This window comes from Paracoccus luteus (assembly GCF_004522155.1).
Classification (GTDB): Bacteria; Pseudomonadota; Alphaproteobacteria; order Rhodobacterales; family Rhodobacteraceae; genus Paracoccus; species Paracoccus luteus.
In genome coordinates this window covers 56255-106900 of sequence record NZ_SDEA01000010.1, presented here as the reverse complement: position 1 = coordinate 106900, position 50646 = coordinate 56255, and the positions used below count along the sequence as shown (strand labels likewise).

Below are 50646 nucleotides of genomic sequence, written 5' to 3'. Positions count from 1 at the left end.
GCAGTCCCGGACCCGCGACCCGCCGCAGGGCTTGCACCGGCGCTTGCCCTGACCCGACCGGATCGGCCATCGTCACCCTTCGCTTCACCGCACCCGAAGCGCGTCCGCTTGCGCCCTTTCCGCGCTCGATCTGCCTTGCCGTTGTCCTTGCGGGCATTTCGCCCTTGATGCCGGTATGGGCGCGCGGGACGGGCGAGGGCAGCGGCAAGGCGGCGAAGGCACGGGAGACGGTGCGGGACCAAGCCCCTGCTTGCCGCACGCCACAGGCGCCACCCAATCGCAGGATTGCACCGGGATGCGATAGGCGTTCCGTCGCGGCGGAAAATACCGCAGGTGGCACCATGGCGCCCGCAATCCTGACCGCAGGGCTTGCGCTAAGCTTGCTCTGACGGGACCGAATCGGCGGCAGGTCGCCGCGAAAGCAGGCGGGAAGGCTGATCGTCCGCCGGCCGCGGTGCCAACTACAGGCAAAGGAACAACAACCCAAACAACAACAGGCAGCTAGGAAAAAATCACGAGGCGGTCCAATGGAGCGGGGCGCGAATATACCCACGCGGCAACCTTGCCGGAAGGACCCGTTGCGGGGGTGGGCGACGGGGCCGCTTGCCACCGACCCGACGGATTGAGGCGCGGCGAAGGCGCGGGCGGGATCAGCCGCACCGGATGTCAGCGCCAGCGCCGTGCCGGCGAAGGATCAGCCCCCGATAATCCCGGCGAGCAAGAGTTTGGAAACCAGATCGGCCGGAGCCGCGACCATTGAACGCATGGGAAGCCCCTTGGCGACAAGCCTCGGCGAAAGAGCGCGCGAACGCGGCCGCGGGCGCCATGGTGGGGCTCTGCCTTGCGGCGCGGGATCGTGGCAGGGCGAGGAAAGCCGCGAGCGGTCATCGGTCATCCGTCATCCTTGGAGGACAGGGCAAAAGGGCAAAAGGGCAACCGGTCTTCGCCCCTCATAAATGTTTCGATTTTCACGTATTTTTTTCTCTACGTGGTATATGAAAGTTGGTAATTATGCCCTTTTGCCCTAGGCCATTGAAACTAAACGATTTTTTGACACTCTCGGCCGCCGCATTTCGCCCTTTGGGGCGTTTTTCCTGCCCTTTTCTGCCCTTTTTGCCCTTTCGGCCGTCGCCGCCCTTCGCTTCGCCGCGCGCGAAGCGCGTTTGCTTTCGCCCTTTCTACGCTCGATTTGCCCTGCCATTGTCCCCGCGAGGGCATTTTGCCCTTGATGCCCCGTTGGGGCGCGGGGCGTGGGGGAAGGCAGCGGCGAAGGCAGGCGCGGGCGATCAAGCCTCCGCTTGTCAAACGTCACGGGCGGCAGCCATCGCAGGCTTGCACCGGACGCAACGGGCGGTCGGCTGGGGCGGATGAAGCCGGAGATCGCTCCATCATGGCCTCGCCGGTTGGCACCATGGCCCCGCAGTCCCTACCCGCCCCCTGATGGCGGGGCTTGCACCCGGTGCGGGTTCGGATGCGACCGGATCGGGGGCAAGTCGCCGTGAAGACGGGCGGCACAACTGATCGCCCGGCCGGGTGCTGGCCGGATTGCGCCCCGCCTCGGCGCTACGCCCTCGCAGGTGGCACCATGGTCCCGCAGCCGCGACCCCGCGCCCGGACCGCAGGGCTTGCGCCGGTGTTTGCCCTGACGCGCTGGAATCGGGAGCAGGGCGCCGCGAAGGGAGGCGGCAAGGCTGGTCGCCGGTGTCGGCGCTAGCGGGATCGGACTCCGTGACAACGCCACGGACCGGCAGGACGGACCTTCGGCACCGATCCGTCCTGCATGGCGAGACTATGACGGAATACCCCGCGCTACCCCCGGCAGTTTCGCAAGCAGAACGGGCAGAGCAAACCGCTCAACAGCCGTTAAAGCGCGATCAGCGCCAACGCTTTCGCCCGAACCTCGAGCGATCCGCCCCGGCCGTAGTCGGGGCGCTTGTATTTGTGGCCCATCAGTTCTGCCCTGATCCTGTCATCAATCCCGGCCTCGGTCATCCGGTCCTCGAAGGAATGGCGCAGACTATAGGCGGAATGATCGTCAGTTTCGCGCAAGCCGTTTTCCGCAAGATACTTGTTCACGGTCGCCGACCAGCTATCGGACTTGTCAAGGTAACGCTTGATCCCGCCGCGGGCCGCGATCCGCTTCGCCGCGGCAAGCGACACGCCAAGCAGCGGGATTTGCCGGGGCGCGGTTTGCGTCTTGAGGACGCGGGCGACCTGCCGGGCAATGTCCAGATGCGGAACGCCGGCGGCGACCGCGAAGGCGTCGGGCGCGCAGCCCAAGATTTCGGACGGCCGGGCGCCCGTGTTGACCATCACGAGCAGGACGTCGCGCGCCTCGTCATTCATGCCGGCCAGCGCGCCGGGCTTGAGCAGCGTGTCGCGGATGAACTCGGCCGTGAACGGCACGCCCTTTGTCCGCGTCGTCGCGCCCTTGAAGCGCAGTTTCGCAAACGGATTTGGCAATTCGAGCGCGTGATATTCGGCCCATGTCCGAAACAGGTCGGACAGATGCCCAATGTCCTTGTTTGCCGATCCGCGGTCCAAGCCCTCGCCCGTGATCCGTTCGGCCCAATGGTCGCGGAACCGTTGCGCGTCCGTCCGCGAAATCGCGGTCATTGCCAGATCGCCGCAGACCTTGACGAAGGAGGCGACCGCCCGCTCGCGCGGTTGCTTCCACCGCTTGACCTGCGACTCGGACTTGCCCGACAGGCGATCCACGGCCGCGAACTTGAACATTTCGTCAAGCGCGGCCGTGATCGTGACCGCCGGCGCCTCGATGGCGCCAAGGAGGGCGGCGGCCTCGACCAGCGGCGCGAACGTGCCGTCGGGGCGGATCAGCGCCTCGAGGCGCGACAGCAGGTCTTCGACCGGGCCGCCGGCCAGCTCGGCGGCGGACCGATAGGCGAAGCCACGCGCCTGCGCGAGCCGCTTGGCGGCGTCGAACGCGGCGGCGGCGTCATCGGCCCGGCCGGCGGCGAGCGCATCCCAATAGGCCAGAAACTCGGCCTCGACTGCGACGGCCTCGCGCTTCGCCTCACGCGGGCAACCCGTATGCAGCGCCTTGTTGACCTTGGGCCGTGGATCGACATGGGCGAACCGCTTGGGAACCCGCTTGACGAAGTAATAATAACCGCGGTCGAGCGTGATCCCCATGTCGCCCCCCGAATGCCAATGTTCCGGGATTTGTTCCGGGATTTTGGCCTACCGTCAAGCCGGAAATCCCGGTGATTGCGAGGTTCTCAGGGGAAAATGGCGATTTCGGGTGGTTCTTATGGTGGAGCCAAGGGGAGTCGAACCCCTGACCTCTTGAATGCCATTCAAGCGCTCTACCAACTGAGCTATGGCCCCACCGGAGGTCCGGGAGGCAAAGTCCGCCGCCCGCGTGGGGGGTCGTATAGGGGCAGGCGGCGGGGGGTGCAAGCGGAAAAAACGCGGGGCTCGCGACCTTTGTCCGGGGGCGGATGCGCCGCGCCCCGTGCGGGCGAAACGCTTGCAAACGGCCGCCGGTGCGCATGAAAAAAGGGGCCGCGGCGGGCCCCTTTCAGGTCGGATCGTCCCGGCGATCACTCGTCGTCGGGTTCGGCCACGTCGGCGATGTCGTCCAGCGACACGTCCGCGTCGTCGTCGTCGTTGTCGTCCAGCAGATCGTCGTCCAGATCGCCGGCCTCGTTGCCGTCGTCCAGATCCTCGTCGTCGATCACCTCGTCGGTTTCGGCCGCGCGGGCGGCCGCCTTGTCGGCGATCATCGACCGGCCGCGCGCGGTGGTCAGGCTTTCGGCGGTGTATTCGGTCCCGCAGGACGGGCAGGTCATCGGGTCGCGCTGCAGGTCGTAAAACCGCGCGGTGCAATGGGGGCAAAGGCGCTTGGTGCCCCATTCCTCTTTGGGCATGGTGTTCTCTTTCCGCACAAGGTCAGGTAAATCCGCTGTCCCCTGCCACAGCGTGTCAGGGCTGTAAAGCGGTTTGCGGCGGCAGGAAGGCAGGGATGGGCGGCATGGACGGGCAGGGGACGGACGTGGTGGTGGCCGCGGGGATCGCCGTGGCGGTCCGCCGGTCGGCGCGCGCGCGGCGGATCACGCTGCGGGTGTCGCGGGCCGACCATGCCGTGACGCTGACCCTGCCCGCGCGCCTGCCGCAGGCCGAGGGGCTGGCGTTCCTGCGCGCGCGCGAGGGGTGGTTGCGCCGGGCGCTGGACGCGCTGCCCCCGCCGGCGCTGGTCGTCGCCGGGGCCATCGTCCCGGTGGGCGGCGAGGGCCTTGCCGTCACGCCCGCGGCGGTGCGCGCGCCGCGCGTCGCCGCGGGGGCGCTGCTGGTGCCGTCGGGCCGCCCGCCGGGCGCGTCGGTCGAGGCATTCCTGAAACACAGCGCGCGCGCCGACCTGGCCCGCGCTTGCGACCGCCACGCGGCGGCGCTGGGGCGGCGGTTCACGGCGATCACGCTGCGCGACACGCGGTCGCGCTGGGGCAGTTGCACCCATGACGGGCGGCTGATGTTTTCGTGGCGGCTGGCGATGGCGCCTGCCGCAGTGCTGGACTATGTCGCCGCGCACGAGGTTGCGCATCTGGCGCACATGGACCATTCGCCCGCGTTCTGGGCGGCGGTCGGGCGGCTGATGCCCGACTATGCCGAACGCCGCGCGTGGCTGCGCCAGCACGGCGGCGGGCTGCAGTCGTGGCGGTTCCGCGCGCCGACGCCGGCGTCGGCCCCGGCACAGGGTTGACCCGCGCGCCGTTCGTGATCACAGATCGCGCATGTCCGTCCGCCCCGCCAGTCCGGCCGCCTCGCAACCCGCCGCGCATGAACGGCTGTATCGCGCGCTCCGCGGCCGGATCATGCTGGGCGAGTTGCCGCCGGGCAAGGCGCTGACCCTGCGCGGCCTTGCCGCCGAACACCGCGTCAGCATGACCCCCGCGCGCGAGGCGGTGCGCCGGCTGGTCGCCGAAGGGGCGCTGACGCTGTCGGCGTCGGGCCGCGTCGCCACCCCCGCGCTGTCGGTCGAGCGGATCGAGGAACTGGCCGCCCTGCGCGCGCTGATCGAGCCGGAGCTGGCCTCGCGCGCCCTGCCGCGCGCCCATTTCGCCCTGATCGACCGGCTGGCCGCGATCAACGCCGCCATCGGCGACGCGGCGCAGAACCGCGACTCGGTCGGCTATATCCGGTCTAACCTGGAGTTCCACCGCACGCTGTATCTGCGCGCGCAGGCCCCGGCGATGCTGGCGATGCTGGAGACGATCTGGCTGCAGCTGGGACCGACCATGCGCGCGGTCTATCAGCGCAGCCGCCGGAACGAGCCGCCGCGCCACCACCGCATGATCCTTGCGGCGCTGCGGGCGGGGGACGAGCCGGGCCTGCGGCTGGCAGTGCGGACCGACGTGACGCAGGGCCTGCGCCACCTTGCCGCGGACGGCGGGCTATAGCCGCCCGGGGCGGGGTCAGACCTCTTCGATGCGCAGTTCAACCGGCTCGCCGGTAATGACGCCGGTGCGGGGCAGGGCCTCGATGGCGTGGTCGATGGCGTCGGGCGTGGTCTTGTGGGTCACGATCAGCACCGGCGCCTCGCCCGCCGCATGGCCATACTGGCGCATCCGGTCGATCGAGATGCCGCTGTCGCCCAGCACCGCCGCGACCTTGGCCAGCGCGCCGGGTTTGTCGGCCAGCGTCAGGCGGATGTAATAGGCCGCGGGCACCGCGGTCCGCGCGGGCTGCGGGCGGGCCAGCGTCTTGGCGGGCTGGCCAAAGACCGGCAGCCGCACGCCGCGGGCGATTTCCACGATGTCGGACAGCACCGCGCTGGCGGTCGGCCCTTCGCCCGCGCCGGCGCCGCGCAGGACGATCTGGCCCACGGCGTCGCCTTCGATGACGACCATGTTGGTGCCGCCCTGCAGCTGGCCCAGCGGGCTGTCGCAGGGAACAAGGCAGGGCGACATCCGCTGTTCCAGCCCGCGCGCGGTCATCTGCGCCACGCCCAGCAGCTTGATGCGGTATCCCATGTCGGCGGCGCGCTCGATGTCGTCGATGCTGACCCGCTCGATCCCTTCGATTTCCACGGCGTCAAAGGCGGGCTGGCTGCCGAAGGCGATGGCGGCCAGGATCGCCAGCTTGTGGCTGGCGTCGATGCCGCCCACGTCCAGCGTCGGGTCGGCCTCAAGATAGCCAAGCTGCCGCGCCTCTTCGAACACGGTGTCATAGGGCAGGCCGGCCGACTGCATCCGCGTCAGGATATAGTTGCAGGTGCCGTTCATCACGCCCATCACCCGCTTGATGCGGTTCCCGGCCAGGCTTTCGGTCATCGTCTTGATGACCGGGATGCCGCCCGCGACCGCCGCCTCGAACCGGATGACGCGGCCGGCGGCCTCGGCGGTTTCGGCCAGCGCCTGCCCGTGCATCGCCAGCAGCGCCTTGTTGGCGGTCACGACGTCCTTGCCCGAGGCCAGCGCGATCTCGGTCGCCTCTCGGGCGATGCCTTCGTCCCCGCCGATCAGCTCGACAAACACGTCCACGTCGTCGCGACGGGCGAGATCGCGGGCGCAATCCTCCCATTCATACATCGACAGATCCGCGTCGCGGTTCCTGTGGCGGTCGCGCGCGCAGATCGCGGTGATCGTGATCGGACGGCCGGACCGCGCGGCGATCAGGTCGGCGTGGGCCTGGATGATCTTGACGACGCCGATCCCGACGGTCCCCAGACCGGCGATGCCGAGACGCAGCGGCGTGGGGGTGGGGGACATGGAAAGCCTCGTCTGATGAAGGGGCAGGACATCGCCCACGGTCGACCGGGTGTTAGCGCGGGGTCCGGGGCTTGGCAACGTGGCCGCGGGTTACAACCAGCGGCGGGTGCGCGCGGCCCAGGCGTCGAAGGCACCCGCGTCGCGGTTCCGCAGCCAGGTCTCCTCGCGCCGGACGAAGCGGCGGTCGATCAGCAGGACGAAGGCGGGCACAAGCACCAGCGCGGCGAGCGGCTGCCAGGCCAGGCAGAGCCCGGCGAGGATCAGCACGTCGCCGAGATAGATCGGGTTGCGCGACAGGCGGAAGATGCCATGCGTGACCAGCGCCGTCGGCTGGCGCGTCGGATCGACCGTCGCGCCCGCGCGCGTCATCGTCACCGCCGCGACGGCCATCAGCGCCAGACCCAGCGCCACCAGCGCCCAGCCCGCCGCGGGCGCGGTCGGCATGGGCAGTATGCGCCCCGCCACGAAGGCCAACGCGGCAAAGACCAGGATCCAGACCTGGGGATAGTCGAGCAGCTTGCGGATCATGCGTGTTCCAGGATGAGGGCTCATTCCCGCCACAACCGCGCGACCCAGTCGGCAGGGCGGATATAGTGGCGCAGGTGCCGGCCGAGGCTCTCGCGCCGGCGCCCGTCCAAGGCGGCGCGCAGATGGTCGAGGGGTGCGCGCGGGCTGTCCTCCTCGCTCCACCGGCCGGCGATGGCGTCGGGCGGGTTCAGGCTGCCGGCGAAGATCACGATGCGCGCGCCCGTGGGGATGCGCGGGGGCGACCAGTAGCGCGCGGGGAAGGGCGGCACGCAATCGGCGCGGAAATGGACGACCCAGCCCTTGGGCCAGAACTTCACCCCGCCCGGTGCCCGGCGCGTGACGAAGCGCTGCTCGAAGCGGTATTCGTCGGCGACGGCCTGCGGGTCGGCACGGAAGATCTGCTGCAGGGGCGCGAGCTTGCCCACGCGCATCCGATAGACCGAGGTCTGGCCCAGTTTCTCGAACGGCTTGATCCGCGCGGGGTTGGTGGCCAGCACGGTGTCGCCGGGGTCGCCGAAGCTGAAGAAATCGTCGAGGTTGCCGACGATCACCACGTCGAGGTCGAGAAACAGCACCGTGCCGGTGATGTCGCCCAGATCGCCCCACAGCCGCGACTTGGGCCATTTCCCAAGCGTGTTCTTCGGCGCCTCATAGTCGAACGCGGGCAGGGGCCGGACCGCCACGTCCGGGTGCAGCCCCGTGCCATCGTCGGTGAAGCAGACCAGCCGGAAGGGCGGCGTGATGTTGCGCGCGATCATCCCGTGCAGGCGATTGACATATTCGGGGCCGAACTTGGTGCCCCACTTGATGCAGATGATCTGTTTCAGCGCGCCGGTCATGGTCCGAGTGCTGCCACGCGGACGGTCCCGCTGCAAGCGGCGCCAGCGAAAGCGGGGGCGGCGCGCGCGTCAAGCCGCTTGTTTGCCAAAGGGATTCTCATGGCCTGCGATCCCGTCCGGCTGCCTTGCATATTGCGCGGCCGGACCCCCTGCGTCAGGGTCGCGGCTGGGTGCGGCATAAGACCGCGGTTCCGACAAGGAGATTGACGATGACGACAGGGATGAATTCGGCCTTGGTCTGGGCGGCCGTTCTGGCCGCAGGCATCATCGGCACGGCGGGGGCCGAGGTGAGCACCGCGCCGCAACCGGCGGGCGGGGCTACCCCCGCGCAGGACACGTCCGGCGCACCGGCCCCGCAGGCCGGCATGGCGGCCGCGCCCGCGGAATGTCCGGTTGCGGAATATGCGATGGCCCTGCGCTGGCAGCAGGCCTCGGGCGAGGCCGAGGCGTTGCAGCGTCAGGCCTATGCGCTGGCGCGGCTGCGGCTGGACGAGGCGCTGGCGAAGAAGGGCGACGACAAACTGGCCATCGTGACCGACCTTGACGAAACCGTGATCGACAATTCGGCGCTGATCGCGCGCGACGTGGCGGCCTGCCACGATTTCAGCGGCTGGGACACCTGGAAGGACTGGGAACGCACGGGCAAGCCGACGCTTATCCCCGGCGCCAAGGATTTTCTGGACTATGCCGACAGCCAGGGGGTTGCGATCTTCTATATCTCGGACCGCTATGACGAGAACAAGGACGCGACCATGGCGACCCTGACCGCGCTGGCGCTGCCGCAGGTGACGGGGGATCGGGTTCTGCTGCTGGGGCCGCCCAAGGGTGACCGGCGGGCGCTGGCCGGCAAGGACCACCGCATCGTGCTGATGCTGGGCGACACGCTGCACGATTTCGACACGCCCTTCGAGGGCAAGGACGCCGCCCCGCAAAAGGCGCGGGTCGCGGAAACGGCGGACCGCTTTGGCGTAGACTGGATCGTGCTGCCCAATCCGACCTATGGCGATTTCAGCAAGTCCGAACTGAGCGGCTGGGACGCGCCCATCCGCACCGAATAGCACGGCTGGCCCGCGCAGGCCACGGGACTGCGCCGGCCGTTTTTCGCCGCGCCCTCAGGCGGCGCGGGACCGCACGATCTGCATGATCTCGCGCGCGGCGTCGGGGATGTTGGTGCCGGGGCCAAAGATCGCCGCGACGCCCGCCTGCCGCAGGAAGGCGTAATCCTGCTGCGGGATCACGCCGCCGCAGATGACGATGATGTCCCCGGCCCCCTGGGCCTTCAGCGCCTCGATCAGCTTGGGGGCCAGCGTCTTGTGCCCGGCCGCCTGCGACGAGATGCCGACGATGTGCACGTCGTTGTCGATGGCGTCCTGGGCTGCTTCCTCGGGGGTCTGGAACAGGGGGCCCACGTCCACGTCGAAGCCGATGTCGGCGAAGGCGGTGGCGATCACCTTGGCGCCGCGGTCGTGGCCGTCCTGGCCCATCTTGACGACCAGCATGCGGGGGCGGCGGCCTTCCGATTCCGCGAACGCCTCGACGTCGCGCTGGATGCGGGCGAAGCCCTCGTCGCCCTCGTAGGCGGCGCCATAGACGCCGGCCAGCGTCTTCACCTCGGCACGGTGGCGGCCGAAGACCTTTTCCATCGCCATGCTGATCTCTCCCACGGTTGCACGCGCGCGGGCGGCCTCGACCGCCGCTTCCAGCAGGTTGCCGCCCTCGCGGGCGCGGCGTTCCACCTCGGCAAGCGCCGCCTCGCAGGCGGACTGGTCGCGGGTGGCGCGGATGCGGTCCAGCCGCGCGATCTGGCTGGCCCGCACGGCCATGTTGTCGATGTCGAGGATGTCGATCGGGTCTTCCTTGTCCTTGCGATACTTGTTGACCCCGACGATCACCTCCTCGCCCCGGTCGATCATGGCCTGCCGCCGCGCCGCCGTTTCCTCGATCCGCAGCTTGGGCTGGCCGGTGGCGACGGCCTTGGTCATGCCGCCCATCGCCTCGACCTCCTCGATGATGGCCCAGGCCTTCTCGGCCAGTTCGGCGGTCAGGCTTTCGACGTAATACGACCCCGCCAGCGGATCGACGACATGGGTGATGCCGGTTTCCTCCTGCAGGATCAGCTGGGTGTTGCGGGCGATCCGGGCGCTGAAGTCCGTCGGCAGCGCGATGGCCTCATCCAGCGCGTTGGTGTGCAGCGATTGCGTGCCGCCCAAAGCCGCGCTCATCGCCTCATAGGCTGTGCGGATCACGTTGTTGTAGGGATCCTGCTCCTGCAAGGACACGCCCGAGGTCTGGCAATGCGTCCGCAGCATCAGCGAGGATTCCTTCTTCGCGCCAAAGCCCGTCATGATGCGGTGCCACAGCAGGCGGGCGGCGCGCAGCTTGGCGGCCTCCATGAAGAAGTTCATGCCGATGGCGAAGAAAAAGCTCAGCCGCCCGGCAAACGCGTCCACGTCCATGCCCGCCGCGATGGCCGCGCGGACATATTCGCGCCCGTCGGCCAGCGTATAGGCCAGTTCCTGCACCAGGTTCGCCCCGGCTTCCTGCATGTGATAGCCGGAAATCGAGATCGAGTTGAACTTGGGCATCTCGGCCGAGGTATAGCCGATGATGTCCGCGATGATCCGCATCGAAGGCTCGGGCGGGTAGATGTAGGTGTTGCGGACCATGAACTCCTTGAGGATGTCGTTCTGGATGGTCCCCGACAGCACCGAGCGGTCGTGGCCCTGTTCCTCGCCCGCCACGATGAAGCTGGCGAGGATCGGGATCACCGCGCCGTTCATGGTCATCGACACCGAGACCTTGTCCAGCGGGATGCCGTCGAACAGCACCTTCATGTCCTCGACAGAATCGATGGCCACGCCCGCCTTGCCCACGTCGCCTTCGACGCGGGGATGGTCGCTGTCATAGCCGCGATGGGTCGCCAAGTCGAAGGCGACGGACACGCCCTGCTGCCCGGCGGCAAGGTTGCGGCGGTAAAAGGCGTTGGATTCCTCCGCCGTCGAAAAGCCCGCGTATTGCCGGATCGTCCAGGGGCGACCCGCATACATCGTGGCACGCGGACCGCGCGTGAAGGGCGCGATGCCGGGCAGCGACCCTGTATGGTCCAGCCCTGCGGTGTCCGCTTGGGTGTAAAGCGGCTTGACCGTGATGCCTTCAAGCGTGTCCCAGTTCAGCGTGTCGGGATCGGCGCCGCGCAGTTCCCGGGTGGCCAGCGCGCGCCATTGATCTAGGTTCGGGGTCTGGGTCATGGCTCGGTCCTTTCCGATGCAGCTTGCATGGCTATATTCAGGGATATGATGACGGGACGAACGAAACGGCGGGCCACCGCGCGCGCGGCACGGCTGGCCGCCGCCGCGGTGTGGATGGGGACGGGTGCGGCGATGGCGATGGGGTCGGCCACGCCGCCGCCGGCGCCGGTGGCGCTGCCGGATGGCGGGCGTGCGGCGCCCGCGCGCGGGATCGCGCCGGGGGCCACGGCTGCGTTGCCCGCGGGGGTGCAGGGCGCGCCCGCCGGGCTGGCCGTGGCGCAGGCGGCAGAGATTGCCCCCGACGCGCTGCGATACAACGCGCGCGCGGTCGTCGTCTTTGCCGACACGCCCGAGGATGCGGCGTTCGCGGCGCAGATGCGTCTGCTGGACCGCGATCCGGGGGCGCTGGCCGTCCGCGACGTCCGGGTGATCGTGGACACCGATCCCGATGGCGCCAGCGCCTGGCGCATGATGCTGCGGCCGCGCGGGTTCTCGATGGTGGTGCTGGACAAGCAGGGCAACGTGATCGAACGCAGGCCGACGCCGTGGGACACCCGCGAGATCGGCCGCGCCATCGACAAGACGCCCGAACGACGGGCCGAGATCGCGCGCGGGGGGCGATAGCCGCGGCTGTTGATCGCCGCAGGCATCGCACCTATATTCGTGGCAGGATGCGCATCGCGCGCACCGCAGATCCGGGGAACCGCGATGGCCAACGACATCACACCGCGCAAGACCAAGACCCCGCCGCCGCCGGTCCGGCCCGTCCGGCGCAGCGGTTCGACCGACGAGCTGGTCGAACGGTTGCTGAACGCGCGCAATTCGAACGAGATCGCGGCGGTGATCGGGCTGCCCCCCATCATCGGCCTCTCGGGTCCGAAGATCGCTTACTGAGACCGGCGCGCAACTGCGCCAATTCCCCCGGCAGGGTGGCGGCGATGCGCTCGCTCTCGCGCCGTTCGGCGGCGGCAAACAGCGCCTGAACCGCCTCGTATCCTCCATGCACGCTGGCGCCCAGCACGATCATCGCCCGCTGCCCGGTGGCCAGCGTCTCGTCGTTCAGCGTCAGGTAGTCGCGGAACATCTCGGTCGCCCGCTCGGACTGACCGGCGGTGTTGGCGCGGATGTCCTGCGCCAGCGCGGCGCGGACCGCCAGCAGCCGGTAATAGCGCACCACCGGGTCAATCGCCCATTCGGGCAGGATATGAACCTCTTCGACGATGGCGCGAAAGATGCGGTCGTTGGCGTCATGGGGCAGGATCGGCACATGCCGCCCCGCCGCCAGCCGCGCCACCATCGCCTCGCGCGCGTCCGGGTCGTCCAGCGTCTGCCCTTCCAGCGCGGCGACATGGGCGCGGATCTCGGCCAGCAGGGCGCGCTGGATGTCGGCCACGCGCTCGTCGCGCAGCTGACGGTCGCGGCGGCGCGACAGCGCGTGCGTCCAGAACCACCCGGCCGCCACCACCCCGCCGCCGACGATGGCGGCGACGAGGGCTGCGGCAACCCGGTCGTTCAGGAACAGCGCGCGCAGGTCCAAGGCGTCACACGAACTCCATGATGACATCGTCCACGCGCAGGCTTTGCCCCGCCTCGGCGTTGACCGACTTGACGGTGCCCCGACGCTCGGCGCGCAGGATGTTTTCCATCTTCATCGCCTCGACGGTGGCCAGCGCCTGGCCTTCCTGCACCTCGTCGCCCGCGGCGACGTTGATGCGGACGACCAGCCCCGGCATCGGGCACAGCAGGAACCGCGAGGTGTCGGGCGGCAGCTTTTCGGGCATCAGCCGCGCAAGTTCCGCCGTGCGCGGGCGGCGGACATGGGTTTTCAGGTCGGCGCCGCGGGTGCGGATGCGGATGCCGGCCGAAATCTTGTCCACCTTCAGGACCAGCGGCGCGCCGTCCACGGTCAGGCTGGCCAGCGACATGCCCGGCCGCCAGTCCGATTCCACCCGCAGGTCGCGCCCGTCGACATGGACGGTCGACCCCTCGCGGTCGGCCTTGACCCGGACGGGATATTCGCGCCCGTTCAGCGTCACGACCCAGTTCTCGCCGACCCGGCGTTCGTGGTTGCCCAGGCGGCCCGAAATCTGCGTGCGCCGGATTTCGGCGACCCGATGCATGGCGGCGGCGGCGGCGGCGATGCGGGTCAGTTCCGCGTCGGGCAGGGTCGCGCCCTGGAACCCCTCGGGGTACTCCTCGGCGATGAACGCGGTCGAGATGTCGCCGGACACGAACCGCGGATGGTCCATCACCGCCGACAGGAACGGCAGGTTGTGCCCGATGCCCTCGACCTCGAAGGCGTCCAGCGCCACGCGCATCGCCTCGATAGCCTGCGCCCGGTCGGGCGCCCAGGTGCACAGCTTGGCGATCATGGGGTCATAGAACATGCTGATCTCGCCCCCTTCGAACACGCCGGTGTCGTTGCGCACCCCGGCCTTCGCCGCGGGCGGCCGGTCGCCCGGCTGCGCGGGAACCCACCTGTCGGCGTCCAGCAGCGGCCCGGCGGCGGTTTCCACCGGCGGACGATAGCGCGTCAGCCGCCCGATCGAGGGCAGGAAGTTGCGATAGGGATCCTCGGCATAGAGGCGGCTTTCGATGGCCCAGCCGTTGATGGTCAGGTCGTCCTGCGCAAAGGGCAGCCTTTCGCCCGCCGCCACGCGGATCATCTGTTCCACCAGATCGACCCCGGTGATCAGCTCGGTCACAGGATGTTCGACCTGCAAACGCGTATTCATTTCAAGGAAGTAAAAGTTCTTGTTCGTGTCGACGATGAACTCGACCGTGCCCGCGCTGGTATAGCCGACGGCCTGCGCCAGCGCGACCGCCTGCTGGCCCATCGCGCGGCGCGTCTCGGGGTCGAGAAAGGGCGAGGGCGCCTCTTCGATGACCTTCTGGTTGCGGCGCTGGATCGAACATTCGCGCTCATGCAGATAGACGCAGTTGCCGTGGGTGTCGGCCAGCACCTGGATTTCGATGTGGCGCGGCTGGGTCACGAACTTCTCGATGAAGATACGGTCGTCGCCGAAGCTGTTGGCGGCCTCGTTCCGCGAGGATTCGAACCCCTCGCGCGCCTCCTGGTCGGTCCAGGCGATGCGCATCCCCTTGCCGCCGCCGCCGGCGCTGGCCTTGATCATCACCGGATAGCCGATCGCGTTGGAAATCCGCACCGCCTCGTCGGCATCGGCGATCAGGCCCATATAGCCGGGCACGGTCGAGACGCCGGCCTGCTGCGCGATCTTCTTCGAGGTGATCTTGTCCCCCATCGCCTCGATCGCGGGGCTGGGCGGACCGACGAACGCCACACCCTCTTTCTCAAGTGCGGCGGCAAAGTTCATGTTTTCGCTTAGAAAGCCATAACCGGGATGGACAGCCTGCGCGCCGGTCTGGCGGACCGCCTCGATGATCCTGTCGATCACGATATAGGACTGGTTGGCCGGCGACGGGCCGATGTGGACGGCCTCGTCCGCCATGCGGACATGCAGCGCGTTGCGGTCGGCGTCCGAATAGACGGCGACGGTGGCGATCCCCATCTTTTTCGCGGTCTTGATGACGCGGCAGGCGATTTCGCCGCGGTTGGCGATCAGGATCTTGTTGAACATGGCTGTCCCTGGTGGCGCTGGATGTGAAAAAGCCGCCCCCGCGGCATGGCGGGGACGGCGATGACGGTTCGATCGGACGGGCGCGCGCGCCCGGCGGTCAGGTCACTGGCACAGGCGGACGTCGTCGCACAGCGCGCCGCCCACGGCGCCGATGGCCGCGCCGCCGGCAACGCTTTTGCCCGACAGGTCGGCCACGACGGCGCCGGTGCCGGCACCGATGAGCGCGCGGTCAAGGTCGGTCGGCTGGATGTTCTGGGTGCAGCCGGCCAGCAGGGCAGCGCCCAGACCCGCGACGAGAAGGAGTTTCTTCGACATCTGCTATCTTTCTTGCTTGTGGAAGCACGCCCCGGCCAACGCGGCCCGGCGGCCCCAGGTTTCACGTCATGCCGCGCCCGTGAAAGGGACGCGGCAGCCGTGCGCGGATTACTGGCAGACGCCCACGTCGTCGCACAGCGCGCCGCCGGCGGCGCCGATAAGCGCGCCGGTTGCGACTTTCTCGTCCAGCGCCTTGGCGACGACCGCACCGGCGATGGCGCCGCCGGCCGCGCGCTGGGTGTCGGCGGACAGGCCGGTCTGATAGCCGGGCGCGCAGGCAGCGACGCCGGCGGCCAGAAGAGCGACGCCGGAAAGGCGGATGAAGAGAGAGGTCTGCATGGGTCTCTGCCTGTTTCTGTGGCCCGTTGGCGGGCAAGTTGCTTGTTGCACGCGCCTGTTATGACACGCAGGCCCGCAGCGTCAAACTGACAAGCCGGTGATGGCGCCGCAATCGGCGCGGGCTTGCTGATCCGGGCGCGGCGGGACGGGGTCACGCGTCGTCCCCGTCGTCGGGGTCGGCGTCGTCGTCCCAGCCGAAATCGGGCGGGCTGTCGGTGGCGAACAGTTCGGGGAACGACGCCTCGGCCCGCCGCAGGTCGACCTTGAACAGCTGGTCATAGCTGGTCGCGTCCAGCTTGCCGACCGCGACGACCTCGCGCCCCAGCAGCCACGACAGCCGCCCCGCGTCCAGGTTGCCGCGCACGAACGGCTGGTCGCCGAAATGGGTGATCAGGGCCGACAGAAAGCCTGCGTCCGCCCGGCGGTCTGCGGCCTGCCGGTCGCGGAAGCGTTCGCGCGCGACCAGCTTGGTCGCCCCCTTGGCATTCGCGCGGCGGATCGTGAACTGGAAATCGGTCGAGGGAAGACGGCCAGGAAAGCCGCGATGTTTCAGCATCGTGCCGCCCCTTTCTTGAAAAAATCGAGGGACGGGAAGGGTTGGCGCGGGCGCTGCGGCCCGCGCCGGCCGCGATCAGCTTGCGCCGAACTTGCCCTGGAACACCGGCTCGGGCTGAACGACGACCGCGGCCGGAGGGGCGGGCTGCTGGGCGCAGGCCGCGACCAGACCGACCAGAACCAGGGCGAATGCGACTTTCTTGGACATGACGAACGTCTCCTGTAAAGCGGGGTTTGCGTGCCCCGACTGCTCGATGACACGGCCGCGACCTGCGGCCGATGCCGGATGTTATCCGTCGGTCCAAAGGGGTGACAGCGGCCCCCGGCGCACGGCGCGTCCGGCTGTTGCCGCTCTGCATCAGCGGGCCAAGTGCCTGTGATCACGTTTTCGGGCAGCCTTGTCACATCGCCTCCCACACGCAGGCGTCGCGGTCGGCGGGCAGCGAGAAGCCCTCGAACAGCTGCACCACCGCGGGGTCGAAGCTGCCGAACTCGCTGGGGGCCGAGGCGACCGAGATCACGATCTGGGTCGGGCGCGGCGACTGGCGCACGGCATCGGGCAGGGCGTCGTGGTTGCACAGATGCACGATGTCCTTGTGGACCGGATCCTGCATCAGCGCCTCGGGCGCGGCGGGCAGGGCGATGTCGCCCTGGATCGCGGCCAGGTCGCCGGCGGATTCCACGTCGCCGTCCACCGGCGCGGCGCTGGGGTCGGCCGCGTCCGGCGGGGCCAGTTCGGACGGCAGCGGGCCGTCCATCGCGCCGCCATCGTCGCCCGACAGCGCGCCAAGGTCCAGCTCCGGCATCGCCGCCATCCCGCCGTCCGGCGCGACCGGGCCTTGGTCGGGGGCCGCGTCATCCGCCGGCACCCCCTCGATCATCAGCCCGCCGGCCGACAGCTCGGCCAGCGCCGCGTCCAGCTCGGCCTGTTCGGCCGGGGTCAGCGGCTGTTCGGGCTGGTCCGGCGGGATGTCGATCATGTCGGCGGGCAGGTTGTCCATCAGGTCTTCCTCGGGGATGGGCGGAACCAGATCGGCCAGCGCCGGCATGACATAGCGATAGCGCTGCACCAGTCCCATGCCGGGCACCCGGTCGGTCAGCACCTCTTGCCGCCAGACCTCGGCCCCGGACGGCACGGGAATGCGCGCAGGCGTGACCGCCGCAGCCGTTCCGGCCGCTAGAAAGGCGCAGATCAGGGCGGCGGCGGGGTGGGTCACAGCGGAATATTGTCGTGCTTTTTCCAAGGGTTGCTAAGCTTTTTCGACCGCAGCGAGGCAAAGGCCCGCGCCACCCGCTTGCGGGTCGAATGGGGCTGGATCACCTCGTCGATAAAGCCCTTTTCGGCGGCGACGAAGGGGTTGGCAAAGCGGTCCTCATAGTCGCGGGTCCGAGCCGCGATCTTGTCGGGGTCGCCCAGTTCGCTGCGATACAGGATCTCGACCGCGCCCTTGGCGCCCATCACGGCGATCTCGGCGGTCGGCCAGGCATAGTTGAAATCGCCCCGCAGGTGCTTGGACGCCATGACGTCATAGGCGCCGCCGTAAGCCTTGCGGGTGATGACCGTGACCTTTGGCACCGTCGCCTCGCCATAGGCGAACAAAAGCTTGGCCCCGTGCTTGATGACGCCGCCGTATTCCTGCGCTGTCCCGGGCAGAAAGCCGGGCACGTCCACCAGCGTCAGGATCGGGATCTCGAACGCGTCGCAGAACCGCACGAACCGTGCGGCCTTGCGGCTGGAATCGATGTCCAGGACGCCCGCCAGCACCATCGGCTGGTTGGCGACGACGCCGACGGTCTGCCCTTCGATGCGGATGAACCCGGTCAGGATGTTGCCGGCGAAGTCCTTTTGTATCTCATAGAAATCGCCCTCGTCGGCGACCTTTGCGATCAGCTCCTTCATGTCATAGGGCTGGTTCGGGTTCTGCGGGATCAGCGTGTCCAGGCTGGGTTCCACCCGCGCCACATCGTCGAAGAACGGGCGCACCGGGGCCTTTTCGCGGTTCGACAGCGGCAGGAAATCGAACAGGCGGCGGATCTCGGTCAGCGTCTCGACGTCATCCTCGAACGCGCCATCGGCGACCGAGGATTTTTTCGTATGCGTGGATGCGCCGCCCAGTTGTTCGGCCGTCACCACCTCGTTCGTGACGGTCTTGACCACGTCGGGGCCGGTCACGAACATATAGGACGTGTCCTTGACCATGAAGATGAAGTCGGTCATCGCCGGCGAATAGACCGCGCCCCCCGCGCAAGGCCCCATGATGACGCTGATCTGCGGGATCACGCCCGAGGCCATCACGTTGCGCTGGAACACGTCGGCATAGCCCGCAAGGCTGGCCACGCCTTCCTGGATGCGCGCCCCGCCGCTGTCGTTCAGCCCGATCACCGGCGCGCCGTTCTGCATCGCCATGTCCATGACCTTGCAGATCTTCTGCGCGTGGGTTTCCGACAGCGAGCCGCCGAAGACGGTGAAATCCTGGCTGAAGACATAGACCATGCGGCCGTTGATCGTGCCCCATCCGGTGACGACGCCGTCACCATAGGGGCGGTCGTCCTGCATCCCGAAGTCGGTGGAACGGTGGCGGACGAACATGTCGAACTCCTCGAACGAACCCTCGTCCAGCAGGATGTCCAGCCGCTCGCGGGCGGTCAGCTTGCCGCGGGCGTGCTGGGCGTCGATGCGCCGTTGCCCGCCGCCCAGCCGCGCCTGGGCGCGGCGCTGGTCCAGCTGATCCAGAATATCCTTCATGCCACCCTCCGTCATTTGGGGCGGACCTTAGTGCGGCTCGCCCGCCCCGCAAAGCGGAAAGGGGAAAGTTTGCAAGCGCACCCTTAGCCGATCGGATGTTTTGCAAACTTGCCCGGCCGGGGGTGGCCTCCGCTTTTTGTAGCCCGCCGCGGGCTGTGTCTTGACCTTGCGGGGCGCCGAGGCCATCCCGCGCGGATGGGACTTTGCATCGACATGGCCGCGATCGCGGCGAACTGGCGGGCGCTGGCGGATCTGGCGCCGGGGGCGCGTCCGGGCGCGGTGGTCAAGGCCGACGCCTATGGCCTGGGCGCGGCCAGGGTGGCACCCGCGCTTTACGCGGCGGGGGCGCGCGATTTCTTTGTCGCGTTGGCCGCCGAGGGGCGGGCGATCCGCCCGCTGCTGCCCGACGACGCGCGCATCTTCGTGCTGTCGGGCCACATGCCGCGCGCGCGGCTGGACGGGCTGATCCCCGTCCTGAACAGCGCCGAGCAGTTCTTTCGCGACCGTGCCCTGCGTCCGCGCGGCGCCTTCGCCATCCAGCTGGACACCGGCATGAACCGGCTGGGGATGGAGCCTGCGGAGTGGGCGGCCGTCGCCCCTGATGCGCTGGCCGCGCACACCGACGCGGGCACCGGCCCGGCGCTGGTCATGTCGCACCTGGCCTGCGCCGACGAGCCGGCGCACCCCGCAAACGCCGTGCAGCTGGCCGAGTTCAACCGCCTGACGCAGGGCATCGGCGCGCCGCGGTCGCTGGCCGCGACCGGCGGAATCCTGCTGGGACGCGACTATCACTTTGACCTGACGCGGCCGGGCATCGGTCTTTACGGCGGCGCGCCGTTCGCGGCGGCCCAGCCGGTGGTGACGCTGTCGCTGGAGGTCATCCAGACCCGCAGCGTCGGTCCCGGCGAATGCGTCGGCTATGGCTGCGCCTGGACGCCCGCGCGGCCCTCGCGCATCGCGACGGTCGCGGGCGGCTATGCCGACGGGCTGCTGCGGGCGCTGTCGGGGCGCGCGGCGGTGCTGTGGGCGGGCGACCGCCCGTGCCCCATCGTGGGGCGGGTGTCGATGGACCTGATCACCGTTGATGTGACCGACCTTGCCGTGGTCCCGCCCGAGCTTGAGATCCTGAACCCCCGTCAGGGGGTGGATGCGCTGGCCGCCGCCGCGGGCACCATCGGATACGAGATCCTGACCTCGCTGGGCGGGCGCTATCCGCGGCAATGGTCGTGAACCCCGTCCGGCTGGTCGGCCGCGCCACGCTGGCCGTGGTGCGCGGCGTGGGGCAGGTTGCGCTGTTCGCCGCCCGCGCGCTGGCCGCGCCCGGTTTCCGGCCGCGCCTGCTGGGAGAGCAACTGGTCCGCATCGGCTGGCTGTCGCTGCCGGTCGTGGGCATGACCGCGCTGTTCACCGGCGCGGCGCTGGCCCTGCAGATCAACGCGGGCGGCGAACGGTTCCAGGCGGGCGACGTGGTCCCCGCCATCGTGGCCATCGGCATGGTGCGCGAACTTGGCCCGGTGCTGGGCGGGCTGATGGTGGCGGCGCGGGTCGCGTCGTCGATCGCCGCCGAATTGGGTTCGATGCGCGTGACCGAGCAGATCGACGCGCTGGTGACGCTGTCTGTGGACCCGATGGGTTGGCTGGTCACGCCGCGCCTGTGGGCGGCGATCCTGTCGGTGCCGGTGCTGGTCGGCGTCGGCGACATCATCGGCATCATGGGCGGCTGGGTGGTCGGCACGACCTCGCTGGGGTTCACCTCGCAGGGGTATCTGGCCAATTCCTTCGCCTATCTGGAAAGCTGGGACGTGATGTCCGGCCTGATCAAGGGCGCGGTCTTCGGCGGCATCGTCGCGCTGGCCGGCTGCTGGTTCGGGATGCGCGCCGCCCGCGGCGCCGAGGGCGTGGGCCGGGCCACGACCAACGCCGTGGTGGCGGCCTCGGTCGGGATCCTTGCGGGCAACTTTCTGCTGACGGGGCTGTTCTTCACATGAACGCCCCTTCGGTGATCGAGACGGTGATCGAGACGCGGGGGCTGGCCAAGGCGTTCGGGACGAACCGCGTGCTGGACGGCATCGACCTGACCGTCGCGCGGGGCGAAAGCCTTGTGGTGATCGGCGGGTCGGGGTCCGGCAAGTCGGTCCTGCTGCGCACGATCCTGGGGCTTGAGCAGATCGACGCGGGCACGGTCCGGCTGAACGGCGAGCCGGCGACCGCCCCCGTCCGGGCGCGGTTCATGCATGACTTCGGGATGCTGTTCCAGACGGCGGCGCTGTTCGACAGCCTGCCGGTCTGGCGCAACGTCGCGTTCCGGCTGTTGCGGACGATGCCGCCCGCCGCGGCGCGGGCGCGCGCCATCGACAAGCTGGCCCGCGTGGGGCTGGCCGCCGATGTCGCGGACCGCATGCCCTCGGCGCTGTCGGGGGGGATGCGCAAGCGCGTGGGGCTGGCCCGCGCCCTCGCCGCCGACCCGGCGGTGCTGTTCTTCGACGAGCCGACGACCGGGCTGGACCCGCAGCGCGCCGCCGGGATCAACGCGCTGATCCGCGGCATCGTCACCGAGGCGGGGGCCACGACCGTCACCATCACCCACGACATGGGCAGCGTCCGCACCATCGCCGACCGGGTGGCGATGCTGGACGGCGGGCGGCTGCGCTGGCAAGGCCCCGTGGCCGCGATGGACACCGCCCCCGACCCGGTCCTGCGCGCCTTTGTCGAGGGGCGGCCCGCGGACTGACGCAGCCGCGCACCCCACGGCCCGGCCGGCCGGGCCCGCGCCGTCACTTGCCCTTGCCACGGCCCGCCCCGCTTGCGACCATGCGGATGCCGGATTCCCTCGGCCCCCTGATGATGAGGCACCTTTGGGTCTGACCCCGACTTCCCCCGCCGCCACGCCCAATACCGGCGAAACCCTGCTGGAGTTGCCCGACAATCGGCTGCTGATCGACCTGTGCGGCCCGCACGACCGCCATCTGGCGCGGATCGAGCAGGCGCTGGGGGTGCATATCCTGCGCCGCGGCAACCTGCTGGCGGTGGTCGGCCCCGCCGAGGCGCAGGCCGAGGCGGCGCAGGTGCTGCGCGCGCTTTACGCCCGGCTGGAACAGGGCAAGCCGGTCGGGTTGCCCGAGGTCGAGGCCGCCCTGCGGATGGGCGTGGAACCCGACGTCCCCGGCCCCACGCCCGCCGAACAGCTGGAAATGTTCGCCGCCGGCCCGATCGAGCTGCGGACGCGGAAAAAGACCGTCGAGCCGCGGACCGAGGCGCAGAAGGACTATGTCCGCAACCTGTTCGCGCACGAACTGGCCTTCGGCATCGGCCCGGCGGGGACGGGCAAGACCTATCTGGCGGTCGCCGTGGGCGTGACGCTGCTGATCGGCGGGCATGTGGACAAGATCATCCTGTCGCGCCCCGCGGTCGAGGCGGGCGAGCGGCTGGGTTTCCTGCCCGGCGACATGAAGGAGAAGGTCGATCCCTACATGCAGCCGCTGTATGACGCGCTGAACGACTTTCTGCCCGCCAAGCAGATGCAGAAGCTGATGGAGGAAAAGCGCATCGAGATCGCGCCCCTGGCCTTCATGCGCGGCCGCACGCTGTCGAACGCCTTTGTCGTGCTGGACGAGGCGCAGAACGCCACCACCATGCAGATGAAGATGTTCCTGACCCGGCTGGGCGAAGGATCGCGCATGGTCGTCACCGGCGACCGGACGCAGGTCGACCTGCCGCGCGGGGTGGCGTCGGGCCTGACCGACGCCGAGCGCATCCTTGACGGCGTGCCCGGCATCTCGTTCAGCTATTTCACCGCGTCGGACGTGGTGCGCCACAAGCTGGTGGCGCGCATCATCCAGGCATGGGACCGCGAGGACGAGGCCACGCAGGCCCGCGCCGCGGCGGCGGGCGACGGCGGCGGGCCGCCCATGCGCGACAACTGGCGGCGCGGGCGCGATGTGTAGGGCAGGGGCATGACCGACGACATGAACGGGACGGCATGGGGCGCCGACGGCGGCGAGGCGGGCGACGGCCACGCCCCCGCGCCCGTCGATCTGGTGATCGAGGACGACCGTTGGCTGGACGTCGACCTGGGCGCGCTGGCCAACCGCGCCGCAGTCGCCACCACGCAGCACCTGGGCATCGACCAGGTCGAGATCGTGGTGATGGGCTGCGACGACGACCGCATCGCCTCGCTGAACGACCATTTCCGCGGCAAGCCCGCGTCGACCAACGTGCTCAGCTGGCCATCCGTGGACCCGGCGCCGCGCCCGCCGGGGGCGGCCCCGGTGCCGCCGGGCGGGCCGGAACTGGGCGACATCGCGATCAGCTATGACACCTGCGCGCGCGAGGCGGCGGCGCAGGGCAAGCCCTTGGCCGACCACGTCACCCACCTGCTGATCCACGCGATCCTGCACCTGGCCGGTTACGACCACGAGATCGACGCCGACGCCGAAACCATGGAGGACGCCGAGCGTTCGATCCTGGCGCGGCTTGGCATCCCCGACCCTTATGAGGCCCCTCAGCCATGAGCGATCCGCGAAGTAGCGACACCCCGGACGGTTCCGAACCGGCCGGATGGGGCGACGAGGCCGAACCCGAGGGACGCGACCAGCCGCGAACGCGCGGCTTTCTGGGGCGCGTGCTGACCCGGCTGGGCGCCGCGCCCGACATTGCCGACGACGCCCCCCCCTCGCTGATGGAGGCGGCGACCTCGGCCCACGCGCCGAACCTTTTGAACCTGCGCCGCAAGTCGGTGGATGACGTGGCCGTGACCCGCGCCGACATCGTGTCGGTGCCCGTGACCGCCGGCCTGCCCGAACTGGTCGAGGTGTTCCGCGAACACGGCTATTCCCGCCTGCCGGTCCACCGCGGCGACCTGGACCATCCGCTGGGGCTGGTCCACCTCAAGGATCTGGCGCTGAAGCACGGGTTCGGCGCCCGCCCGCCCGCGCCGCGCTTTGCCCTTCGCCCGCTGCTGCGGCCGCTGCTGTATGTGCCCGGCAGCATGCCCATCGGCGCGCTGCTGCAGCAGATGCAGCAAAAGCGCATCCACATGGCGCTGGTCATCGACGAATACGGCGGCGTGGACGGGCTGATCACCATCGAGGATCTGATCGAACAGGTCATCGGCCAGATCGAAGACGAGCACGACGACGCCGACGAGCCGCTGTGGAGCCAGGAACGCCCCGGCCAGTGGCTGGTGCTGGCGCGCGCGCCCATCGACGCGGTGGAAACCGAGATCGGCGTCCGGCTGGTCAGCGGCGAATACGAGGAAGAGATCGACACGCTGGGCGGGCTGATCTTCATGCTGGCGGGGCGGGTGCCGGCGCGGGGCGAGACGGTTGTGCATGACAGCGGCGTCGCCTTTGAGGTGGTGGACGCCGACGCCCGCCGCATCACCCGCGTCCGCGTCCGCCGCCCCGACGCGGCATCCGGCGGGGCGGTGGCCTAGGGACGGGCGCGATGCATCCCGCGCCGCCGCACGGACGGTGCAGCGGGTGTGGCGGTGGCCGCGGGAACGGGCGTGCGCCACCGCGACGTCCGCCGCACCGCCGGTGTCCGCGTCCGTCCCGACGCGGCATCCGGCGGGGCGATGGCGTAGCGACCGGCGCATCGCCCGGGTCCGCCGCCCGACGGTGGGGCGGTGGCTCCGGGAACGGGCGTGCGCCACCGCGACGACCGCCGCATCGCCCGTGTCCGCGTCCGACCCCGACGCGGCATTCGGTGGGCGGTGGCGTAAAGACGGGCGCGCCGCGATATATCGCCCGTGCCCGCCGCCCAACGGCGCAGCGGGTTGGACGGCGGCCCGGGGACGCGCGCGTCCCGCCGAGAGGCCCGCCGCATCACCCACGTTCGCCGTCGCGGGCGTGGCATCCGGCCTGCACTGGCCCGGGGGCGCGCCCCCCCGCCCCGGCGAGTCGCTGGCCCAGGGGCGCGCGCGCCACCGTCCTGCCCCCGTCTGGACAGTCATCCACCCTGCGGCTAGCGTGGTCGGGCCGATTTCAGGTTCGCATGGTTTTCATGAACACCCAGCCCCGAAACCCGTATCGCGGGCTGCCGCGAAAGAACTTCTGGAAGAACGGCGTCGCCGGCGTCTCGCCGTTCGAGATCCCCGACATCTATTCCCGAAAGTTCGCCATCGCGCAGGGGGACGGGATCGCGGCGGCGGGCAGCTGTTTCGCCCAGCATGTGGCGCGGCGGCTGCGCGATTCGGGTTACAGATACCTGGACCTTGATCCCGCGCCCTTCAACATGGCGCCCGAGGATGCGGCGGCGCATGGATACGGGCTGTATTCCGCGCGCTATGGCAACATCTATACCGCGCGGCAGCTGCTGCAGCTTGTCCAGCGCGCCTATGGCGATTTCACCCCGGTCGAGCCGATGTGGGAACATCAGGGCCGCTTTTTCGACCCGTTCCGGCCCACGATCGAACCAGACGGCTTTGCCTCGGCGGCCGAGTTTCAGGCCGCGCTGACGCATCACCTGGCGACCGTCAGGCAGCTGATCGAACAGGCCGACGTCTTTGTCTTCACCCTCGGCCTTACCGAGGCGTGGGTCGACCGGCGCGACGGCAGCGCCTATCCGGTCGCGCCGGGAACGGCGGCGGGGCGGTTCGACCCCGGCATCCACGAGTTCCGCAACTTCACCACCTCCGAGGTGGTGGCCGACCTGCGCGCGTTCATGGCGATCGCCCGCCGCGTCCGGCCCCCGATGCGATTTTTGCTGACGGTGTCGCCCGTGCCGCTGGTGGCGACCGCGACCGACCAGCACGTCCTGGTGGCGACGACCTATTCCAAAAGCGTCCTGCGCGCCGCGGCGGGCGAGCTTTACCAGACCGATCCGGGCGTGGATTACTTCCCCTCCTACGAGATCATCACCGGCATTCCGGCGCGCAGCATGTTCTTTGAACCCGACCTGCGCAGCGTCCATCCCCGCGGGGTCGATGTCGCGATGTGCCATTTCTTCAGGGAACATCCGGCGCTGACGCAGGCTGCGCCGAACGCGGCGGGCGCCTTTGTGCAGGAACCGGACGTGGTCTGTGACGAGATGGTGCTGCAGGCGGAAAGCTGGCAATGACGCGGGAATACCGGCTGTTCGGCGATTCGCACTGCAATGCCATCATGGGCGGGAAACTGGCGCTGCAGGCCGCGGGCAAGCCCGTGCCCGTGCGGCTTGCAGGCGTCAACATGCTGGGCGCGGCGACCGTCTTTTACGGGGATTTCCACGTCCGCCGGGGAAACGACATCTTCCTGACCCATCATCTGTTCAAGGGGCGGATGGCGGGCCTGTGCGACGACCACGGGCGGATGCTGGCGCCGGCCGGCGACTTTCTTGTCAGCCTGGGGCTGCATACGCAGACGATGCTGGCGGGCCGGCTGTTTCTGAACCATGCGCCCGCGTTCGCGTCGCCCCGTCCCGCGCGGGCCTTCATGTCGGAAGGCGCGCTGTCGGCCGTGGTGCTGCGCTATCACAGCCGGACGCTGGATTTCCTGCGCGACCTGCAGGATCTTGGCGCGCGGATCACGATCGTCTCGGCCCCGCCGCCGACGCGCCGGTTCAAGATCCTGGGCACCGGCTATGCCGAGGAGGATGTCGCCGCGCTGGACCGTTTCCTGCGCGGTGTCATGGTCCAGCGTCTGGACGCGATGGGCATCCCCGTGATCCCGCCGCCGCCGCAGGTGTCGGACGAGGCCGGGTTCATGTTGCCGCCTTACCAGATCGCGGACGAAAACGACCCCCATCACGGCAACCGGGATTATGGCGCTCTGATGATCGGGCAGATCGCGGCGTTCCTGACGCAGCGCGAACCCCATCTGCAGCCCGCCGACGGCTGAGGCCCTCAGTCCGGGTCGCGCCCCACGCGCGCGATCAGTTCCTGCGCCGCGGCCGGGTTCTTTTCCTTGTGCCCCGAGATCACGAACAGGAACACGTCGCGGGGTCGGCCGTCGTCCAGCGGCTTGCCGACCGGCGGCAGGCCGTCGGGCTGGCGGCCCCGCGACAGGGCGCGGGCGCGTTCCGCCCACAGGTCCAGCGCGCGCGGCGCATAGCCCCCCTTGAGATCGGGGGTCGTCCCCATGATCCGCAGATAGCTGAAGTCGGCGGTCTGGTCGGCGATCATCGGATGTTCGCTGTCGCCCGCCAGGACGATCGCGACGTTGCGGGCGCGGCAGGCCGCGACCGCCTCGGCGCAGGCAAAGGACGGGTGGCGCAGTTCGACCGCATGGCGCAGCGGCGCGTCGCCCGCGCGTTCCGGCAGCAGGTCCAGGAAGGCGGCGAAATCGTCGGGATCGTGGCGCTTGGTCGGGGCCAGCTGCCACAGGACCGGACCCAGCGCGTCGCCTAGGCGGTCCAGCCCGCTTTCGGCAAAGCGCGCGATCGAGGAGCCCGCCTCGGCCAGCACCCGTTTCTGCACGGCATAGCGCGGTGCCTTGACGGCGAACACGAACCCCTCGGGCACGGCGTCGCGCCAGTTCTGAAAGGTCTCGGGTTTCTGCGTGCGATAGAACGTGCCGTTGATCTCGATCGCGGTCAGACGGCTGGCCGCATAGGACAGCTGGTCCTTCTTGCGCAGGTCCGCCGGATAAAAGCTGTCGTCCCACGGCGCATAGGTCCAGCCGCCGACGCCGATCCGTATCCTGCCCGCTTCGTCCATCCGTGCCCCCGCCTTTGCGCGGATGATCGCCGCGCGGGCGCGCGGGCGCAAGCCGCGCCGGTTCAGCCGGTCAGTCCAGCCCGCGGCGGTCGAAACCGCGCCGTTCCAGGTCGGCGGTCGCCGCATACCAGTCGGTCGCGCGGGTGCGGGTCTGGTGGGCGCGATAGGCGTCCGGGTCGGCAAAGCGTTCCGCCACCGCAAAGACCAGCGGCTCGTCCGTCTGCCACAGGTCGAATTGCAGGCAGCCCGGCTCGGCCCGGCTGGCGTCGATGTGGGACTGCGCGTGGTCCAGCACCGCCAGCATCTGCGCCACGTCGGCGCAGACCAGCTGCCCGGTCAGCGACACCTGCGCGCCGGTCCGCGCGGCGTGCGGGTCGGCGGCCGTGTGGTGGTGGCCGCAGCCGCAGCCCGCGCCGTGCGCGTGGTCCGTCATTCCCATTCGATCGTCCCCGGCGGTTTCGACGTGATGTCATAGGTCACGCGGTTGATGCCGCGCACCTCGTTGATGATGCGGGTGGCGGTCTCGCCCAGGAACTCGTGGGTGAAGGGATAGTAATCCGCCGTCATGCCATCGACCGAGGTCACGGCGCGCAGCGCGCAGGCGAAATCATAGGTGCGCCCGTCGCCCATGACGCCCACGGTGCGGACTGGCAGGATGGCCACGAACGCCTGCCAGATGTCGTCGTAAAGCCCGTGGCGGCGGATCTGGTCGATGAAGACGGCGTCAGCCTTGCGCAGGATGTCCAGCTTTTCGCGGGTGATCTCGCCGGGGCAGCGGATGGCAAGGCCGGGGCCGGGAAACGGGTGGCGGCCGATGAAGGATGCGGGCAGGCCCAGTTCGCGGCCCAGCGCGCGAACCTCGTCCTTGAACAGCTCGCGCAGCGGCTCGACCAGCTTCAGCCCCATCTTTTCGGGCAGGCCGCCGACATTGTGGTGCGACTTGATCGTGACCGACGGCCCGCCGGTAAAGCTGACCGATTCGATCACGTCGGGATAAAGCGTGCCCTGCGCCAGGAACTCGGCCCCGCCGACCTCGGCGGCGTGTTTCTGGAACACGTCGATGAACAGCCGGCCGATGATCTTGCGCTTGGTTTCCGGGTCGCTGACCCCGTCCAGCTCGCCCAGGAACAGGTCGGATTCGTCGGCGTGGATCAGCGGGATGTTATAGTTGTCGCGGAACATCGCCACGACCTCCTCGGCCTCGCCCTGCCGCAGCAGGCCGTGATCGACAAAGACGCAGGTCAGCTGGTCGCCGATGGCCTCGTGGATCAGGACCGCCGCGACCGAGGAATCGACGCCGCCCGACAGGCCGCAGATGACCTTGGCGTCGCCCACCTGCTCGCGGATGCGGCGGATCGCCTCGTCCCGGTATCCGGCCATCGTCCAGTCGCCGGTGAACCCCGCCATGCGGACGAAGTTTTCCAGCATGATGCGGCCGTTCGGGGTGTGATGCACCTCGGGGTGGAACTGCACGGCGTAAAGCCCGCGCGATTCGTCCGCGATCATCGCCAGCGGCGCGTTGGGCGAGGTGCCGATGACCTCGAACCCCGGCGCAAGCTGGGTGACGCGGTCGCCGTGGCTCATCCAGACCTCTTCGCGGCCCGCCGCGAAGAGCCCGGCAAAGATGCCGTCGCCATTGTGGCCCGGCGCGGGGTGGATGAAGGCGCGGCCGTATTCGGCGTGGTGGCCGCTTTCGACGCGCCCGCCCAGCTGCTGCATCATCACCTGCTGGCCATAGCAGATGCCGAACACCGGCACGCCCGTGTCGAACACCGCTTGCGGGGCGCGGGGGCTGCCCTCGCGGGTCACGCTGTCGGGGCCGCCCGACAGGATGATCGCGCGCGGGGCCATGTCGCGCACGGCCGCGTCGGTCAGGGTCTGATAGGCATGGATTTCACAGTAGACGTTCAGCTCGCGCAGGCGGCGCGCGATCAGCTGGGTCACTTGGCTGCCGAAATCGACGATGAGCAGAAGCTGGTGCTGGGTCATGGCCAGCGGCTTACGATGCAACCCCGCGCCGGGCAAGCGCCCGCGCGCGCGAAACGGCCCGCCGGGCGCGCCGTCAGGCCTGCCACAGCGCGGCCAGCGCCGCCGCGGGGTCGTCGGCGGACCAGATTTCGGGGCCGACGGCGATGAAATCGGCGACCGGCCACAGGCTGCGGATCAGGGCCGCGTCCAGCGCGCCCTCGGCCACGACGGGAACCTCGACCACCTCGGACCACCACTGGAACAGATCAAGGTCGACCGGGGCGCCCCGGCCCAGCCCGGTTGCGCCGCAGGGGCCGAAGGCGACGTAGTCGGCGCCCGCCTCGCCGGCGTTCATCCCCTCGTGGCGCGAGGCGCCGCAGAAGGCGCCGACGATGGCGTCCGCGCCCAGTTCCTTGCGGGCATAGCGGACGGTCCGCGCGCCGTCGGTCAGATGCACCCCGTCCAGCCCGTGGGCGCGGGCCAGCGGGATGTGATCCTCGATCACCACGGCGACGTCGCGGGCATGCGCGATGTCGCGGGCGATGTCGGCGATCCGCGCCAGCTCGCCCTCATCGCCCGCGCCGGGCAGGCGCAGGCAGGCGACGGGATGCGCGTCCAGCACCGCCGCCAGACGCGGCCCCAGTTCCGAGGCGGCGATCAGCGTCGGGGCGATCAGGTAAAGCTGGGGCGCGTCCATGCGCGGTCCTTTCCGGTCCGGGGTTTCAGGCAGATAGCGCAGCGGCGGGTTCCTTGAAAGGGGGCGCCGCCCCCTCGCGCGTGCCGCGCGACCCCCGGAGTATTTGGCCAAGGCGAAGCACTGGCGCTTGTCCCCGGACGCCGCCGCGGGGTAGATCGCGCGCCATGTCGCAAGCCGTGCCGCCCGTCGTCATCCTCGTGCGCCCCCAGATGGGCGAGAACATCGGCGCGGCCGCGCGCGCGATGCTGAACTTTGGCCTGACCGAGATGCGGCTGGTCGCGCCCCGCGACGGCTGGCCCAACCCGCGCGCCGTTGCGATGGCGTCCGGCGCGGCGGGGCAGGTGCTGGACCGGGCGCGGGTGTTTGCCACCCTGGCCGAGGCGATGGAGGACATCCACCACGCCTATGCCACCACCGCACGGGGCCGCGAGCTGACCAAGCCCGTCCACACGCCCGCCAGCGCGATGGCCGAGGCGCGGGGGATGGCTGCGGACGGCCGCCGCGTCGCGCTGATCTTCGGCCCCGAACGGGCGGGGCTGGACAACGACGACATCGCCCGCGCCAGCGCCATCGTGACCGTGCCGGTGAACCCGGATTTTCCGTCGCTGAACCTGGCGCAGGCGGTGCTGCTGATGGGATACGAATGGGGCCGCGACGCGCTGCCAGCGCAGCCCGCGCCCGCCGGACGCCGCCCGCCGGGCGAGGTGCCCGCCACCCGGATCGAAGTCGAGCGGCTGGCCGATCACTGGGAGGAGCGGCTGGCCGAGGCACGGTTTTTCTTCCCGCCCGAGAAGGCCTCGACGATGCGGCTGACGCTGCGCAACCTGTGGTCGCGCCTGCCGCTGACCCGCGCGGACGTGCAGATATTCCACGGGATGATCCGGCAACTGACCTGGAAGCCCCCGCGCGATTGACCTTTCGGGGCGTCGCGGCCAATGTCCGGGCCGCAATCGCAAGGAACTCAGCATGGCCAAGCGCCCGATCTTTCAGGAGGTGTCGGACACGGCGCCCCGCGCGCCCGTCACCGCAGGCAAGCTGATCGACGCGGCCCCCAAGGGCGCGCGCGGCGCGATCCGCGTGTGGCTGATCGTGCTGTTCGTGATGGTCGCGGCGATGATCGCGCTGGGGGGCGCCACGCGCCTGACCGGGTCGGGGCTGTCGATCACCGAATGGAAGCCGGTCACCGGCACGCTGCCTCCGCAGGGCGCGGCCGCGTGGCAGGCCGAGTTCGCCAAATACCAGCAGATCCCCCAGTTCGCCGAGGAAAACCCGACGATGGACCTTGCCGGGTTCCAGCGCATCTATTGGTGGGAATGGGCGCACCGGCTGCTGGGCCGGGCCGTCGGGCTGGTCTGGGCGCTGGGGTTCGTGTTCTTCTGGGCCAGCGGCCGGATGCCCGCGGGCTGGACGCCGCGGCTGCTGACGCTGGGCGCGCTGGGGGGGCTGCAGGGCGCCGTCGGCTGGTGGATGGTCAGTTCCGGTCTGGTCACGGGGATGACCTCGGTCGCGTCATACCGGCTGGCGGTGCATCTGGGGCTGGCCTTCGCGATCCTGGGGCTGATCGCGTGGTACGCGCTGCAGTTGTCGCGGCCCGACGCGGCGCTGCTGCGGGCGCGCCGGGCCGGTGAGCCGAAGCTGTTTTCCATGACGACCGGGCTGATGCATCTGACCTTTGTGCAGATCCTGATCGGCGCGCTGGTCGCGGGGATCGACGCGGGCCGGCAATACACCGGCTGGCCGCAGATGGGCGGCGAGTGGATTCCGGCGGCGATCTGGGACGCGACTCTCGGCTGGCGCAACCTGTTCGAGAACGCGGCCACGGTTCAGTTCACCCACCGCATGGTGGGCTATCTGCTGGCCGTATTTGCCATCGTGGTGTGGGCACGCTCGCGCCGGTCGCCCCATCCGGTGACGCGGGGCGCGTTCACGGTCATGATCGCGGCGGTGGCGTTCCAGATCGTGCTGGGCATCGCCACCGTCATGCGCGGCGCGCCGCTGCCCGAGGCGCTGGCCCACCAGCTGGGCGCGGTCGCGCTGTTCGTGCTGATCCTGCGGGCGCGCCATCACGCCCGCTATCCTTATGAAACCAGCGTCCGGGGGACGATCCGATGAACCAGCCCACCGCCATGAACGACCTGCTGGCCTTTCAGCGCCAGACCGAGGCGCTGTCGTCCATCGCCGAGCGGCTGGGCTGGGACCAGGAAACCGTCATGCCCCGCGGCGCGACCGAGCAGCGGTCCGAGGAGATGGCGGCCATCGCCGCCGTCCTGCACGACCGCCGCACCGACCCGCGCATCGGCGAGTGGCTGGACGCCGCCCGCCCCGAAACGGCGCGCGAATCCCGCATCGTCGAGCTGATCGCCCGCGATCACGCGCGCGCCTGCGCCATTCCCGCGGCGCTGGCCACGGAACTGGCGCGCCAGACCAGCCTGTCGCAGGGCATCTGGGCCGAGGCCCGCGCCAATGACGCGCCCGAGGCGTTCCTGCCGGCGCTGGATTCCATCCTTGTGCTGACCCAGGACGCGGCGAACGCGCTGGTCGATGCGGGCTTTGGTGGCGGCGATCCCTATGACGCGCTGCTGGACGACTATGAACCCGGCGCGACGCAGGCCGACCTTGCCGCGCTGTTCGACAGCATGCGCCCCCGGCTGGTCGCCCTGCGCGAGGATGTGCTGGGCGCAGGCAACCCGCCCGCCGAACTGCAGGGCCGGTTCCCGCAGGAAAGCCAGCTGCGGCTGGCGCGGGCCTGCGCGACCGCCTTCGGATACGACTGGACGCGCGGCCGGCTGGATCTGGCGGTGCATCCGTTCTCGTCCGGGCGCTGGCAGGACAGCCGGATCACGACGCGGGTGGTCGAGACCGAGCCGTTCAACTGCATCTATTCCACCATCCACGAGGTCGGCCATTCCAGCTATGAGCTGGGGATCGACAGCGACCACGCCTTCACGCCCCTGGGGCGGGGCGTGTCGATGGGCGTCCACGAAAGCCAGAGCCGCATCTATGAAAACCAGATCGGCCGGGGGCGGGCGTTCACCGGCTGGCTGCACGGGCGCATGTCCGACATGATGGGCGGGCTGTCGGTGGCCGATGCGGACCAGTTCTATCGCACTGTCAACCGTGTCGCCCCCGGCCATATCCGCACCGAGGCTGACGAGGTCCAATACAACCTGCACATCATGATGCGGTTCGACCTGGAACGCGACCTGATCGCGGGGCGGCTGTCCACCGACGATCTGGTCGAAGCATGGAACGCGCGCTTCCTGCGCGATTTCGGCATCGCGGTGGACCGCCCGGCAAACGGCGTGCTGCAGGACGTCCACTGGGCCGTGGGGCTGTTCGGGTATTTCCCGACCTATGCGCTGGGGAACGTCTATGCGGGCTGCCTGAACGCGGCGCTGCGGGGCGCGGTGCCCGATCTGGACGACAGCCTGGCGCAGGGCGACGCCGAGCCTGCGGTCGAATGGCTGCGCGAGAACCTGCAACGCCACGGCGGGCTTTACGAACCGCGCACACTGATCGAGCAGGCGACCGGCGCACCCGTCACGGCCGCGCCGCTGCTGGATTATCTGGAAGACAAGTTCGCCGGTATCTACGCGCTGTAGCAGCAGGGGAAGCCGTCCAGCCGGGGGACGCGAGACCCTCGGGATCGGCTCGGAAGCCGCGGCCGTCTCCCTTCGGCTGCGGCCGACGCCCTCCAGCCGCGGGACTCCGTGGCGGTTGGTCCGCGTCAGCCCAGCAGGTCGCGCAGGATGCGGTCGGCCTCGGTCGCGCAGGGGATCAGCGCGCCGCGATCCTCGCCGGGGTGGAACCGGGCGCGGGTCGCGGTCGCCATCGGGGCAGGGGTCGCCACCACCACGCGGGGACCAAGCCGCGCGTTTTCCGCCGCCCAGCTTTTCGCCATCGCGATCTGCGCCGTCTTGGTCGCGCCATAGGCGCCGAAGAAGGGCTGGCCGGACCGCGGATCGTCCAGAAACAGCGCGGTGCCGCCCCTCGCGCGCAGCAATGGATCGACCAGCGCGATCAGCCCATGCGTCGCGGCGACGTTGATCGCGATGGAACGGGCCATGTCCTTGGGATCGACATGCGGCATGGGCGACAGGGGTGCGGCGTGGATCGCGGCATGGACCCACAGGTCGACGCCGCCCCAGCGCCCCTGGATGCCCTGCACCAGCTGGATCATCGCGTCGGGCAGCGCCACGTCCATCGGCGCCAGCGTGGCCGAGCCGCCGGCCGCGCGGACGCGGTCGTCCAGCTCCTCCAGCGCGCCGACGGTCCGGGCGACGGCGACGATGTGCCAGCCCCGCGCGCCCAGATTTTCCGCCATTGCCGCGCCAAGGCCGCGCGACGCCCCTGTAATCAATGCGATCTTGTCGTTCATGGCGTGCCGAGTGCCACCGCCGCGCGCCACCCGCAAGCGGGAAATGCGGGGGATGTCGCGGCACGAAGTCGCGGTATGATGGCGGGGCAGGCCCCCTGCGACCGCAAGCGGAGGAAACCATGAAAGCCACCACCACCGTCGAGGGCAACGACCTGGTCATCACCCGGCGCATCGCGGCCGCCCCGCAGGCGATCTGGGACGCCTGGACCGACGCCGACAAACTTGCGCAATGGTGGGCGCCCCGGCCGTGGCGCGTCACCCGCGCGCTGATCGAACCGCGCGCGGGCGGCCGGTTTGTCACCGTCATGCAGGGACCGGACGGCGAGGCAGCCGACTGCCCCGGCGACGCGGACGCCGAAGGCTGCATCCTCGAGGCGGTCGCCCCGCGGCGGATCGTCTTTACCGACGCGATGTCAGGCGGCTATCGGCCCAATGCGACGCCCTTCATGACCGCCATCATCACGATGGACCCGGACGGCGACGGCACGATCTATGCCGCGCGCGTGCTGCACCGGACCGAAAGGGATCGCCAGCGCCATCAGGACATGGGCTTTGCCGAGGGCTGGGGCACCTGCATCGAGCAGTTGGCGGCGCTGGTCGAATGACAAGGGGGGCCGCGCCGCCCCCCCCCTGTTCCTTCGCGTGCGTTCCGTTCAGCGGTCGGCGACGGCCAGATAGTCGCGGCGGTCCGCGCCGATATACAGCTGGCGCGGCCGGCCGATCTTGCTGTCCGGGTCGCCCAGCATTTCCTTCCACTGCGAGATCCAGCCGACGGTGCGCGACAGCGCAAAGATCGGCGTGAACATCGAGGTCGGGAAACCCATCGCCGACAGGATGATGCCGGAATAGAAATCGACGTTGGGATACAGCTTCTTGCTGACGAAATAATCGTCCTCAAGCGCGATGCGTTCCAGTTCCTTGGCCACCTGCAGCGTCGGGTTGTTCTCGATGCCCAGGATGCCCAGCACCTCGTCGGCAGATTCCTTCATGATCTTCGCGCGCGGGTCGAAGTTCTTGTAGACCCGATGCCCGAAGCCCATCAGGCGGAAGGGGTCGTCCTTGTCCTTGGCGCGGCCGATGTATTCCGGGATGCGATCGACGCTGCCGATCTCCTCCAGCATTTCCAGCGCGGCCTGGTTGGCGCCGCCATGCGCGGGGCCCCACAGGCAGGCGATGCCCGCCGCGATGCAGGCAAAGGGGTTGGCCCCCGAAGAACCCGCCAGCCGCACGGTCGAGGTCGAGGCGTTCTGCTCGTGATCCGCGTGCAGCGTGAAGATGCGGTCCATCGCCCGGGCCAGCGCCGGATCGACCTTGTATTCCTCGGCCGGGACCGAAAAGCACATGTGCAGGAAGTTCGACGCGTAATCCAGGTCATTGCGCGGATACACGAAGGGCTGGCCGATGGAATATTTATAGGCCATCGCCGCCAGCGTCGGCAGCTTGGCGATCAGCCGGATCGACGCGATGTCGCGCTGCTTGGGGTCGTTGATGTCGGTCGAATCGTGATAGAACGCCGACATGGCGCCCACGACGCCGACCATCGTCGCCATCGGGTGGCTGTCGCGGCGGAACCCGCGATAGAAATAATGCATCTGCTCGTGCACCATCGTGTGGCGCGTGATCAGCGTCTCGAACTCGTCCATCTGGCGGGCGTTCGGCAGCTCGCCGTTCAGCAGCAGATAGCAGACTTCCAGATAGTGGCTTTTCTCGGCCAGCTGGTCGATGGGATAGCCGCGATACCACAGCTCTCCCTCGTCGCCGTCGATATAGGTGATCGCGCTTTCGCACGCGGCCGTCGAGGTAAAGCCGGGATCGAAGGTGAACAACCCGCTTTGCCCATACAGCTTGCGGATGTCGACGCATTCCGGGCCCACCGTGGGGGTCAGGACCGGCAGTTCGAGTTCCTGATCCTTGACGGTGATCTTGGCTGTGGTGGCCATCGCTTTCCTCTCGCCTGTTGCCCGTGGCGGGCCGTGGAATGCCGGGGGCCGTTCAGCCCGCCGCGCCGGCCAGCCGGGCGAGCGTCTCGTCCCGGCCAAGCGCCAGCATCATGTCGAATACGCTGGGGGTCGAGGTCCGGCCGGCCAGTGCCGCGCGCAACGGCGCCGCGATCTTGCCCAGACCGATCCCGTTCGCCTCGGCCAACCGCTGAGCCTCGGCCTCCAGTTCGTCTCGCGTCCAGTTAACATGCTGCAATGCAGCGGTCAATTCGGACAGTATGCGAAGGGATACCGGATCAAGCGCCGCCTGCGCCTTGTCGTCGCGTTCGACGGGGCGCCCGATCAGGGCAAAGCGCGCCTGCTCAAGCAGTTGCGGGAATGTCTTTGCCTTTTGCTTCAGCACCGGCAGCGCCGGCGACAGCCGCGCGATCTGGGTTTCGGTGAACGCGGGCTGGCCGATCTCGGCCCGGAAGCGCGACAGCTCGCGCAGCAGCGCATCGTCCGGCATCGCCCCGATATGGTGCCCCGAGACATGCTCCAGCTTCTTGAAGTCAAGCCGCGCCGGGGCCTTGCCGATCCCGGCCAAGTCGAACCATTCGCGGGCCTGCGTGTCGTCGAACAACTCGTCGTCGCCGTGGCTCCACCCCAGGCGCGCCAGATAGTTCCGCATTGCCGCCGCCGGATAGCCCATCGCGGCATAATCGTGCAGCCCGACCGCGCCGTGGCGCTTGGACAGTTTCTTGCCGTCGGTCCCGTGGATCAGCGGGATATGGGCAAAGACGGGGATGTCCCACCCCATCGCCTGATAGACCTGGACCTGCCGGGCGGCGTTGGTCAGGTGGTCGTCGCCGCGGATCACATGCGTCACGCCCATGTCGTGATCGTCCACGACGACCGCGTGCATATAGGTCGGCGTCCCGTCCGACCGCAGCAGCACCATGTCGTCAAGCTGGTCGTTGCGAAAGGTCACGTCGCCCTGCACAGCGTCGCGGATTACCGTCTCGCCCTCGCGCGGTGCGCGCAGGCGGATGGCAAAGGGCGCGTCGGGTGCGCCCGCGGGGTCGGCGTCGCGCCACGGGCTGACAAAGGTGCGGTTCGGGTTCTCGGCCCGCCACGCCTCGATCTCGGCCGGGGTGGAATGGCAGCGATAGGCGGTACCCGCGTCCAGCATCTGGCGCGCGACCTGGGCGTGGCGGTCGGCGCGGGCGAACTGGCTGATCGGCTCGCCGTCCCAGTCCAGGCCCAGCCAGGTCAGGCCCTTCAGGATCGCCTCGGTCGCCTCGGGGGTGGATCGGGCGCGGTCGGTATCCTCGATCCGCAGCAGGAACCTGCCGCCGCGGCCGCGCGCGTAAAGCCAGTTGAACAGCGCCGTCCGCGCGCCGCCGATGTGCAGATAACCGGTCGGAGAGGGGGCAAACCGGGTCACGGGGGCGGCGGTCATGGCGGTCCTGACGTCTCGGGCAGGACGGGGCACGGCCTGCGGAATGCGGGCGGCGGTTAACCTTTCGGAAAGGACCGGCGCGTAAAGTTGCCGCGACAGATACTGAACCGCCCCGGAAAGGACAAGGATTGGCCGCCATCGACGGCATCGGGATTGGGTCCGGCGAAGCGGCGGCCGGCGGGCCGCGCTGGCGCTGGCGTCTGCCGTGGACGGCTGCCGGTGGCCCCCCGGCCGCTGGGGCTGCCGCGCGGCAGGCCGCCTTGCCCCGGCCCGACGCGGTTGCGCGGGCGGGGTTGCTGGTGTGGGCGCCGGTCCTGCTGGCGTTCGGAATCGGCGGGTGGTTCGCCTTGCCGGTCGAACCCGGGACGGCCGCCTATGGCGCGGCGGCGGCGCTGGCGCTGGCGGCGCTGGCCGTGGCGCGCAGGGTCGCGCGGCTGGCGGCGCAGGGGCGCATGGACCCGGACCTTGCCGACCGTGTGCGGCTGGCGGGCATCGGCGCCGCATTGATCCTGGCGGGGGGGCTGGTCGCGGGCGGGCGCGCCCATTGGGTCGCCGCTCCGGTGCTGGATTTCCGTTATTACGGCCCGGTCGAGGGGCGGGTGGTCCAGATCGACCGCTCGGCCCGCGACCGGATGCGGGTGACGCTGGACCGGGTGGTGCTGCGCGACACCGCGCCCGACCGCACCCCCGCCCGCGTCCGCCTGTCGCTGACCGATCCGGCCGCCCTGACCGACCCCGGGGCGCTGCCCGACCCCGGCGCGCGGATCATGCTGACCGGGCATCTCGGCCCGCCGCCCGGCCCGGCCGAACCCGGCGGGTTCGATTTCCGCCGGGCCGCGTTCTTCGACCGGCTGGGCGCGGTCGGCTATACCCGCACGCCGCTGATGACGGTCGCGCCCGCGCCCGCCGATGCGCTGGACGCGCAGGTCCCGCGGCTGCAGCTGGCGCAGGCGATCCGCGACGGCATCGGCGGGGCAGAGGGCGCGGTGGCCGCCGCCCTGATGACCGGCGACCGCTCCGCCATCGCCGAGGCGACCAACCAGCTGATGCGCGATTCGAATCTCTACCACATCGTCTCGATCTCGGGGCTGCACATGTCGATGCTGGCGGGCTTCGTCTATGGCGCGCTGCGGCTGGCGCTGGCCGCGGCGCAGGCGGCGGGGCCGCTGGCGGGCGCGCTGGCGGGCCGGCCGGTCCACAAGATCGCGGCCGCGGTCGCGCTGGGGGCGGCGGCGGGCTATCTGTGGCTGTCCGGCGGCGGCGTGCCGACGGAACGGGCGTTCCTGATGGTCGCCGTCATGCTGGTCGCGGTGCTGGCGGACCGGCGCGCGATCTCGCTGCGGACGGTGGCGGTGGCGGCGCTGGTGATCCTGCTGACCGCCCCCGAGGCGCTGGTGACGCCCGGTTTCCAGATGAGCTTTGCGGCCACAGTGGCGCTGATCGCGGTGTTCCCCGCCTGGTCGCGGCGCGCGGGCGCGCTGCCTTGGTGGCTGCGGGGGGCGGTGATGCTGGTGCTGTCGTCGCTGATCGCCGGTCTTGCCACCGGCCCGATCGCGGCCGCGCATTTCAACCGATCCGCCCAGTATGGCCTTGTCGCCAACCTGCTGGCGGTGCCGGTCATGGGCGTCCTGGTCATGCCTGCGGGGGTGTTCGCGCTGCTGCTGGCGCCGCTGGGGCTGGCCGCGCCCGCGCTGTGGATCATGGGGCTGGGGACGCGCTGGATGCTGTGGGTCGCCGCGACCGTCGCCGGCTGGGGCGGCGCGGTCGTGGCGGTCCCCGCGCCGCATTGGACGGTGCTGCCGCTGATGGGGACCGGCGCGACGCTGATGCTGCTGGTGCTGCGCCGTGGCGCGTCGCGGCCGCGGCAATGCGTGGCGGCGCTGGCGCTGGCGATGGTCGCGGCGGGCGCGGTCGTCTGGGCGAACAGCGCGCGCCCGGCCCTGCTGATCGCCGAGGATGCGGGCGCGGTGGGCCTTGTCACCCCCCAGGGCCGCGCCTTGTCCGGGCCGGCGGGCGCATTCGTCGCCGACAGTTGGCTGCGCGCGGACGGCGACGTGGCCTCGGCCGAGGATGCGGCGGCGCGTGCGGGCTGGTCCGGCCCGCGCGGCGCGCGCAGCGCCACGCTGCCGTGGCCCGGCCGGGCACCGCTGCGCGTCACGCATCTGTCGGGCAAGGGCGCGGTCGACCGCGTCGCGGCGGCCTGCGCCGACGCCGATATCGTCGTGCTGGCCGCAGCGGCGCCGGCGGGCGCGCGGCCGAAACCGTGCCGCCTGATCGACCAGACCCGGCTGCGGCGCGACGGCGCGGCCGCGCTGTGGGCAGGCGCGAACGGCCCCGTGTGGCTCAGCGCGCGCAGCGCCTCGGGCGCAAGGCTGTGGAGCGACCGTGGCGTTCGCGCCGCCGCAGGCCTTGCCCCTCCGCGCCGGGCGTGGCGCGGGGGAGCCAAGGCAGGCGCGGCGAACCCCAGCCCGCAGGTCACCGGCGCGGAGTGAGCCCCGGTCGGTCGCAGCGGCCGCCTTTGCCGGGACCGCCGCGCAAACCCGTCAGTCGCGGGGCAGTTCGGCAAAGACCTTGGTCAGCGCCGCGTCCAGCTTGTCGAACATCTCGTCCATCTGGGCGTCGGTCAGGATGAAAGGCGGGCACAGCACGATCGACTGGCCCAGCGGCCGGCAGATCAGCCCCATGTCGGTGCAGGTGTTGGCGATGCGCTCGCTGACCGACAATGTGCCGGGGAACGGCTCTTTCGTCCCGGGGTTCTTCACCGCCTCAAGCGCCCACATGTAACCGACGCCGCGCAGCTCGCCGATGTTCTCGTGCTTCTGCATGATGCGGCGCAAGCCCGCCTCCATCCGGGGGGCGCCGCGCACGACGTTTTCGGCCAGCCCCTCGTTCATCACCACGTCGATGGCCTTCAGCGCGATGGCGCAGCCGACCGGGTGGCCCGACGCGGTAAAGCCGTGCGGGAACTCCTCGATCGGGGCGATGGCCGCGTCCAGCCGGTCCGAAAGCTCGGGCCCCAGGATCACGGCGCCCATCGGGAACAGCCCCGCCGTCAGGTTCTTGGAGCTGATGATCGCGTCGGGGACAAAGCCATAGGTCTGGCAGCCCCAGGTGTTGCCCGTGCGGCCAAAGCCGGTGATGACCTCGTCGGCGATCAGGGGGATGGCGTGCTTGCGCAGGATCGGCTGGATCGCCTGGAAATATCCCTGCGCCGGGGGGATCACGCCGCCCGCGCCCTGCACCGGTTCGGCAAAGAACCCGGCGATGGTGTCGGCGCCCTCGCGCGCGATGGTGTCCTCAAGCTCGCGGGCGAGACGGCTCACGAACTCGGCCTCGGATTCGCCGGCCTGCCCCTCGCGCCAGAAATGCGGGCAGGTCAGGTGGATGAAGCCGGGCAGCGGCAGGCCGAACACCTCGTTATAGGGCTTGCCGGTCATCGACGCGCTGATGGCCGTGACGCCGTGATAGGCGTTCCAGCGCGTCAGGATCTTGCGGCGTTCCGGCTTGCCCTCGGCCCGGTGCAGGAACCACAGCATCTTGACCATCGTGTCGTTCGCCTCGGACCCCGAGTTGGTGTAGAACACCTTGCCGCGCGCGAACGGCGACACCTCGACCAGCTTTTCCGACAGCATCACGGTCTGGTCGGACATGCGGCCGAAAAATGCGTGATAGCCGGGAAAGCGGTCGTATTGCGCCTTGGCGGCCTCGATCAGGCCCTTGTGGTCAAAGCCCGCGACCATGTTCCACAGGCCCGAGTTCGCATCCAGCCACTTGCGCCCCTCGGTGTCGAAGACATACGGCCCCTCGCCGTGGGTCAAGACGATGGTGCCCCGCTGTCCGACGCTGGGCAGGTCGGTGAACCCATACATCGAGAATTCCTCGGCCCGCGCCGACCAGCTCTTGTCGTCCATGATGCGCCTCTCCTCGTGCGTTGGTGGCAGGCTATCCGGGCGGCGCGCCGGGTTCAACGCGCGCCGGGCGGCAGATCGGCGGCCGCGCGGGCAGGTGGCGCGCGCGCGGCGGGCCGGGCTGGCGGATCGCCGGGACGGGGAAATGGGAACGGGCGGGGCCGTCGGTGGCGCGGAAAGGCGCGCAGCCTTGCATCCGGCGTTCTTTCCTTGCCGGGGCCGGGATGCTATCACCCCCCATCACCCACCGAAAGCGCGCGCCCCATGACCGACCAGACGCCCAAGCGGCTGTTCATCAAGACCTACGGCTGCCAGATGAACGTCTATGACAGCCAGCGCATGGCCGAGGCGCTGGAGGCGGATGGTTACGTGCAGACGGACCGGGCCGAGGATGCCGACATGGTGCTGCTGAACACCTGCCACATCCGCGAGAAGGCGGCCGAGAAGCTGTATTCCGACCTGGGCCGCCTGAAGCCCCTGAAGGGCGCGCGCCCCGATCTGAGGATCGGCGTCGCGGGCTGCGTGGCGCAGGCCGAGGGGGCCGAGATCATCCGCCGCATGCCGCTGGTCGATCTGGTCGTCGGCCCGCAGGCCTATCACCGCCTGCCCGCGATGGCGCGGGGGGACGGCCCCGCCGTGGACACCGACTTTCCGGCCGAGGACAAGTTCGACCACCTGCCGCAACGCGCCGCGACCCGCCGCGCGCCCGCGGCCTTCCTGACCGTGCAGGAGGGTTGCGACAAGTTCTGCGCCTTTTGCGTCGTCCCCTATACCCGCGGCGCCGAGGTCAGCCGCCCCGCCGCCCGCATCCTGTCCGAGGCCCGCGACCTGGTCGCGCGGGGCGTGCGCGAGATCACGCTGCTGGGCCAGAACGTCAACGGCTGGCACGGCGCGGGCGCGACCGGGTTCGGCGACCTGATCCGGCAGATCGCCGCGGTGCCGGGGCTGGACCGCATCCGCTATACGACCAGCCACCCCAACGACATGGCCGACGACCTGATCGAGGCGCATCGCGACGTGCCGCAGCTGATGCCCTATCTGCACCTGCCGGTGCAGTCGGGGTCGGACCGCATCCTCAAGGCGATGAACCGCCGCCACACCCGCGACGATTACCTGCGCCTGATCGACCGCATCCGCGCGGCGCGTCCCGACATCATGCTGACCAGCGATTTCATCGCGGGCTTTCCCGGCGAGACGGACGCCGACCACGCCGACACGCTGCGCCTGATCGCCGAGGTCGGCTTCGGCACGGCCTTCAGCTTCAAGTATTCGCCGCGCCCCGGCACACCCGCGGCGGATCGCCCGACGGTGAACGACAGCGTGGCCGACGCCCGCCTGCACGAGATGCAGGCGCTGTTGTCGCGCCAGCAGAAGGCGGCGCAGGACGCGATGGTCGGGCGCAGGCTGGGCGTCCTGTTCGAAAAGCCGGGCCGGATGCCGGGGCAGATGGTCGGCAAGTCCGACTATCTGCATTCGGTCTTTGTCCACGCCCCCGACGCGCAGCCGGGCGATCTGGTAACGGTGCGCATCAAGGCCAGCGCCCCGAACTCGCTGGAGGGCGAGCTGGCCTAGAAGCCGTGGGTCAGGATGTCGATGGCGCGGAAGATTTCGTCCGCATGGTCGGACAGGCTGCCGACGCGCTGCCGCAGATTCCGCGCAGGGATGGCGGCAAGTTGGGGGACGATCACCACCCAGTCCTGATCGTTCAGCCGCACCGGAGGCGTCAGCCGAGTCAGCGCAAGCGGAGAGGTCGGGCGCACCATCGGCGCCGTGATCCGGCTTGCCTCGACCGTGACCAGATCGGTCTGCAGATCGACAAGATGCCGCCCGTCCGGCAGGCGATAGACGTCGAACTGCGCCAAGATCAGAACATCCGCAGATCGTCGAGGATGCAGCCATGCTCCTCGACCTCGCGGGCATAGGCTGCCAGCGCCTCGCGGTTTTCCTCGACCCAGCGGCGGTTGCGTTCCAGCTTGACGGCGTGGCGCAGCGCGTCCTCGGCGATGCGGGACAGGTTCAGGCCATAGTCGCGGGCCTCAAGGACGACGGAATCCTCGACGGTCAGGTTCAGGCGGGCGCGCATCGTGTCACCTCATCATGCGCATGAAGGATGCGCGCGCTGCGGGCCTCTGTCAATCGGCGGCAAAGGGCTGGGGCGTCACCGCATAGGCCAGATGCAGCGGATGGCGCGGCTGGCCCGCCCTGGTCAGTCCGAGGTGCAGCGGTTCGGCGCCCGCGCGGCGAAACAGGGCCAGCGCCCCGCGCGCGCGATCCGGCTGGGCGTGCATCCCCCAGCCGCAGACGACACGGCGCGCCCAGACCGCAGCGTCCCGCAAGGCGGTGTCGTTCGCGGGACCGACCGGATCGGCGGCGGTGCGAAGGTCGCGCGGATAGGTGGCGCGGAAGGCGTATAGGTTCACGATCCGATAGGCGCCGCAGCCCATCGTGCGGGTTCGCGCCTCGCAGCGGGCGATGGTGGGATCGTTGCGGCGCTCGTCGGCGGTCGAGGGGTTCAGCATCACCCAGGCGAGCCGGGGCAGCGCCGCATCCCAGACCCGCGTCAGGCTGTAGCGATAGCGCTCGCAGTCCGAGAATAGGGCTTCGGAAGCAACCCCTCCCGCCTCGTGCCGCCGGATCAGCGCCACGCGGCCCGCTCGTCCCGGCGGAACAGCATCAGCGGCAGTCCGGCCAGCAGCCAGCCCAGCAGAAAGCCAAGGCCGGCGGCCCACAAGCCGGATGCCGTCAGGGGCACCGCCGGGCGAAAGTCGTCCCATGTCGCGGCCAGCGTCTCGGCGTCGCGCATGCGGTGGGGAAGGGCGATGCGCTCCAGCGGTGAGGCGGCGCGCAGCAGGCGCAGGTCGCTTTCGATCCGGGCCAGCCGGGGGAAGACGCGGGCCATGTCCTGCCCGTGGGAATCGAGGAAGGCCGTCCCCGCGATCTGGTCCAGCGCCGCCTGCCGGGTCAGCCCGGCGCGGTCGGCGCTGGCGTCGAACTCGGCCGCGACCTGCCGCAGCGCGTCCGCCTGACCGCCCAGCCGCTGGACATACTGGTCCGAAAAGGCCGGGAACTGCGACAGCGCCGCCCCAACGGCCAGCGCGGGGATCAGGCGCAGCAGTCCCATCAGGGCTTGTAGGCCGCCGCGAAGACCGGGGCGTAAACCTCGGCCACCCGGGCCACGGCCTCGGCGGGCGACATCTCGACCGACTCGCCGGTGCGGCGGCTGGTCAGTTCGACCTTGTTGTTGGCCAGCCCGCGCGGGCCGACGGTGATCCGCCACGGCAGGCCGACCAGGTCCATCGTCGCGAACTTGGCGCCGGCGCGTTCGTCGCGGTCGTCATACAGCACGTCGATGCCGCGCGCCTGCAAGTCCCGCTCCAGCGCATCGCAGGCGCTGTCGGTGGACGGGTCGCCCTGTTTCAGGTTCACCAGCCCGACGTGGAAGGGGGCCACGCCCTCGGGCCAGATGATGCCGCGGTCGTCGTGGCTGGCCTCGATGATGGCGCCCAGCAGGCGGCTGACGCCGATGCCGTGCGATCCCATGTGGACCGGCACGCGCTGGCCGTCCGGGCCGACGACGGTGGCGCCCATCGGTTCGGAATACTTGGTGCCGAAATAGAAGATCTGGCCGACCTCGATCCCGCGGGCGGACTTGCGCCGCTCTGCGGGGACCTGGGCGAAGACCGCCTCGTCGTGCGTCTCGTCGGTGCGGGCGTAGCGGCTGGTGAACTCCTCCAGCACGGCGGCGCAGGCGGCCTGGTCGTCATAGTCGATCTGCCGGTCGCCGAAGGTCAGGTCGGTGATCTGGCTGTCATAGAAGACCTCGGATTCGCCCGTCTCGGCCAGCACCAGGAACTCATGCGTGTTCTCGCCGCCGATGGGGCCGCTGTCGGCGCGCATCGGGATCGCCTGCAGGCCCATGCGTTCGTAAGTCCGCAGATAGCTGACGAGGTGCCGGTTATAGGCGTGCAGCGCGTCTTCCCGGGTCAGGTCGAAGTTGTAGCCGTCCTTCATCAGGAACTCGCGCCCCCGCATGACGCCGAAGCGGGGGCGGATCTCGTCGCGGAACTTCCACTGGATCTGATAGAGGGTCAGCGGCAGATCCTTGTAGCTGTTCACATGGGCCCGGAAGATGTCGGTGATCATCTCCTCGTTGGTGGGGCCATACAGCATCTCGCGCTTGTGGCGGTCGGTGACGCGCAGCATCTCCTCGCCGTAATCGTCATAACGGCCGGATTCGCGCCACAGCTCGGCCGATTGCAGCGTCGGCATCAGGACGGGGATGTGGCCGGCGCGCTGCTGCTCCTCGTTCACGATCTGCTCGACCCGGCGCAGCACCTTCAGCCCCAGCGGCAGCCAGGAATAGATGCCGGCGGACTGCTGCTTGATCATGCCCGCGCGCAGCATCAGCCGGTGGCTGACGATCTGCGCCTCGGACGGGTTTTCTTTCAGGACGGGCAGGAAATAGCGCGACAGACGCATGGCGGGCGGCACCTTGTTGGACCCGGCCCGGTTAGCGGATCGCGGCCCGCCGGGCAACCGGGCTTGCGCGGCCTTGCCCCCGACCCATGCCCCGCAGGCGCGCGCTTGCGCATGGCCGCGCCTCGCGTATGGTCGCGCCAGATTTCACGCAGCGAGGCATGGCGATGCGCGTCCCGGTTCACAAGCAGGCCTGGTCCTGGGGCGCGGTCGCGGCGGTGGTGGCGCTGGCGCTGTGGGGTCTGGGCAACGTGATGACGCCGTTCCTGATCGGCGCGGGCATCGCCTATGTGCTGGACCCGCTGGCCGACCGGCTGGAACGCAGCGGCCTGTCGCGGACGCTGGCGGTGACGCTGATCACGGTGATCGCCGTGCTGATCTTTCTGCTGGCGGTGGTCCTGCTGGTGCCGCTGGTCATCCGCCAGCTGGTCCAGCTGATCGAGGCCGCGCCCGGCTATTTCGCGACGGTGCAATCGTGGCTGTCCCAGCAGTTCCCCGAGCGGTTCCCCGAAGGCGGCACCCTGCGCGGGGCGCTGAACGACCTGACGGCGCAGCTGTCGCAGGTGGGCGGGCAGGTCGTCAGAACCCTGATGTCATCGGTCCGCAACGTGATTTCCGTCGTGCTGCTGGCGGTGATCGTGCCGGTGGTCGCGTTTTATCTGCTGCTTGACTGGGACCGCATGGTGGCGCGCATCGACGCGCTGCTGCCGCGCGAGCATGCCGACACCATCCGCGGGATCGCGCGCGAGATAAACTACAGCATGTCGGGGTTTCTGCGCGGGCAGGGGCTGGTGACGCTGATCCTGGCCACGTTCTATTCCACCGCCCTGCTGGCGGTCGGGCTGCCGTTTGCGCTGGTGATCGGGATTTCGGCGGCGGTGCTGTCGATCATCCCCTATGTCGGGGTGTTCACCGGCGGCGTCACCTCGGTCGCGGTGGCGGCGTTCACCTTTTGGGACGATCCCCAGTGGATCGTGGCGGTGCTGGCGATCTTTGTCGTCGGCCAGATCGTCGAGGGCAACTATCTGCAACCCAAGATCATCGGCGGCCATGTCGGGCTGCACCCGGTCTGGCTGATGATCGCGCTGGCCGTGTTCGGCAAGCTGTTCGGCTTTGTCGGGCTGGTCGTGGCGGTTCCGCTTGGGGCGATCATCGGGGTGCTGGTGCGGTTCTTCACCGACCGCTACAAGGAAAGCGCGCTGTATACGGGCAGTGATGTCATCCCCGAACCTGCCCCCCCCATGCTGATCGAGGTCGTCCCCCCCGGCACCACGGCCGAGGCGCGGCGCCGGTCCGAGGCCGCGCACCGGGCCGCCGTGCAGGACGTCAGGGTCGCCGAGGCGCGCCAGGCCGCGCGCGAGGCGGCCGCCGAGGCCGCGCACCGCGACCACGCACCTGTGGCCGAAGCCACGGTCGAGGTGACGCCGCCCGGCGCCGCAGGCTCGGTCAAGGCGTTGCAGGTGGAACCCGAGGTCCGCACCTGGGGCGGCAGGACGCCCGACGGCACCGACCCCGCCGACCCCGAGGGCGAGGCCGCCGAGACTGATGCAAAGGCCGCCCGCGCCCGGGCCGAAAGCGCCNCGACCCCGCCGACCCCGAGGGCGAGGCCGCCGAGACTGATGCAAAGGCCGCCCGCGCCCGGGCCGAAAGCGCCGACGTCAACGCGGCCCGCCACCCCGGCCCCGCGGCGGATCTGGCCGCGGCGCAGGCCGCAGACGACGCGGCCCGCGCCGCGGCCGATGCGGCGCGAAAGCGCGCGCGGACGGCGCAATCGGGGCAGGCCGGGCAGGGCGGCGAAGACGCGCCGCCGCAGGACACCGCCCCGCGCCGCGACCGGGGCTGAGCCCCGTGTCCCGCCAGCTGGCCCTGGACCTGCGGACCCCGCCCGCGCTGGGGCGGGGTGATTTCCTGCCCGCGCCCGCGAACGCCACCGCGCTGGCCCTGCTGGACCGGCCCGAGGACTGGCCGCAGGGGCGGCTGATCCTGATCGGGCCGGACGGTTCGGGCAAATCGCATCTCGCGTCCTTCTGGGCGGCCGAGAATGGCGCCCGGCGCGTGGCGGCGCGCGCCCTGCGGGACGAGGCCTGCGACGCGCTGGTCGATTTCTTCGGCGCTCTGGTGGTCGAGGACGCGCACCGCGCGGGCGGCGCGGCGGGGGCGGAGCGCGCGCTGTTCCACCTGTGGAACCTTGCCGCCGAACGTCAGGCGCTGCTGCTGATCACCGCGCGCGCCCCGCCGCGCGACTGGGGGCTGGGCCTGCCCGACCTTGCGTCGCGCATGGGGTCGATGGCGGCGGTGCGGCTGGACCCGCCGGACGAGGATCTGCTGGCCGCCGTGCTGGTCAAGCTGTTCGCGGACCGCCAGCTGATGCCCGGCGCGGGCGTCATCGAGGCGCTGGTGCGGCGCATGGACCGCGACCTGGGGCTGGCGCGCCGGCTGGTCGCCCGCATCGACCGCGCCGCCCTTGCCGAGGGGCGCGCGGTCACGCGGCCGCTGGCGCTTGCCACGCTCGAGGCGCTGGCGGACGAGGCGTGAGGGGCGCGCGCGGGCGGAAGACCCCCGTGCCGCGCCCCTGCTGCCGCTTGCATCCCCGCCCTGCCGCGCCCGCCGCTGCCGGTTTGCGGGCCGCCCGTATTGCGCCGCTGCTGCCGTGTGCATCCCCGCCGTGGGGCGCCTGTCGCTGCCGGTTTGCAGGCCGCCCGTGCGGCGACCATGATGCCGGTTTGCCCCCCATGCCGCGCCGCCGCTGCCGGTTTGCGGGCCCGCCATCCCCCGCCCGCCGCCGCCGGTTTGTCCCCATGCCGCGCCGCTGCTGCGGGTTTGCATCCCCGCCGCGCCGCGACCATGATGCCGCCTGTTGCCCGTCGCCATCCAACCGCAGATTGCCGATGACCCAAGCCGATTTCCTGAAATGCCCTTTCCCCCCGCCGCGCAGCCTGCCGGACGGGACGCCCATCGGCCCGGCGCGGTTCTTCAACCGGGAACTCAGCTGGCTCAGCTTCAACTGGCGGGTGCTGGATGAGGCGAGGAACCCGCGCGTGCCGCTGCTGGAACGGCTGCGGTTCCTGTCGATCTCGGCCACCAACCTGGACGAGTTCTATACCGTCCGTGTCGCCGGCCTGCGCGAACTGGTGCGCGAGGGGAACGCCACGGCGTCCGACGACGGGCTGTCGCCGGCCGAACAGCTGGCGATGGTGAACGCCGACGCCCGCCGCCTGATGGCCGCCCAGCAGGGCGTCTGGAACCGCCTGCGCCGCGACATGGAACGCGAGGGGCTGGTCATCCTGTCCCGCAGCCGGGTGACGCGGGCCGAATCCGAATACCTGCGCACCCAGTTCATGGAGCGGGTCTTTCCCGTGCTGACGCCGCTCGCCATCGACCCCGCGCATCCCTTCCCCTTCATCCCCAACACCGGCCTGTCGCTGGCGCTGCAGCTGGCGCGCGAATCCGACGGCCGCCAGATGCAGGCGCTGCTGCCGATCCCCGGCCAGTTGCCGCGCTTTGTGCCCCTGCCGGGGGGCGAGCGGTTCCTGCGGCTGGAAGACCTGCTGCTGATGAACCTGGGCCGCCTGTTCCCCGGCTATCGCGACACCGGTCATTGCGTGTTCCGCGTCCTGCGCGACAGCGACCTTGAGGTCGAGGACGAGGCCGAGGATCTGGTGCGCGAGTTCGAGACGGCGCTGAAGCGCCGCCGCCGGGGCGACGTGATCCGGCTGAAGATCACCTCGGGCGCGCCCAGCCGCCTGCGGACGCTGGTGATGCAGGAACTGCAGGTCGGCGCCGACGAGGTGATCGAGGTCGAGGGGCTGGTCGGCATGGCCGACGTGCGCGAACTGGTCGTGGACAGCCGCCGCGACCTGCAATGGCCGTCATTCACCCCGCGCGTGCCGGAACGGGTGCAGGACCACGACGGCGACATGTTCGCGGCGATCCGGCACAAGGACATGCTGCTGCACCACCCGTATGAAACCTTCGACATGGTCATCCGCTTTCTGCAGCAGGCGGCGCGCGACCCCGACGTGGTGGCGATCAAGCAGACGCTGTATCGCACCAGCTGGGACAGCCCGGTCGTGACCGCGCTGTGCGAGGCGGCCGAGGCGGGCAAGTCGGTGGTGGCGCTGGTCGAGCTGAAGGCGCGGTTCGACGAGGCCGCCAACATCCGCCAGTCGCGCCGGCTGGAACGCGCGGGCGCGCATGTCGTCTATGGGTTCATGAACTACAAGACCCACGCAAAGATCAGCACCGTGGTCCGGCGCGAGGGCGAGGGGCTGGTCACCTATACCCATTTCGGCACCGGCAACTATCA

49 protein-coding genes and 1 tRNA gene (1 of these 50 running past the window's edge) are annotated in these 50646 nt (G+C 70.1%); 22 read left to right on the top strand and 28 right to left on the bottom strand.

Annotation, left to right across the window (positions count from 1 at the left end):
- Nucleotides 1-1863 precede the first annotated feature (1863 nt).
- From EPA64_RS12625 to EPA64_RS12615, 3 genes are all read right to left on the bottom strand, one after another.
- Nucleotides 1864-3153 carry a DUF6538 domain-containing protein gene (locus EPA64_RS12625; protein ID WP_134726702.1) on the bottom strand — a complete coding sequence of 430 codons (1290 nt, stop codon included), beginning with the start codon at nt 3151-3153 and terminating at the stop codon, nt 1864-1866.
- Between the two features lie 119 nt (nt 3154-3272).
- A tRNA-Ala gene (locus tag EPA64_RS12620) sits at nt 3273-3348 on the bottom strand.
- A 215-nt stretch (nt 3349-3563) separates the two neighbouring features.
- Nucleotides 3564-3890, bottom strand: a complete 327-nt coding sequence (locus tag EPA64_RS12615; protein WP_134726701.1) for a TIGR02300 family protein — start codon at nt 3888-3890, stop codon at nt 3564-3566.
- 95 nt (nt 3891-3985) lie between these two features.
- Between EPA64_RS12615 and EPA64_RS12610 the strand changes: the two genes are divergently transcribed.
- Together EPA64_RS12610 and EPA64_RS12605 are read left to right on the top strand one after the other, a co-directional pair.
- The gene (locus tag EPA64_RS12610) at nt 3986-4720 is read left to right on the top strand and encodes a M48 family metallopeptidase (protein WP_246026749.1); all 735 of its coding nucleotides are present in this window, start codon (nt 3986-3988) and stop codon (nt 4718-4720) included.
- 31 nt (nt 4721-4751) lie between these two features.
- Nucleotides 4752-5417, top strand: coding sequence for a GntR family transcriptional regulator (locus EPA64_RS12605; RefSeq protein WP_134726700.1), 666 nt, complete (start codon nt 4752-4754; stop codon nt 5415-5417).
- Between the two features lie 15 nt (nt 5418-5432).
- Here the strand turns inward: EPA64_RS12605 and EPA64_RS12600 are convergent, their stop codons facing one another.
- The 3 genes from EPA64_RS12600 to EPA64_RS12590 all read right to left on the bottom strand — a co-directional run bounded on the left by EPA64_RS12600 (nt 5433) and on the right by EPA64_RS12590 (nt 8095).
- A complete protein-coding gene (locus EPA64_RS12600) occupies nt 5433-6728 on the bottom strand; it encodes a homoserine dehydrogenase (RefSeq protein ID WP_134726699.1) in 1296 nt (431 codons plus the stop codon).
- Between the two features lie 90 nt (nt 6729-6818).
- A complete protein-coding gene (locus EPA64_RS12595) occupies nt 6819-7256 on the bottom strand; it encodes a methyltransferase family protein (RefSeq protein WP_246026748.1) in 438 nt (145 codons plus the stop codon).
- A 20-nt stretch (nt 7257-7276) separates the two neighbouring features.
- Nucleotides 7277-8095: a glycosyl transferase gene (locus EPA64_RS12590; protein ID WP_134726698.1), complete on the bottom strand. Its 819-nt coding sequence runs from the start codon at nt 8093-8095 to the stop codon at nt 7277-7279.
- A gap of 209 nt (nt 8096-8304) precedes the next feature.
- Between EPA64_RS12590 and EPA64_RS12585 the strand changes: the two genes are divergently transcribed.
- Entirely contained in the window at nt 8305-9153 is an 849-nt protein-coding gene (locus EPA64_RS12585; protein ID WP_246026747.1) for a 5'-nucleotidase, lipoprotein e(P4) family, read from the top strand.
- Between the two features lie 54 nt (nt 9154-9207).
- On the opposite strand, the gene scpA is transcribed toward EPA64_RS12585, so the two are convergent.
- The gene (gene scpA, locus EPA64_RS12580) at nt 9208-11343 is read right to left on the bottom strand and encodes a methylmalonyl-CoA mutase (RefSeq protein ID WP_134726697.1); all 2136 of its coding nucleotides are present in this window, start codon (nt 11341-11343) and stop codon (nt 9208-9210) included.
- 45 nt (nt 11344-11388) lie between these two features.
- Here scpA and EPA64_RS12575 point away from each other — a divergent pair, with 45 nt between their 5' ends.
- Both EPA64_RS12575 and EPA64_RS12570 read left to right on the top strand, forming a co-directional pair.
- Nucleotides 11389-11967, top strand: coding sequence for a DUF4174 domain-containing protein (locus EPA64_RS12575; RefSeq protein WP_246026746.1), 579 nt, complete (start codon nt 11389-11391; stop codon nt 11965-11967).
- Nucleotides 11968-12051: 84 nt separating this feature from the next.
- Entirely contained in the window at nt 12052-12237 is a 186-nt protein-coding gene (locus EPA64_RS12570; protein ID WP_134726696.1) for a hypothetical protein, read from the top strand.
- Here EPA64_RS12570 and EPA64_RS12565 read toward each other — a convergent pair.
- The 8 genes from EPA64_RS12565 to EPA64_RS12535 form a co-directional block, all read right to left on the bottom strand.
- Nucleotides 12203-12880 (bottom strand): hypothetical protein, encoded by a 678-nt coding sequence (locus tag EPA64_RS12565; RefSeq protein WP_134726695.1) that lies wholly within the window; start codon nt 12878-12880, stop codon nt 12203-12205. The two genes, EPA64_RS12570 and EPA64_RS12565, sit on opposite strands and share 35 nt — an antisense overlap.
- A gap of 4 nt (nt 12881-12884) precedes the next feature.
- Nucleotides 12885-14942 carry an acetyl-CoA carboxylase biotin carboxylase subunit gene (locus EPA64_RS12560; RefSeq protein ID WP_134726694.1) on the bottom strand — a complete coding sequence of 686 codons (2058 nt, stop codon included), beginning with the start codon at nt 14940-14942 and terminating at the stop codon, nt 12885-12887.
- Nucleotides 14943-15044: 102 nt separating this feature from the next.
- Complete coding sequence (locus EPA64_RS12555) at nt 15045-15257, bottom strand: hypothetical protein (RefSeq protein ID WP_134726693.1); 213 nt, start codon at nt 15255-15257, stop codon at nt 15045-15047.
- A 108-nt stretch (nt 15258-15365) separates the two neighbouring features.
- On the bottom strand, nt 15366-15596 hold the full coding sequence (locus EPA64_RS12550) for a hypothetical protein (RefSeq protein ID WP_134726692.1): 231 nt from the start codon (nt 15594-15596) through the stop codon (nt 15366-15368).
- A gap of 151 nt (nt 15597-15747) precedes the next feature.
- Nucleotides 15748-16152 carry a hypothetical protein gene (locus tag EPA64_RS12545; protein WP_134726691.1) on the bottom strand — a complete coding sequence of 135 codons (405 nt, stop codon included), beginning with the start codon at nt 16150-16152 and terminating at the stop codon, nt 15748-15750.
- A 75-nt stretch (nt 16153-16227) separates the two neighbouring features.
- Nucleotides 16228-16359 carry a hypothetical protein gene (locus tag EPA64_RS16930; RefSeq protein ID WP_281278578.1) on the bottom strand — a complete coding sequence of 44 codons (132 nt, stop codon included), beginning with the start codon at nt 16357-16359 and terminating at the stop codon, nt 16228-16230.
- A gap of 193 nt (nt 16360-16552) precedes the next feature.
- On the bottom strand, nt 16553-17368 hold the full coding sequence (locus tag EPA64_RS12540) for a DUF6497 family protein (RefSeq protein WP_134726690.1): 816 nt from the start codon (nt 17366-17368) through the stop codon (nt 16553-16555).
- Nucleotides 17365-18897: an acyl-CoA carboxylase subunit beta gene (locus tag EPA64_RS12535; protein WP_134726689.1), complete on the bottom strand. Its 1533-nt coding sequence runs from the start codon at nt 18895-18897 to the stop codon at nt 17365-17367. Before EPA64_RS12535 ends, EPA64_RS12540 begins: the two co-directional genes overlap by 4 nt.
- Before the next feature lie 195 nt (nt 18898-19092).
- Between EPA64_RS12535 and alr the strand changes: the two genes are divergently transcribed.
- The 8 genes from alr to EPA64_RS12495 all read left to right on the top strand — a co-directional run bounded on the left by alr (nt 19093) and on the right by EPA64_RS12495 (nt 26714).
- Nucleotides 19093-20127, top strand: a complete 1035-nt coding sequence (alr, locus tag EPA64_RS12530; protein ID WP_134726688.1) for an alanine racemase — start codon at nt 19093-19095, stop codon at nt 20125-20127.
- Nucleotides 20118-20885 (top strand): MlaE family ABC transporter permease, encoded by a 768-nt coding sequence (locus EPA64_RS12525; protein ID WP_181953515.1) that lies wholly within the window; start codon nt 20118-20120, stop codon nt 20883-20885. The genes alr and EPA64_RS12525 overlap by 10 nt, the downstream gene beginning before the upstream one ends.
- Nucleotides 20886-20908: 23 nt before the next feature.
- The gene (locus EPA64_RS12520; protein WP_134726711.1) at nt 20909-21628 is read left to right on the top strand and encodes an ABC transporter ATP-binding protein; all 720 of its coding nucleotides are present in this window, start codon (nt 20909-20911) and stop codon (nt 21626-21628) included.
- A gap of 124 nt (nt 21629-21752) precedes the next feature.
- Nucleotides 21753-22841: a PhoH family protein gene (locus EPA64_RS12515; RefSeq protein WP_134726687.1), complete on the top strand. Its 1089-nt coding sequence runs from the start codon at nt 21753-21755 to the stop codon at nt 22839-22841.
- Nucleotides 22842-22850: 9 nt separating this feature from the next.
- Nucleotides 22851-23408, top strand: a complete 558-nt coding sequence (gene ybeY, locus EPA64_RS12510; RefSeq protein ID WP_425467034.1) for an rRNA maturation RNase YbeY — start codon at nt 22851-22853, stop codon at nt 23406-23408.
- Nucleotides 23405-24331 (top strand): transporter associated domain-containing protein, encoded by a 927-nt coding sequence (locus EPA64_RS12505; RefSeq protein ID WP_134726686.1) that lies wholly within the window; start codon nt 23405-23407, stop codon nt 24329-24331. Before ybeY ends, EPA64_RS12505 begins: the two co-directional genes overlap by 4 nt.
- A gap of 569 nt (nt 24332-24900) precedes the next feature.
- A complete protein-coding gene (locus tag EPA64_RS12500) occupies nt 24901-25956 on the top strand; it encodes a GSCFA domain-containing protein (protein WP_220443750.1) in 1056 nt (351 codons plus the stop codon).
- Nucleotides 25953-26714, top strand: coding sequence for a hypothetical protein (locus EPA64_RS12495; RefSeq protein ID WP_134726684.1), 762 nt, complete (start codon nt 25953-25955; stop codon nt 26712-26714). Before EPA64_RS12500 ends, EPA64_RS12495 begins: the two co-directional genes overlap by 4 nt.
- Nucleotides 26715-26719: 5 nt before the next feature.
- Here the strand turns inward: EPA64_RS12495 and EPA64_RS12490 are convergent, their stop codons facing one another.
- From EPA64_RS12490 to EPA64_RS12475, 4 genes are all read right to left on the bottom strand, one after another.
- A complete protein-coding gene (locus EPA64_RS12490) occupies nt 26720-27532 on the bottom strand; it encodes a DUF72 domain-containing protein (RefSeq protein WP_134726683.1) in 813 nt (270 codons plus the stop codon).
- A gap of 70 nt (nt 27533-27602) precedes the next feature.
- A complete protein-coding gene (locus EPA64_RS12485) occupies nt 27603-27965 on the bottom strand; it encodes a putative quinol monooxygenase (protein ID WP_134726709.1) in 363 nt (120 codons plus the stop codon).
- Entirely contained in the window at nt 27962-29521 is a 1560-nt protein-coding gene (guaA, locus tag EPA64_RS12480) for a glutamine-hydrolyzing GMP synthase (protein ID WP_134726682.1), read from the bottom strand. The genes EPA64_RS12485 and guaA overlap by 4 nt, the downstream gene beginning before the upstream one ends.
- Nucleotides 29522-29594: 73 nt before the next feature.
- Nucleotides 29595-30197, bottom strand: coding sequence for a thiamine phosphate synthase (locus tag EPA64_RS12475; RefSeq protein WP_134726681.1), 603 nt, complete (start codon nt 30195-30197; stop codon nt 29595-29597).
- Nucleotides 30198-30361: 164 nt separating this feature from the next.
- Between EPA64_RS12475 and EPA64_RS12470 the strand changes: the two genes are divergently transcribed.
- From EPA64_RS12470 to EPA64_RS12460, 3 genes are read left to right on the top strand one after another with little or no spacing between them, the layout of a single operon-like run.
- Nucleotides 30362-31111, top strand: coding sequence for an RNA methyltransferase (locus EPA64_RS12470; protein ID WP_134726680.1), 750 nt, complete (start codon nt 30362-30364; stop codon nt 31109-31111).
- Nucleotides 31112-31163: 52 nt separating this feature from the next.
- Nucleotides 31164-32309, top strand: coding sequence for a heme A synthase (gene ctaA, locus EPA64_RS12465; protein WP_134726679.1), 1146 nt, complete (start codon nt 31164-31166; stop codon nt 32307-32309).
- Nucleotides 32306-33799: a carboxypeptidase M32 gene (locus tag EPA64_RS12460; protein ID WP_134726678.1), complete on the top strand. Its 1494-nt coding sequence runs from the start codon at nt 32306-32308 to the stop codon at nt 33797-33799. Before ctaA ends, EPA64_RS12460 begins: the two co-directional genes overlap by 4 nt.
- Before the next feature lie 125 nt (nt 33800-33924).
- Here EPA64_RS12460 and EPA64_RS12455 read toward each other — a convergent pair whose 3' ends face one another.
- On the bottom strand, nt 33925-34575 hold the full coding sequence (locus EPA64_RS12455) for an SDR family NAD(P)-dependent oxidoreductase (RefSeq protein WP_134726677.1): 651 nt from the start codon (nt 34573-34575) through the stop codon (nt 33925-33927).
- A 119-nt stretch (nt 34576-34694) separates the two neighbouring features.
- Between EPA64_RS12455 and EPA64_RS12450 the strand changes: the two genes are divergently transcribed.
- Complete coding sequence (locus EPA64_RS12450) at nt 34695-35180, top strand: SRPBCC family protein (RefSeq protein WP_134726676.1); 486 nt, start codon at nt 34695-34697, stop codon at nt 35178-35180.
- Between the two features lie 48 nt (nt 35181-35228).
- On the opposite strand, the gene gltA is transcribed toward EPA64_RS12450, so the two are convergent.
- Both gltA and gltX read right to left on the bottom strand, forming a co-directional pair.
- Nucleotides 35229-36515: a citrate synthase gene (gene gltA / locus EPA64_RS12445; RefSeq protein WP_134726675.1), complete on the bottom strand. Its 1287-nt coding sequence runs from the start codon at nt 36513-36515 to the stop codon at nt 35229-35231.
- A gap of 52 nt (nt 36516-36567) precedes the next feature.
- Nucleotides 36568-37956: a glutamate--tRNA ligase gene (gltX, locus tag EPA64_RS12440; RefSeq protein ID WP_134726674.1), complete on the bottom strand. Its 1389-nt coding sequence runs from the start codon at nt 37954-37956 to the stop codon at nt 36568-36570.
- A 299-nt stretch (nt 37957-38255) separates the two neighbouring features.
- On the opposite strand from gltX, the gene EPA64_RS12435 reads away from it, so the two are divergent.
- On the top strand, nt 38256-40448 hold the full coding sequence (locus EPA64_RS12435) for a ComEC/Rec2 family competence protein (protein WP_246026745.1): 2193 nt from the start codon (nt 38256-38258) through the stop codon (nt 40446-40448).
- A gap of 51 nt (nt 40449-40499) precedes the next feature.
- On the opposite strand, the gene EPA64_RS12430 is transcribed toward EPA64_RS12435, so the two are convergent.
- Nucleotides 40500-41870, bottom strand: coding sequence for an aminotransferase (locus EPA64_RS12430; RefSeq protein ID WP_167626668.1), 1371 nt, complete (start codon nt 41868-41870; stop codon nt 40500-40502).
- 258 nt (nt 41871-42128) lie between these two features.
- On the opposite strand from EPA64_RS12430, the gene miaB reads away from it, so the two are divergent.
- Nucleotides 42129-43436: a tRNA (N6-isopentenyl adenosine(37)-C2)-methylthiotransferase MiaB gene (gene miaB, locus EPA64_RS12425; RefSeq protein WP_134726672.1), complete on the top strand. Its 1308-nt coding sequence runs from the start codon at nt 42129-42131 to the stop codon at nt 43434-43436.
- Here miaB and EPA64_RS12420 read toward each other — a convergent pair.
- Genes EPA64_RS12420 through proS form a run of 5 tightly spaced genes read right to left on the bottom strand, consistent with a single transcriptional unit; the run spans nt 43433 to nt 46343 of the window.
- Nucleotides 43433-43726 carry a CcdB family protein gene (locus EPA64_RS12420; protein WP_134726671.1) on the bottom strand — a complete coding sequence of 98 codons (294 nt, stop codon included), beginning with the start codon at nt 43724-43726 and terminating at the stop codon, nt 43433-43435. The genes miaB and EPA64_RS12420 overlap by 4 nt on opposite strands.
- A gap of 2 nt (nt 43727-43728) precedes the next feature.
- Complete coding sequence (locus EPA64_RS12415) at nt 43729-43947, bottom strand: type II toxin-antitoxin system CcdA family antitoxin (protein ID WP_134726670.1); 219 nt, start codon at nt 43945-43947, stop codon at nt 43729-43731.
- Nucleotides 43948-43996: 49 nt separating this feature from the next.
- Complete coding sequence (locus tag EPA64_RS12410; protein ID WP_246026744.1) at nt 43997-44509, bottom strand: DUF1643 domain-containing protein; 513 nt, start codon at nt 44507-44509, stop codon at nt 43997-43999.
- The gene (locus tag EPA64_RS16755; RefSeq protein ID WP_134726668.1) at nt 44500-44985 is read right to left on the bottom strand and encodes a DUF2937 family protein; all 486 of its coding nucleotides are present in this window, start codon (nt 44983-44985) and stop codon (nt 44500-44502) included. Before EPA64_RS16755 ends, EPA64_RS12410 begins: the two co-directional genes overlap by 10 nt.
- On the bottom strand, nt 44985-46343 hold the full coding sequence (gene proS, locus EPA64_RS12400; protein WP_134726667.1) for a proline--tRNA ligase: 1359 nt from the start codon (nt 46341-46343) through the stop codon (nt 44985-44987). Before proS ends, EPA64_RS16755 begins: the two co-directional genes overlap by 1 nt.
- 86 nt (nt 46344-46429) lie before the next feature.
- On the opposite strand from proS, the gene EPA64_RS12395 reads away from it, so the two are divergent.
- The 3 genes from EPA64_RS12395 to EPA64_RS12385 form a co-directional block, all read left to right on the top strand.
- Entirely contained in the window at nt 46430-48244 is a 1815-nt protein-coding gene (locus EPA64_RS12395; RefSeq protein WP_425467033.1) for an AI-2E family transporter, read from the top strand.
- The gene (locus EPA64_RS12390; RefSeq protein WP_134726666.1) at nt 48189-48875 is read left to right on the top strand and encodes a P-loop NTPase family protein; all 687 of its coding nucleotides are present in this window, start codon (nt 48189-48191) and stop codon (nt 48873-48875) included. Before EPA64_RS12395 ends, EPA64_RS12390 begins: the two co-directional genes overlap by 56 nt.
- A gap of 353 nt (nt 48876-49228) precedes the next feature.
- Nucleotides 49229-50646: the 5' portion of an RNA degradosome polyphosphate kinase gene (locus EPA64_RS12385; protein ID WP_134726665.1), read on the top strand. It continues 748 nt past the right edge of the window; 1418 of the gene's 2166 nt are visible here — the first part of the coding sequence; the start codon lies at nt 49229-49231; its stop codon lies off the right edge, out of view.

Coding starts and splice junctions, on each gene's coding strand:
- EPA64_RS12610 (WP_246026749.1), top strand. CDS start 3,986: ATGGGCGGCATGGACGGGCAGGGGACGGACGTGGTGGTGGCCGCGGGG.
- EPA64_RS12545 (WP_134726691.1), bottom strand. CDS start 16,152: ATGCTGAAACATCGCGGCTTTCCTGGCCGTCTTCCCTCGACCGATTTC.
- EPA64_RS12575 (WP_246026746.1), top strand. CDS start 11,389: ATGATGACGGGACGAACGAAACGGCGGGCCACCGCGCGCGCGGCACGG.
- EPA64_RS12525 (WP_181953515.1), top strand. CDS start 20,118: ATGGTCGTGAACCCCGTCCGGCTGGTCGGCCGCGCCACGCTGGCCGTG.
- gltX (WP_134726674.1), bottom strand. CDS start 37,956: ATGACCGCCGCCCCCGTGACCCGGTTTGCCCCCTCTCCGACCGGTTAT.
- EPA64_RS12455 (WP_134726677.1), bottom strand. CDS start 34,575: ATGAACGACAAGATCGCATTGATTACAGGGGCGTCGCGCGGCCTTGGC.
- gltA (WP_134726675.1), bottom strand. CDS start 36,515: ATGGCCACCACAGCCAAGATCACCGTCAAGGATCAGGAACTCGAACTG.
- EPA64_RS12500 (WP_220443750.1), top strand. CDS start 24,901: ATGAACACCCAGCCCCGAAACCCGTATCGCGGGCTGCCGCGAAAGAAC.
- EPA64_RS12590 (WP_134726698.1), bottom strand. CDS start 8,095: ATGACCGGCGCGCTGAAACAGATCATCTGCATCAAGTGGGGCACCAAG.
- proS (WP_134726667.1), bottom strand. CDS start 46,343: ATGCGTCTGTCGCGCTATTTCCTGCCCGTCCTGAAAGAAAACCCGTCC.
- EPA64_RS12495 (WP_134726684.1), top strand. CDS start 25,953: ATGACGCGGGAATACCGGCTGTTCGGCGATTCGCACTGCAATGCCATC.
- ybeY (WP_425467034.1), top strand. CDS start 22,851: ATGACCGACGACATGAACGGGACGGCATGGGGCGCCGACGGCGGCGAG.
- EPA64_RS12505 (WP_134726686.1), top strand. CDS start 23,405: ATGAGCGATCCGCGAAGTAGCGACACCCCGGACGGTTCCGAACCGGCC.
- EPA64_RS12450 (WP_134726676.1), top strand. CDS start 34,695: ATGAAAGCCACCACCACCGTCGAGGGCAACGACCTGGTCATCACCCGG.
- EPA64_RS12415 (WP_134726670.1), bottom strand. CDS start 43,947: ATGCGCGCCCGCCTGAACCTGACCGTCGAGGATTCCGTCGTCCTTGAG.
- EPA64_RS12475 (WP_134726681.1), bottom strand. CDS start 30,197: ATGGACGCGCCCCAGCTTTACCTGATCGCCCCGACGCTGATCGCCGCC.
- EPA64_RS12560 (WP_134726694.1), bottom strand. CDS start 14,942: ATGTTCAACAAGATCCTGATCGCCAACCGCGGCGAAATCGCCTGCCGC.
- EPA64_RS12595 (WP_246026748.1), bottom strand. CDS start 7,256: ATGATCCGCAAGCTGCTCGACTATCCCCAGGTCTGGATCCTGGTCTTT.
- EPA64_RS12585 (WP_246026747.1), top strand. CDS start 8,305: ATGACGACAGGGATGAATTCGGCCTTGGTCTGGGCGGCCGTTCTGGCC.
- EPA64_RS12615 (WP_134726701.1), bottom strand. CDS start 3,890: ATGCCCAAAGAGGAATGGGGCACCAAGCGCCTTTGCCCCCATTGCACC.
- EPA64_RS12535 (WP_134726689.1), bottom strand. CDS start 18,897: ATGAAGGATATTCTGGATCAGCTGGACCAGCGCCGCGCCCAGGCGCGG.
- scpA (WP_134726697.1), bottom strand. CDS start 11,343: ATGACCCAGACCCCGAACCTAGATCAATGGCGCGCGCTGGCCACCCGG.
- EPA64_RS12555 (WP_134726693.1), bottom strand. CDS start 15,257: ATGTCGAAGAAACTCCTTCTCGTCGCGGGTCTGGGCGCTGCCCTGCTG.
- EPA64_RS12570 (WP_134726696.1), top strand. CDS start 12,052: ATGGCCAACGACATCACACCGCGCAAGACCAAGACCCCGCCGCCGCCG.
- miaB (WP_134726672.1), top strand. CDS start 42,129: ATGACCGACCAGACGCCCAAGCGGCTGTTCATCAAGACCTACGGCTGC.
- EPA64_RS16755 (WP_134726668.1), bottom strand. CDS start 44,985: ATGGGACTGCTGCGCCTGATCCCCGCGCTGGCCGTTGGGGCGGCGCTG.
- EPA64_RS12625 (WP_134726702.1), bottom strand. CDS start 3,153: ATGGGGATCACGCTCGACCGCGGTTATTATTACTTCGTCAAGCGGGTT.
- EPA64_RS12550 (WP_134726692.1), bottom strand. CDS start 15,596: ATGCAGACCTCTCTCTTCATCCGCCTTTCCGGCGTCGCTCTTCTGGCC.
- EPA64_RS12605 (WP_134726700.1), top strand. CDS start 4,752: ATGTCCGTCCGCCCCGCCAGTCCGGCCGCCTCGCAACCCGCCGCGCAT.
- EPA64_RS16930 (WP_281278578.1), bottom strand. CDS start 16,359: ATGTCCAAGAAAGTCGCATTCGCCCTGGTTCTGGTCGGTCTGGTCGCG.
- EPA64_RS12460 (WP_134726678.1), top strand. CDS start 32,306: ATGAACCAGCCCACCGCCATGAACGACCTGCTGGCCTTTCAGCGCCAG.
- EPA64_RS12600 (WP_134726699.1), bottom strand. CDS start 6,728: ATGTCCCCCACCCCCACGCCGCTGCGTCTCGGCATCGCCGGTCTGGGG.
- EPA64_RS12485 (WP_134726709.1), bottom strand. CDS start 27,965: ATGACGGACCACGCGCACGGCGCGGGCTGCGGCTGCGGCCACCACCAC.
- EPA64_RS12470 (WP_134726680.1), top strand. CDS start 30,362: ATGTCGCAAGCCGTGCCGCCCGTCGTCATCCTCGTGCGCCCCCAGATG.
- guaA (WP_134726682.1), bottom strand. CDS start 29,521: ATGACCCAGCACCAGCTTCTGCTCATCGTCGATTTCGGCAGCCAAGTG.
- alr (WP_134726688.1), top strand. CDS start 19,093: ATGGGACTTTGCATCGACATGGCCGCGATCGCGGCGAACTGGCGGGCG.
- EPA64_RS12490 (WP_134726683.1), bottom strand. CDS start 27,532: ATGGACGAAGCGGGCAGGATACGGATCGGCGTCGGCGGCTGGACCTAT.
- ctaA (WP_134726679.1), top strand. CDS start 31,164: ATGGCCAAGCGCCCGATCTTTCAGGAGGTGTCGGACACGGCGCCCCGC.